At 73.7% G+C, this 57,671-nt stretch carries 40 protein-coding genes (1 of these 40 only partly in view); 14 read left to right on the forward strand and 26 right to left on the reverse strand.

Features of this window, described 5'->3' with window-relative positions:
• The 3 genes in view from AB0881_RS08960 to AB0881_RS08970 are tightly spaced (each overlapping or abutting the next) and all read right to left on the reverse strand, a layout consistent with a single transcriptional unit that may run on beyond the window.
• Nucleotides 1–224 carry the beginning of a substrate-binding domain-containing protein gene (locus AB0881_RS08960; RefSeq protein ID WP_366615515.1) on the reverse strand. 1,726 nt of this gene lie to the left of the window's left edge, so only the first 224 of its 1,950 coding nucleotides appear in the window; it begins with the start codon at nucleotides 222–224; its stop codon lies off the left edge, out of view.
• Complete coding sequence (locus AB0881_RS08965; protein WP_366615516.1) at nucleotides 224–1,753, reverse strand: sugar ABC transporter ATP-binding protein; 1,530 nt, start codon at nucleotides 1,751–1,753, stop codon at nucleotides 224–226. The genes AB0881_RS08960 and AB0881_RS08965 overlap by 1 nt, the downstream gene beginning before the upstream one ends.
• On the reverse strand, nucleotides 1,750–2,784 hold the full coding sequence (locus AB0881_RS08970) for a LacI family DNA-binding transcriptional regulator (RefSeq protein ID WP_366615518.1): 1,035 nt from the start codon (nucleotides 2,782–2,784) through the stop codon (nucleotides 1,750–1,752). Before AB0881_RS08970 ends, AB0881_RS08965 begins: the two co-directional genes overlap by 4 nt.
• Nucleotides 2,785–2,885: 101 nt before the next feature.
• On the opposite strand from AB0881_RS08970, the gene AB0881_RS08975 reads away from it, so the two are divergent.
• Nucleotides 2,886–3,995: a DUF2293 domain-containing protein gene (locus AB0881_RS08975; protein WP_366615519.1), complete on the forward strand. Its 1,110-nt coding sequence runs from the start codon at nucleotides 2,886–2,888 to the stop codon at nucleotides 3,993–3,995.
• Here the strand turns inward: AB0881_RS08975 and AB0881_RS08980 are convergent.
• Nucleotides 3,992–5,137, reverse strand: coding sequence for a glycerophosphodiester phosphodiesterase (locus tag AB0881_RS08980; RefSeq protein WP_366615521.1), 1,146 nt, complete (start codon nucleotides 5,135–5,137; stop codon nucleotides 3,992–3,994). The genes AB0881_RS08975 and AB0881_RS08980 overlap by 4 nt on opposite strands.
• 239 nt (nucleotides 5,138–5,376) lie before the next feature.
• On the opposite strand from AB0881_RS08980, the gene AB0881_RS08985 reads away from it, so the two are divergent.
• Together AB0881_RS08985 and AB0881_RS08990 are read left to right on the forward strand one after the other, a co-directional pair.
• Nucleotides 5,377–6,918, forward strand: a complete 1,542-nt coding sequence (locus AB0881_RS08985; RefSeq protein WP_366615650.1) for an alkaline phosphatase D family protein — start codon at nucleotides 5,377–5,379, stop codon at nucleotides 6,916–6,918.
• A gap of 35 nt (nucleotides 6,919–6,953) precedes the next feature.
• On the forward strand, nucleotides 6,954–7,409 hold the full coding sequence (locus AB0881_RS08990; RefSeq protein ID WP_366615522.1) for a hypothetical protein: 456 nt from the start codon (nucleotides 6,954–6,956) through the stop codon (nucleotides 7,407–7,409).
• On the opposite strand, the gene AB0881_RS08995 is transcribed toward AB0881_RS08990, so the two are convergent.
• Both AB0881_RS08995 and AB0881_RS09000 read right to left on the reverse strand, forming a co-directional pair.
• Complete coding sequence (locus AB0881_RS08995; RefSeq protein WP_366615523.1) at nucleotides 7,376–8,851, reverse strand: FG-GAP repeat protein; 1,476 nt, start codon at nucleotides 8,849–8,851, stop codon at nucleotides 7,376–7,378. The two genes, AB0881_RS08990 and AB0881_RS08995, sit on opposite strands and share 34 nt — an antisense overlap.
• Before the next feature lie 66 nt (nucleotides 8,852–8,917).
• Nucleotides 8,918–9,703 (reverse strand): aldo/keto reductase, encoded by a 786-nt coding sequence (locus AB0881_RS09000; RefSeq protein WP_366615651.1) that lies wholly within the window; start codon nucleotides 9,701–9,703, stop codon nucleotides 8,918–8,920.
• Between the two features lie 140 nt (nucleotides 9,704–9,843).
• Between AB0881_RS09000 and AB0881_RS09005 the strand changes: the two genes are divergently transcribed.
• Nucleotides 9,844–10,242, forward strand: a complete 399-nt coding sequence (locus AB0881_RS09005; protein WP_366615524.1) for a hypothetical protein — start codon at nucleotides 9,844–9,846, stop codon at nucleotides 10,240–10,242.
• Here AB0881_RS09005 and AB0881_RS09010 read toward each other — a convergent pair.
• A complete protein-coding gene (locus AB0881_RS09010) occupies nucleotides 10,235–10,681 on the reverse strand; it encodes a nitroreductase/quinone reductase family protein (protein ID WP_366615525.1) in 447 nt (148 codons plus the stop codon). The two genes, AB0881_RS09005 and AB0881_RS09010, sit on opposite strands and share 8 nt — an antisense overlap.
• 124 nt (nucleotides 10,682–10,805) lie before the next feature.
• Here AB0881_RS09010 and AB0881_RS09015 point away from each other — a divergent pair, with 124 nt between their 5' ends.
• Nucleotides 10,806–11,498 (forward strand): TetR/AcrR family transcriptional regulator, encoded by a 693-nt coding sequence (locus tag AB0881_RS09015; RefSeq protein ID WP_366615526.1) that lies wholly within the window; start codon nucleotides 10,806–10,808, stop codon nucleotides 11,496–11,498.
• Nucleotides 11,499–11,534: 36 nt separating this feature from the next.
• Here AB0881_RS09015 and AB0881_RS09020 read toward each other — a convergent pair whose 3' ends face one another.
• The 15 genes from AB0881_RS09020 to AB0881_RS09090 all read right to left on the reverse strand — a co-directional run bounded on the left by AB0881_RS09020 (nucleotide 11,535) and on the right by AB0881_RS09090 (nucleotide 39,433).
• Entirely contained in the window at nucleotides 11,535–12,206 is a 672-nt protein-coding gene (locus tag AB0881_RS09020) for a dienelactone hydrolase family protein (protein WP_366615528.1), read from the reverse strand.
• Between the two features lie 73 nt (nucleotides 12,207–12,279).
• Nucleotides 12,280–15,435 (reverse strand): family 78 glycoside hydrolase catalytic domain, encoded by a 3,156-nt coding sequence (locus AB0881_RS09025; protein ID WP_366615652.1) that lies wholly within the window; start codon nucleotides 15,433–15,435, stop codon nucleotides 12,280–12,282.
• Between the two features lie 28 nt (nucleotides 15,436–15,463).
• On the reverse strand, nucleotides 15,464–17,977 hold the full coding sequence (locus AB0881_RS09030; RefSeq protein WP_366615529.1) for a beta-L-arabinofuranosidase domain-containing protein: 2,514 nt from the start codon (nucleotides 17,975–17,977) through the stop codon (nucleotides 15,464–15,466).
• 8 nt (nucleotides 17,978–17,985) lie between these two features.
• Nucleotides 17,986–20,046: an alpha-L-rhamnosidase C-terminal domain-containing protein gene (locus AB0881_RS09035; RefSeq protein ID WP_366615531.1), complete on the reverse strand. Its 2,061-nt coding sequence runs from the start codon at nucleotides 20,044–20,046 to the stop codon at nucleotides 17,986–17,988.
• 103 nt (nucleotides 20,047–20,149) lie between these two features.
• The gene (locus AB0881_RS09040; protein ID WP_366615533.1) at nucleotides 20,150–23,134 is read right to left on the reverse strand and encodes a glycosyl hydrolase; all 2,985 of its coding nucleotides are present in this window, start codon (nucleotides 23,132–23,134) and stop codon (nucleotides 20,150–20,152) included.
• 26 nt (nucleotides 23,135–23,160) lie between these two features.
• On the reverse strand, nucleotides 23,161–25,917 hold the full coding sequence (locus AB0881_RS09045) for a family 78 glycoside hydrolase catalytic domain (protein ID WP_366615654.1): 2,757 nt from the start codon (nucleotides 25,915–25,917) through the stop codon (nucleotides 23,161–23,163).
• Between the two features lie 84 nt (nucleotides 25,918–26,001).
• Nucleotides 26,002–29,106, reverse strand: coding sequence for a glycoside hydrolase family 78 protein (locus AB0881_RS09050; protein WP_366615535.1), 3,105 nt, complete (start codon nucleotides 29,104–29,106; stop codon nucleotides 26,002–26,004).
• Between the two features lie 135 nt (nucleotides 29,107–29,241).
• Complete coding sequence (locus AB0881_RS09055; protein WP_366615537.1) at nucleotides 29,242–30,648, reverse strand: L-fucose/L-arabinose isomerase family protein; 1,407 nt, start codon at nucleotides 30,646–30,648, stop codon at nucleotides 29,242–29,244.
• A gap of 108 nt (nucleotides 30,649–30,756) precedes the next feature.
• Entirely contained in the window at nucleotides 30,757–32,808 is a 2,052-nt protein-coding gene (locus AB0881_RS09060; RefSeq protein WP_366615539.1) for a bifunctional aldolase/short-chain dehydrogenase, read from the reverse strand.
• 68 nt (nucleotides 32,809–32,876) lie between these two features.
• Nucleotides 32,877–34,034: an L-rhamnose isomerase gene (gene rhaI / locus AB0881_RS09065; RefSeq protein WP_366615655.1), complete on the reverse strand. Its 1,158-nt coding sequence runs from the start codon at nucleotides 34,032–34,034 to the stop codon at nucleotides 32,877–32,879.
• Between the two features lie 29 nt (nucleotides 34,035–34,063).
• On the reverse strand, nucleotides 34,064–34,381 hold the full coding sequence (locus AB0881_RS09070; protein ID WP_366615541.1) for an L-rhamnose mutarotase: 318 nt from the start codon (nucleotides 34,379–34,381) through the stop codon (nucleotides 34,064–34,066).
• Between the two features lie 198 nt (nucleotides 34,382–34,579).
• Entirely contained in the window at nucleotides 34,580–35,662 is a 1,083-nt protein-coding gene (rhaS, locus tag AB0881_RS09075; protein WP_366615543.1) for a rhamnose ABC transporter substrate-binding protein, read from the reverse strand.
• Between the two features lie 58 nt (nucleotides 35,663–35,720).
• On the reverse strand, nucleotides 35,721–36,722 hold the full coding sequence (locus tag AB0881_RS09080; protein ID WP_366615545.1) for an ABC transporter permease: 1,002 nt from the start codon (nucleotides 36,720–36,722) through the stop codon (nucleotides 35,721–35,723).
• Nucleotides 36,712–37,878 (reverse strand): ABC transporter permease, encoded by a 1,167-nt coding sequence (locus tag AB0881_RS09085; protein ID WP_366615547.1) that lies wholly within the window; start codon nucleotides 37,876–37,878, stop codon nucleotides 36,712–36,714. The genes AB0881_RS09080 and AB0881_RS09085 overlap by 11 nt, the downstream gene beginning before the upstream one ends.
• A gap of 4 nt (nucleotides 37,879–37,882) precedes the next feature.
• Nucleotides 37,883–39,433, reverse strand: coding sequence for a sugar ABC transporter ATP-binding protein (locus AB0881_RS09090; RefSeq protein ID WP_366615548.1), 1,551 nt, complete (start codon nucleotides 39,431–39,433; stop codon nucleotides 37,883–37,885).
• A gap of 311 nt (nucleotides 39,434–39,744) precedes the next feature.
• Between AB0881_RS09090 and AB0881_RS09095 the strand changes: the two genes are divergently transcribed.
• The 9 genes from AB0881_RS09095 (at nucleotide 39,745) to AB0881_RS09135 (ending at nucleotide 53,086) form a co-directional block, all read left to right on the forward strand.
• Entirely contained in the window at nucleotides 39,745–40,803 is a 1,059-nt protein-coding gene (locus AB0881_RS09095; RefSeq protein ID WP_366615549.1) for a substrate-binding domain-containing protein, read from the forward strand.
• Nucleotides 40,800–41,540, forward strand: a complete 741-nt coding sequence (locus AB0881_RS09100) for a (Fe-S)-binding protein (protein WP_366615551.1) — start codon at nucleotides 40,800–40,802, stop codon at nucleotides 41,538–41,540. Before AB0881_RS09095 ends, AB0881_RS09100 begins: the two co-directional genes overlap by 4 nt.
• Before the next feature lie 173 nt (nucleotides 41,541–41,713).
• Nucleotides 41,714–43,144 (forward strand): LutB/LldF family L-lactate oxidation iron-sulfur protein, encoded by a 1,431-nt coding sequence (locus AB0881_RS09105; RefSeq protein ID WP_366615656.1) that lies wholly within the window; start codon nucleotides 41,714–41,716, stop codon nucleotides 43,142–43,144.
• A complete protein-coding gene (locus AB0881_RS09110; RefSeq protein WP_366615553.1) occupies nucleotides 43,141–43,773 on the forward strand; it encodes an LUD domain-containing protein in 633 nt (210 codons plus the stop codon). Before AB0881_RS09105 ends, AB0881_RS09110 begins: the two co-directional genes overlap by 4 nt.
• A gap of 55 nt (nucleotides 43,774–43,828) precedes the next feature.
• The gene (locus AB0881_RS09115) at nucleotides 43,829–45,274 is read left to right on the forward strand and encodes a rhamnulokinase family protein (RefSeq protein ID WP_366615554.1); all 1,446 of its coding nucleotides are present in this window, start codon (nucleotides 43,829–43,831) and stop codon (nucleotides 45,272–45,274) included.
• Between the two features lie 38 nt (nucleotides 45,275–45,312).
• On the forward strand, nucleotides 45,313–45,984 hold the full coding sequence (locus AB0881_RS09120) for a dual specificity protein phosphatase family protein (RefSeq protein WP_366615556.1): 672 nt from the start codon (nucleotides 45,313–45,315) through the stop codon (nucleotides 45,982–45,984).
• 259 nt (nucleotides 45,985–46,243) lie between these two features.
• The gene (locus tag AB0881_RS09125; RefSeq protein ID WP_366615558.1) at nucleotides 46,244–49,315 is read left to right on the forward strand and encodes an AAA family ATPase; all 3,072 of its coding nucleotides are present in this window, start codon (nucleotides 46,244–46,246) and stop codon (nucleotides 49,313–49,315) included.
• Between the two features lie 242 nt (nucleotides 49,316–49,557).
• The gene (locus AB0881_RS09130; protein WP_366615559.1) at nucleotides 49,558–50,679 is read left to right on the forward strand and encodes an alpha/beta hydrolase; all 1,122 of its coding nucleotides are present in this window, start codon (nucleotides 49,558–49,560) and stop codon (nucleotides 50,677–50,679) included.
• A 1-nt stretch (nucleotide 50,680) separates the two neighbouring features.
• Complete coding sequence (locus tag AB0881_RS09135) at nucleotides 50,681–53,086, forward strand: GMC family oxidoreductase (protein ID WP_366615561.1); 2,406 nt, start codon at nucleotides 50,681–50,683, stop codon at nucleotides 53,084–53,086.
• Between the two features lie 82 nt (nucleotides 53,087–53,168).
• Here the strand turns inward: AB0881_RS09135 and AB0881_RS09140 are convergent, their stop codons facing one another.
• The 4 genes from AB0881_RS09140 to AB0881_RS09155 form a co-directional block, all read right to left on the reverse strand.
• A complete protein-coding gene (locus tag AB0881_RS09140; RefSeq protein WP_366615562.1) occupies nucleotides 53,169–55,184 on the reverse strand; it encodes a CehA/McbA family metallohydrolase in 2,016 nt (671 codons plus the stop codon).
• Between the two features lie 119 nt (nucleotides 55,185–55,303).
• Entirely contained in the window at nucleotides 55,304–56,176 is an 873-nt protein-coding gene (locus AB0881_RS09145; RefSeq protein ID WP_366615563.1) for a DUF4429 domain-containing protein, read from the reverse strand.
• Between the two features lie 18 nt (nucleotides 56,177–56,194).
• Nucleotides 56,195–56,623, reverse strand: a complete 429-nt coding sequence (locus AB0881_RS09150; RefSeq protein WP_366615565.1) for a PPOX class F420-dependent oxidoreductase — start codon at nucleotides 56,621–56,623, stop codon at nucleotides 56,195–56,197.
• 121 nt (nucleotides 56,624–56,744) lie between these two features.
• Entirely contained in the window at nucleotides 56,745–57,419 is a 675-nt protein-coding gene (locus tag AB0881_RS09155) for a hypothetical protein (RefSeq protein ID WP_366615566.1), read from the reverse strand.
• Between the last annotated feature and the right edge of the window lie 252 nt (nucleotides 57,420–57,671).

The following is a 57,671-nucleotide window of genomic DNA, read 5'->3' on the forward strand; positions in this document are numbered from 1 at the left end:
ACGAAGGTGACGCCGAACGCCAGGATCGCGACCACGGCCGCCTGGACGCCGACGTTCAGCAGGTTGGTGACGGTCAGGAAGTCGCCCGACAGCAGGGCCAGCACGACGACCAGGACGGCCAGGCCGGCCAGCGCCCCGTTCTCTCCCAGCAGCCGGCCCGCCGCCCGCGGCGCGCCGCCGCGCGGCGACTCCTGCGGCGGCTTGCGCGACGTGTCAGTGGACATCAGCCTTCTCCGTCCGTGTGCTCGGTTCCGTTCGTGGGCTCGGCGCCGTTCGCCGCGAGGGCCAGCGCCATCACCGCGTCCTGGGTGGCCTCCTCGGCCGGCAGCTCGCCGGTCAGGCGGCCGCGCGCCATCACCAGCACGCGGTCGCTCATCCCCAGCACCTCGGGCAGGTCACTGGAGATCATCAGGACCGCGTGCCCGGAGGCGGTGAGGGAGTTGATCAGCCGGTAGATCTCGACCTTGGCGCCGACGTCGATGCCGCGGGTGGGCTCGTCCAGGATCAGGACGCGGGCGTCGGCCAGCAGCCACTTGCCGATCACGATCTTCTGCTGGTTGCCGCCGGACAGCGTCCCGGCCTCCTGCCGGAGCCCGGCCATCCGCACGTTCAGCTTCGCGGCGATGTCGGCGGCCCGGCCGCGCTGCCCGGCGCGGTCCACGATCCCGCCGCGGCTGGTGGGGCCCAGGGTGACCAGGCCGAGGTTCTCCTGGACGTCGGCGCCCAGCACCAGGCCCTGGCCCTTGCGGTCCTCGGGGACGAGCCCGACGCCCGCCTCCATCGCCGCGTGCACGTCGCCGCCGCGCAGCGCCGTCCCGTCCACGGCGACCTCGCCCCGGTCGTACGGGTCGGCGCCGAAGATCGCGCGGGCCACCTCGGTACGGCCGGCGCCGACCAGTCCGGCCAGCCCGACGACCTCGCCGGCCCGGACCTCGAACGAGACGTCCTCGAACACGCCGTCCCTGGTCAGGCCGGTCACCTTGAGCAGCGGGGCGCCGATGTCGGCGCGCTCGCGCGGGTACCGCTCGTCGATCGGGCGGCCGACCATGAGCCGCACCAGCTCGTCCTCGGGGGTGTCCGCCGGGACCTCGGCGACCGAGCGGCCGTCGCGCAGCACCGTCACCCGGTCCCCGAGGCGGGGGATCTCCTCCAGGTGGTGGGTGATGAACACGACCGCGACGCCGCGCTCGCGCAGCGTGCCGACGATCTCGAAGAGCGTGTCGACCTCGCCGGCGGTCAGCACCGCGGTCGGCTCGTCCATGATGAGCACGCGGGCGTCCCGGCCGAGCGCCTTGGCGATCTCGACCATCTGCATCCGGGCGATGCCGAGGTCGGCCATCCGCGCCCGCGGGCTCGCGTCGACGCCGACCCGGGCCAGCAGCTCCGCCGCCGCCCGCTCCATCGCCCGCCGGTCCACCATGCCGAACCGGCGCGGCGGCCGGCCGAGGAAGAGGTTCTCGGCGACCGTCAGCTCCGGGACCAGGTTGAACTCCTGGTAGATGGTCGCGATGCCGAGCCGCTCGGCGTCGGTCGCCGACCGGATGTCGACCGGGCTCCCGTCCACCTCGATCCGGCCCGAGTCGGGCCGGTGCGCGCCCGACAGCGCCTTGATCAGGGTGCTCTTGCCCGCGCCGTTCTCGCCGAGGAGCACGTGCACCTCGCCCGGGCGCAGGTCGAAGTCGACCCCGTCCAGCGCGACCACGCCGGGGAACGCCTTGCGCAGCCCGCGTACCCGCAGGATCTCGTCCGTCATGCCGGGCTCCCTCCTTCTTCACCGTGCTCGCCCCGCTCACCGGGCTCGCCGCAGGAGCGGCGGACCACCAGCCGGGCGGCCAGCACCACCGACTCCACCGGCCGGTCCTCGATCCGGTCGGCCAGCACCCGCACCGCCCGCCGGCCCAGCTCCTGCACCGGCTGCCCGATCGCGGTCACCGGCGGGTCCACGTGGGTGAACCACGGCAGGTCGTCGTACGAGGCCAGCGCCACCGCGGACGGGATCGCCAGCCCCCGGGCGCGGATCTCGTCCAGCGCGCCCAGCGCCATCAGGTTGTCCCCCGCGAAGATCACTTCGGGGGGCTCGGGCAGGTCCAGCAGCCGTGCCGCGCCCGCCCGGCCGCTGGCCGCCTGGAAGTCGCCCGCCTCCAGGTACGCGTCCGGGACCTCCAGGCCGCAGTCGCGCATGGCGGCGGTGAACGCGGCGGTGCGCTCGCGCCCGGTCGACAGCAGCGCGGGCCCGGAGATGAACGCGATCCGGCGGTGGCCGAGGCCGCGCAGGTGCCGGACCAGCGCGCCGATCGCCGCCGAGCCGTCCGCCCGGACGGTGGGCACGTCCAGGCCGGGCAGGGTGCGGTCCAGGAACACCAGCGGCTGGCCGTCGGCGACCATCCCGCGCACCAGCGGAGTGATCTCCGCGGTCGGGCACAGCAGCAGCCCGTCGACGCGCTGCTCCAGCAGCGTGCGGACGTAGTGGTCCTGCCGGTCGGGCCGCTCGTCGGCGTTGCCGATCACGACCGAGTAGCCGAGGGCGCGGGCCTCGTCCTCGATCGCCCGGGCCAGCTCGGTGAAGAACGGGTTGAGGATGTCGCCGATCACCAGCCCGATCGTGCGGGTGGCGTCGGTGCGCAGCGAGCGCGCGACGGCGTTGCGCCGGTAGCCCAGGGCCTCGACCGCGGCCAGCACCCGGGCGCGGGTCTCGGGGGCGACGCGGTCGCTGTCGTTCAGGACGCGGGACACCGTGGCGACGGAGACGCCCGCGTGGCGGGCCACGTCCTTCACGCTCGCCATGGTCACCTCCGCATCTGCGTGTAAACGATTACATCAATGTAAACGATTACACGCCCGCGCGCGCCGACGCAAGCCTGCGGATCCGGCTACGTTTGTCCGCCGTGAGCGAAGTGCACGACACCCGGCTGGGGCGCCGGGTCACCGAGGCGGCCGCCCTCCAGCTGAAGCGGTCGCACGCCGTCTCGGCGATCGAGGTTTTCCAGCGGATCGGCTGGCTGGCGGCGCCGCGCGTGGACGAGTGGCGCCAGGGCCGGATCGACCCCCTCGAAGCGGCCCTGACGGTACGGCCGGACAAGATCGAGACCGCGCTGCGGGCGCTGCGCGCCTGGGCCGAGGCCGAGGGCCTGGAGCCCGCCGAGACCGCCTACATCGCCGCCACCCGCGACCGGCGGGCGCTGCGCTTCACCGCGCGGGACGGCGCGGCCGCCGCCGAGATCGAGCGCGCCTACCGCACGCACTGGATCTCCCCCGGCCTCTCCCCCGCCCGCCGCGAGGCCCTCGCCGCCCGCCAGGGCAAGGCGCCCGACCTGGTGGCGATGGTCCCGCTCAAGGACTGGGCGTGCGCGTCCTGCCGCGGCACCGGCGCGTACCTGGTCATGGAGGACGACGAGCCCGTCTGCCTCGCCTGCGCCGACATGGACCACCTGGTCTTCCTGCCGGCCGGGAACGCCGCGCTCAGCCGGCGTGCCAAGAAGGAGAGCGGGCTCTCGGCGGTCGTCGTCCGGCTCGACCGGCGCCGCAAGCGCTACCAGCGGCAGGGGATCCTCGTCGAGGAGGAGGCCCTCGCGCGGGCCGAGGAGCAGTGCCTCGCGGACGAGGACGCGCGGGCCCGGCGGCGCGAGCGCGACCGGGAACGCCGCGCGGACCGGGATGTGGAGTTCCAGGCCCGGATGGCCGCCGAGATCGTCCGGCTCTACCCCGGCTGCCCCGCCGCGCGGGCCGAGGCCATCGCGCGGCACGCCGGGCAGCGCGGCAGCGGCCGGGTCGGCCGGACGGCGGCGGGCCGCGAGCTCGACGCGGACGCCGTGCGGCTCGCCGTGATCGCGTCCGTCCGGCACCTGGACACCGGCTACGACGAGATGCTGATGGCGGGCGTCCCCCGCCGGGAGGCGCGGGACCGGATCCGCGCCGCCGTGGACGCCGTCCTCGACGGCTGGCGGCGCGGCCCCGGTCCCGGCTCCGGCTCCGGCCCGCGCTCCGGCGCGGCCTAGCTCCGCGACTTCAGGAACGCGGTCCGGGCGATGATCGCGGTGTCGGGGTTGTCGCTGAACAGGCCGTCGATGCCCGTCCGGTAGAAGATGTCGTACTCCTTGAGCGCCTTGCCGTAGTCGCCCGGCGCGGTGCCGTTGCGCAGGTCGGCCGGCAGGAACTGGTTCTCGTTCCGGAACGTGTACGGGCTGACCTTGAGCCCGGCGGCGTGCGCGTCGCGGACCAGCGGGGTCGGGGTGCCGAGCGTGCCGTCCGCCTTGAGCGGGATCACCCGGGACTTCTCCGGGCCGATCCAGTCGGCGTAGGTGCCGATCTCCTTCAGCCCGGCCGGGGTGACCATGTCGGCGTAGGTCGGGCCCTGGCCGTTGGCGACGGTGTCGTACGGGGCGCCGGCGGTCGAGATGGCCTGCAGCACCGGGACCTTCAGGCCCTTGTCCAACATCCGCAGGCTGGTCGGCTCGAACGACTGCACGATGGCCCGCCCGTCGCGGTGGTCCAGCCCGTTGCGCTTCAGGGTGGCGATGACGGTGTTCTCCAGCGGCAGGCCGATGGAGCGGAAGTACGTCGGGTGCTTGGTCTCGGGGAAGATCCCGACCGTCCGCCGGTGCTGCCTTCCGAGCCGCTTGGCCAGGTCGATGACCTCCTGGAGGGTCGGGACCTGGTAGAGCCCGTCGTAAATGGTGTTGTGCTGGCGGATGTCCGGGAGCCGCTCGATCGCGCGCAGCGTCTTCAGCTCGGCGAGCGTGAAGTCCTCGGTGAACCAGCCGGTGACGTTGCGGCCGTCGATCCTCTTGGTGGTGCGCCGGTCCGCGAACTCCGGCCGGTCGGCGACGTCGGTGGTGCCGCCGATCTCGTTCTCGTGGCGGGCGACGAGCGCGCCGTCCTTGGTCGGCACGAGGTCGGGCTCGATGTAGTCGGCGCCCATCCGCACCGCCAGCTCGTACGACTCCAGCGTGTGCTCGGGCCGGTAGCCCGAGGCGCCCCGGTGCCCGAGCACGATCGGCGCGGCCTTCTCCGGCGCCGCCCGCCCGGGCGCGGCGGGCGCGGCCGAGGCGGGGGTCGTGACCGTGAGCAGGGGCAGCAGCACGGCGGCGGCGCCCAGCAGCGCGGCCGTCCGCCTCCTCGTCGTCGTACCGGCGGCCATGTCGGCTCCTCTCCCGCGGTCACCGCGGGGCGACCGTCGCCCCATCAGTCACCGCGCCCGGAACGTACCGGGCGCACCCTCCCCGGGCCAGGATGCGCGCGGTGACGGCCCGGCCAACCCTGGCCGTCGGGTCCGTGAACGGGCACGACGCGGAACGATCTCTTCACTCCGCGTTGCGCTCGCGGTCCCCCGCTCCTTCCGCGGCCCTCGATCCGGTCGCCTGCACTGGGCGCGTGGACATGTCACGCAGGTCGTTCCTCTCCGCCAGTGGCCTGGCTCCGCTCGCGCCCGCCGCTCCTGCCGCTCCCGCCGCGCCGTCCCGCCGTACCGCCGACCCATTCCAGCTGGGCGTCGCCTCCGGGGATCCTGTCCCGGACGGCGTCGTCCTCTGGACGCGGCTGGCGCCCCGCCCGCTCGCCGAGGACGGCCGCGGGGGCCTGCCCTCGGGCCGGGACATCGGCGTGGAGTGGCAAGTCGCCGAGGACGAGCGCTTCCGGCGCGTCGTCCGCGGCGGGCGCGCCACCGCGCGGCACGCCGACGCGGGGAGCGTGCACGTGGAGGTGGACGGGCTGCGGCCGGGCCGGGAGTACTTCTACCGCTTCCGCACCGACGGCCGGCACCTGTCCATCACGGGACGCACCCGCACGGCCCCCGCGCCCGGCACGCTCGCGCCGCTCACCTTCGCCGCCGTGTCCTGCGCGTACTACGAGCACGGGTACTTCACCGCCTACCGGCGCGCGGCCGAGCGGCATCCGGGGCTCATCGTCCACCTCGGTGACTACATCTACGAGGACTCCGCCGAGGGCGAGCAGCCGCTCCCGATCGTGCGGCGGCACGCGGGCGGCATGTGCCTGTCGCTCGCCGACTTCCGCCGCAGGCACGCGCAGTACAAGACCGACCCCGACCTCCAGGCGGCGCACGCGGCGGCCCCCTGGGCGGTGATCTGGGACGACCACGAACTCGAGAACAACTGGGCGGGCGAGACCCCGGGCAAGAAGACCCCCGGCTTCGCGGCGCGCAAGCGGGCGGCGTTCCGCGCGTACTACGAGAACATGCCGCTGCGGCGCTCGACGCTGCGGCCCGGCGGGCGGCTGCGGCTGACGCGGCGGCTGCACTGGGGCGATCTGGCGACGTTCCATCTGCTCGACACCCGGCAGTTCCGTTCCGACCAGCCGTGCGAGGACGGGCTGCGCACCGGCTGCGACGCCCGGCTGCGGGAGCGCGGGGCGCTGCTCGGCGCGGACCAGCTGGCCTGGCTCGACGCCGGGCTGCGCGCGTCGCGGGCCCGCTGGAACGTCCTGGCGCAGCAGATCTTCCTCGCGCAGCGCGACCACCGGCTCGGCCCGGGCACGGAGCTGGCGATGGACGGCTGGGACGGGTACGCCGCCGAGCGCCGCCGCCTGACCGGCTCCCTGCTGGCGTCCGGCGCGCGCAACCCGGTCGTGCTGACCGGCGACGTCCATGTCGCGCACGCCAACGAGCTGCGCGCCGACTTCGACGATCCCGGTTCGGCCCGGGTCGGCGTCGAGCTGGTCGCGACGTCGGTCGCCAGCGACGGCGACGGATACCACGACCCGGTGACCAACGCGGCGGTCCGGGCCGAGAACCCGCACATCGCCCACATCGACCAGCGGCGCGGCTACCTGCTGTGCGCGGCGGGGCCGGGCGAGCTGCGGGCCGAGTTCCACACCGTCCCGTACGTGACCAGGCGCGGCGCCCCGGCCGCGGTGTCCGCCGCGTTCACCGTGCCCGACGGCGCCCGCTCGTTCGGGAACGCCTGACCGCCGGCCTCCGTCTCAGGCCCATGAGAGGGCGCATGAGAGCGCGGCCGGTGCTGTTCGCCGCGGGGGCGCTGCTCGCGCTGGCACCGGCCTGCGCGCCGCACGAGCCCAGGGGCGGGACGGTACGGCCCCGCCAGGTCTTCACCCTGGCCATCGGCGACACGGCCCGGCTCCAGGGCACCGGCCTCGCGGTCACGCTGCGGGACGTGCGCGACGACAGCCGCTGCCCGGTGGACGCCGACTGCGGCTGGCCCGGCGACGCGACGATCGTCGTCGCGGCCGCCGACGGGCACACCGCGCCGGCCGAGCACGAGTTCCACACCAACCCCCTGCCCGCCCGCTCCGCGCCGCCCGACCCGGACGGCGACCGCCGTGCCGCCCGGCTCGACGGCCACATGCTGCGCTTCAAGGGCCTCGCCCCGTCCCGGCGCTCCGGCGACCGGGTCGACCGCGGCGACTACCGGGCGCGGTTCGCCCTCCACCCCGCCTGACCGAGCGCGTAGCCGAGCAGCCCGCCCGCCTCCAGCGGCACGGCGGTGCCGCGCGGTCCCGAACCCGCGACCGCGGTGACGGCGCCGCCGAACCCCGCCGCGCCGGGCGCCCCGACCAGCAGCGCGCCCCGGCGCACGGCCAGCGACCAGCCGAACTGGGCCTCCGGGCCGTGCGGTGAGGTGATCGTGACGCCGCCGCGCCGGCCCGGCCCGCCGCCGCGCGCTCCCCGGAGGATCCGCACGTAGCCGTGCCCGGGCGCGCCGGCCGCCAGGTCGTCGGTCCCGTCGCCGGTGAGGTCGCCGGCCGCCAGGGCGGCGCCGAAGCGGTCGTACGGTCCCTTGGCGCCGCGCCCGTACAGGGTCGGTCCCCGCTGCCGCAGCGTGCGGCCGTCGACCACCTGCACGGCGCCCTGTGCGTCGCCGGTCGCGGCGCCCGGGTCGTCGTCCTCTCCGGGGATCCCGATCGCCAGCTCGGCGCGGCCGTCGCGGTCGAAGTCGCCCGCGGCGAGCGCGGCGCCGAAGTGGTCGAGGCGTTCGGGAACGCCGCCGATGCCCGGTTCGTCCTGCGCGACGCGGCGGGCGGTGCGGGCCCGCGGGTCGAGCACCGTGACCGCGCCCTCGCTCTTGAGCCCGTCCCCCGGGGCACCCGCGGCGATCTCCGCGCGGCCGTCGCCGTCGAGGTCGGCGGCGGCGAGCACGGTCCCGAACCCGTCGGTCGGCGCGGCCTCCCGTCCCTCCCGTCCCTCCTGTCCGGCCCAGCCTGACCGCTGCGTGACCAGCGGGCCGGGGCGCAGGCCGGTCCCGTCCAGCCCGAAGACCGCGACTCCCCCGCCGCCCGCCAGCCCGGGCGCGCCCACGACCAGCTCGTCGTCCCGGTCGCCGTCGAGGTCGGCGGCGGCGAGCGCGGCGCCGAAGCGGTCCGTCCCGTACGGGCGCCGCAGGTCGCGCACGCTCAGCCGCCGCCCGGGCCGCAGCCCCGCCGGGGAGCCGTGGAAGATCTGCACGGCGCCGTGCCCCTCGGCTCCGGGACGGCGCGCGCCGGACACCTCGTCCGGCACCCCGACCGCCAGATCGGCGCAGCGGTCGCGGTCGAAGTCCCCGATCGCCAGGGCGGCGCCGAAGCCGTCGCCGGCCTCGGGCGGATCGCCGGCCTGGACGAGCGGGGTCCCGGCGCGGGCGCCGTACCGCACGGCGACCCGGCCGGCGCGGGCCTGGCCGCCGACCGCGGCGTACGGGGCGCCGGCGGCCGCGTCGGCGGCGCCGTCACCGTCGAAGTCGGCGCCGCGCCCCCGGCACGGCCCGGGCGCCTGCGCGCGCAGGCCGGCGAGGGCCGCGGCAGGAGCCGGGACGGGGAGCACGGCGGCGAGCGGCGGCGCGGACGCGGCCGGAACGCACAGCGGCAGGAGGACGGCGAGCGGGCGGAGGCGGGAGGCGAGGCTCACACCCGGACCGTCCCCGGCGCGTGGAACGCCAGGTCACCCGGCGGATGTCCGCCGGATGAAGACTCCCTAGCCGAATGTGGCGGGGTCCGGGCCGAGCCGGGTGCCGCTGTCCATCGCGCCGATCGCCGCCATCTCGGCGTCCGACAGCTCGAACCCGAACGCGTCGAAGTTCTGCGCGATCCGCGACGGCGTCACCGACTTGGGGATGACGATGTTGCCGAGCTGGAGGTGCCAGCGCAGCACGATCTGCGCCGGGGTGCGCCCGTGCGCCTCGGCGATCGGGGCGAGCGCGGGGTCGTTCAGCAGGCCCTGCCCCTGGCCGAGCGGGCTCCACGCCTCGGTGCGCACGCCGAGCTTCTCGTGCAGCGCCCGCAGCTCCTCCTGCTGGAGGTAGGGGTGCAGCTCGATCTGGTTGACCGCCGGGACGACGTCGGTCTCCTCGATCAGCCTGGTCAGCGCCCCGGTGGTGAAGTTGGAGACGCCGACGGCCCTGGCGCGCCCGTCGGCGTGCAGCTTCTCGAACGCCCGCCAGGTGTCGAGGTAGAGGTCCTGCTTGAGCGCCGGCCAGTGGATCAGGTAGAGGTCCACGTAGTCCAGGCCGAGCCGCTCCAGGCTCGCGTCGAAGGCGCGCAGCGCGGCGTCGTACCCCTGGTCGTCGTTCCAGAGCTTGGTGGTGACGAACAGCTCCTCGCGCGGGATCCCGGAGCCGCGCAGCGCCCGGCCGGTGCCGGTCTCGTTCTCGTAGATCTTGGCGGTGTCGATGCTGCGGTAGCCGGTCTCCAGCGCCGTCGCCACCGCGCGTTCGGCCTCGTCGTCGGCCACCTGCCACACGCCGAAGCCGAGCTGCGGCATGGCGGTGCCGCTGTTGAGCGTGACATCGGGAACCGTCACGGTACATCCCCCCTGGAAGAGCAATTTTCGATCTTCTTCCAGGATAGGTACCCGCCCGATCCGGTTTCGCCGGGCATGATCGAACCCGTACGCTGCCGCGCATGACAGCCTCAGACGACATCGCCGAACTGGAACGGGCGGCGCAGCGGCTGCTGGACGGCCGGGTGGCCGCGATCCGGGAGCTGGCCGTCGCCAAGCAGGCCCGGGACCGGCTCCGGGCCGAACTCGACGAGGCCGAGCGGGAGTACGGCGCCCGCTACACCGCCGCGGAGCGGGCGGGCTGGCAGGACGCGGAGCTGAAGGAGCTGGACTTCACCGACCCCGAGCGGCGCCCGCGCGGCCGTCCCCGTACGGCGGGCGCCCGCCGCAAGAAGGCCGCCGCCCCGCAGCGGCAGGCCGTCCCGGAACCGGCGGCCGAGCCCGCCGCGGCGCCCGTGCCCGAGCCCGAGCCGGCGGCGGAGCCCATGACCGGGAACGGGCGGTCCTGGCAGGTCAGCTGATCCGGAAGACCGGAACGGTGGGGGCGATCCGGACGAGGTCGGCGTCGGACGGCTTCTTCGGCAGGTCCTCGAAGAAGCGGCCGACCTCCCAGCCCCAGCGCTTGAAGTAGGCGCGGAGCGCCGGCAGCTTCTCCTCGTCGGCCAGCTCGGTGACCGTGAACGCCTCCACCTTGCGGCCCAGCCGCAGCTCGCCGCCGCCCGCGACGCGGATGTTGCGGACCCAGTGGGTGTGGCCGCGGGCCGCCACCAGGTAGCGCTCGCCCTCGTGGGTGAGCAGGTTGACCGGGTTGGTCCGCCATTCGCCGCTGGTACGTCCACGGACGGCCAGCACCCGCGTGCCCAGCAGGCTGATCCCGTGCTTGGTGAGGAAGCCGACGGCACGGTTGAAGTGGACCTCGAAGCCGCTGCCCTGGACGTAGCGCTGGTCGGTCGCGGTCATCTCTCTACCTCCGTTTAGTGAGCACTGCTCTCGCTTGAGAACAGTGTGCACGTTGTCGCCCGCCAATGCAAGAGCAGTGCTCTCGTATTTGTTCAGCGATCTGCGATCTGCCAGACTGATCGCCATGAACGCGAGCCGTACCGCGCGGGAGCGGGCCCGGGCCGAGCTGACCCGGGAGATCAAGGAGGAGGCCCGGCGGCAGCTGCGCGCCTCGGGGGCCCAGGGCCTGTCGCTGCGCGCGGTGGCCCGGGAGCTGGGAATGGTCTCCTCGGCGCTCTACCGCTACTTCCCCAGCCGCGACGAGCTGCTCACCGCGCTGATCATCGACGCGTACGACGCGCTCGGCGCGCGGATCGAGGCCGCCGCCGGCACCGGCGGCGGCTTCCGCGAGCGGTGGCGGGCGTGCTGCGCCGCCGTGCGGGACTGGGCGCGCGAGCACCCGCACGAGTACGCGCTGGTCTACGGCTCACCGGTGCCCGGCTACCAGGCCCCCGAGGCGACGATCGCCCCGGCGTCGCGCGTACCGGTGGCGCTGCTGTCCCTGGTCCGGGACGCGTGGCGGGAGGGCGTGCTCACCGAGCCGGCCGACGAGCTGTCTCCGGAGCTGGCCGAGCAGGCGGAGCGGACCGCCGCCGTCATCCCGCCGGCGATGCCGGGCCCGCTGCTGGTGCGCGGCGCGATCGCCTGGACGCAGCTCTTCGGCATGGTCGGCTTCGAGCTGTTCGGCCATCTGGACGGCACCATGGACCCGGCCGGCCCGTTCTTCGCCCACAGCGTCGAGCGCATGGCCGACTTCCTCGGCCTCCCACCCGCCTGAGATCCCACCCGCCTGAGATCCCACCCGCCTGAGCGGCTAGCCGAGTTCGGCGCGGAGGAACTCCAGCGTGCGCTCCCAGGCGAGCGCCGCGGAGTGGGCGTCGTAGACCGGGCGCTGGTCGTTGAAGAACGCGTGGTCGGCCGGGTAGACGTGGAACTCCGGGGTGATGCCGGCGCCGCGCTCGATGGCGGCCGCCAGCTCGGCGCGGGCCTCCGCCGGGACGGACGCGTCCCGGTCGCCGAAGTGCCCCAGGACCTTGGCCTTGAGGCCGCGGAAGTCGGGCAGCGGGCCCGGGACGACGCCGTAGAACGGGACGGCGGCGCCGATCCTCTCCCCCTCCCTGGCGGCGAGGAGCAGCACGAAGCCGCCGCCCATGCAGAAGCCGACCGCGCCGACGCGGTCGCCGGTGACGTCGTCGCGCGCGAGCAGGTGGTCCACCGCGCCGGACAGCAGCTCCACGCCCTTGGCGGCGGGCAGCTCGCCGGCCATCTTGGCCGCCTCGGCCGGATCGTGGGCGACCCGGCCGCCGAACAGGTCCGGCGCCAGCGCCACGAACCCCGCCCGCGCGAAGCGGTCGGTGACGTCCGCGATGTGGTCGGTCAGCCCCCACCACTCCTGGATGACGATGAGGCCGGGACCGCTGCCGGACGGCGGGGTGGCCAGGTAGCCGTGCCCGCCGTCGAAGGTCATGTTCTGCCGGGACTCCATGCGTTCGATCTTGGCCGAGGCCGGGCGGGGCGTGCAAGGACGCCCCGCCCGGGCGGGTCGGCCGGCGTGCCGGTCAGGAGGTGAACGTCCAGGTGCCCGAACCGACGGTACGGGTCGCGCCGCCCGGCACGTGCACCTCGGCGGTGCTGCCCGCGGGCACGGTCACGGTCAGCTCGACCCTGTTCCCCTTGTCCCCCGTCTTCTTCCAGGACGTGCGGACCTCGCCGTACGGCGTCATGCGGGTGCCGGACGCGGAGGTGAGGTCGCCGACGACGGACGGCCTGATCAGCAGCTTGCGGAAGCCGGTCGAGTCCGGCGCCTGGTCGATCCCGGCGAGCCGGGAGGTGAACCAGTCGTCGATCGTGCCGAGCATGAAGTGGTTCTGCGACTGGCCGCTGGTGCCGTCCCAGAACTCGCCCAGCGCCGTGTTGCCGTGCACGACCTGGTAGCCGTAGCTCGGGCTGTCGGTCCGCGTGGCGATCTTGTAGACCACGTCGTCGCGGCCGTTCTCCGACAGCACGCGGAACGCCGAGGGCAGCGAGATCTCGCCGAGCAGCAGGTGCCAGCCGGCCTGCTCGATGCTGGAGACCAGGTGGTCGAGCAGCCGCTTCTTCTGGTCGGCCGGGACCGCGCCCATGTCGAGCGCGAGGGCCTCGGCGCCGTGGCCGCCGTTGGCGAACGTGCCGGTCTCGGCGTTGTAGTACTTGTCGGTCAGCGCCTTGACGCTGAGGTCGGCGGCGGCCTTGTACTTCGCGGCGTCCCCGGCCTGCCCCAGCGTGCCGGCGATCTTGGCGAGGGTCTCGTTGACCCGCCACCAGCCGTAGGTGGCCGAGACCGTCTTCGGGAACGTCTTGTCCGGGGTGATCCAGTCGCCGAGGCTGTAGTCGGTCAGCCCGCCGCTGACCCGGGTCTCCAGGTGCGCCGCGTACCGCTTCATCGCCGCGTAGTGCGTGCGCATCGTCTCGGTGTCGCCGTACGCGCGGTAGAGCTGCCACGGCACGACGACGAACGCGCCGCCCCAGTTGGAGTCGTCCCGGTACGAGCCGGACAGGACGGTGTAGTCGGGAACGGTCGACGGCACCAGCCCCGTCTCGGTCTGGGCGTCCGCCATGTCCTGGACGACCTTGCGCAGGTGCGCGTGCACGTCGTAGTTGGCGTGGAGCGGCTCGCCGACCAGGTGGATCTGCTCCAGCCAGCCGAGCTTCTCGCGGCTGGGGCAGTCGGTGAAGACGCTCATCATGTTGCCCTCGATCGCGCGGCGGATCAGGCCGTGGATCCCGTTGATGAGCCCGTTGGACGAGGTGAACGACCCCGCCGACCGGTTGTCGGTGTGCAGCACCTGGCCGTTCACCTTCACCGACGCGCCCTCGGGCAGCCCGCGCACCTCCAGGTAGCGGAACCCGTGGTAGGTGAAGCGCGGATGCCAGGTCTCGGCGCGGCCGCTCCGGGTCGTGTACTCGTCCCAGATCGGCGCGCCGACGTTGCTGATCGACTGGTACGGGCGGCCGTCGCGCAGGCTCTCGGCCATGACCATCCGCACGGTGGTGCCCGCCGGGGCGTCGATGGTGATCTCGGGGCGGCCGGCGATGTTGCGGCCGATGTCGAAGACCTGGTACCCGTCGCCCGACCCGATCTTCTTGCCGGGCAGTTCCTCGATCACCCGGACCGGCTCGGCGGACCGGCCGCTCAGCGCGGTGTCGGGGCCGGGCCCCGCCACCGGGACGGCAGCGTCCCAGCCCGCGCGGGACGCGCCGGGCCGGTCCCAGCCGGGCCGCTCGCGGCGGGCGTCGTGGTCCTCGCCGCCGTACCAGTTGGAGAACGTCACCGGCCCGAGCGCGGTCCGCCAGCTGCCGTCGGTCGCGACCCGCTGGACCTTGCCATCGGCGAGCGTCACCTCCAGCTGCGCGATCAGCTTGGGGTCGCTGATCGTCCCGGCGAACTTGCGGTAGCGGTCCGGGGTCGAGATCACGTTGGCGGCGCCGTTGCCCAGCTCCACGCCGATGGTGTTGCCGCCCGGCTTCAGCATCCGGGTGACGTCGTACGTCGCGTACGTGACGCGCTTGGCGTAGCCCGTGTTCGCGGGCTCCAGCTCGGCGTCCCCGATGCGGCGCCCGTTCAGGCGCGCCTCGTACACGCCGAGGCCGGAGACGTACAGCCGGGCCGAGCGCACCCCGCGCGGCAGCGCGAAGTCCTTGGCGAACATCGGCAGCGCCTCGGGGACGGGCGACTTCGGCGGCTCCTGGTCCTGGATCCGCGCCCGCTCCGTATACGGCCCCTCGGCGGCGTCGGCCGTGCCGACGGTGAAGTCGGACGGCGCGTACGGCACCTTGCCGCCCTTGATCCCCTGGTCGGTGCGCGGGTAGAGCAGCACCTGGTCGAAGCTCTTGGCCGCCTTCAGATCGACCGTCAGCACGATCGGCTTGTCGGCGACGTCGGCCTTGCCGTACGCGGAGCTTGACCAGCCCGCGAAGCCCTGATTGGTGGTCTGCGTGCCGTCGGTGAGGTACCGCGGCGCCCACACCCGGTTGACGTTGCCGCCGGTGTCGGACGGCGTGACCGTCGTCCCGGCGGCGAGGTTGGTGCCGGGGTCGGCGGAGTCGCGGACCTCCAGCTCGGCGAGCTGGAGCCGCCAGGTCTCGTCCGGCAGGTTCTCGACCTTGGGCAGGCCGAGCTCGGTCACGTCGATCCGGACGTACCGGGCGGTCGTCTTGGGCAGCCTCACCACGATGGGTTCGGGCTTCTTGTCCTTGACCTGCCAGTCCCGGTGCCCGATCCAGCCGCCCGACCAGTCGTCCTTCGCGGTCAGCCCGGTCTCGAACCAGGCGGGCGACGACCAGCCGGAGGCGCGGCCGCCGGTCCACACCTGGACCCGCCAGTACACGCGGGTGCGGCTGCCGACCTTCTCGCCGGCGTAGTCGACGCGCTGCGCGGCGGACCCGACCTTCCCGGTGTCCCACAGGTCGGCACGGCCGCCGCGCAGCCGGCTCTCGCTGGTGGCGGCCTGGATCCGGTACGCGGTCTGCGCCGCGTTCCGGCCGGTCGTGCCGAGCCGCCAGGTCAGCGCGGGGGTGGTGTCGTCGATGCCGAGCGCCTGCCGGAGGTCGGCGGCGCGGAGGCCGGTCGCGCCGCCGCGGCCGGGATCGGCGTGCGCGGGTACGGAGAGTGCGGGGAGTGCGGCCAGTGGCAGCGCCGCGGTGAGTGCGGCCGCTGCGAGGCCGCGCAAGGGCATGCGCAAGAGAGACTCCAAGAGATGAAGGTCAGCGGGCCAGGTCGGCGATCTCGGCGGCACCGAGCGCGTGGTTGTAGATCCGGAAGTCGGCGAGCCGGCCGTGCAGGAACGGGTGCCGGGCGTCCTGGGAGCGGCCCAGGAAGTTCCGCGAGGTCGCGCCCAGGACGAGCGGGCTCATCACCAGGCCGTCCTTGCGGCCGGCCTCGGCGCCGTTCACGTACAGGACCGCGGAACCTCCGCCGACCGTCACCGCCACGTGCGTCCAGGCACCGGTCGGCAGCGCGGCGGCGGCGTCGGCGAGGTCCTCGCCCTCCATCCCGCCGATCTTCATCGCGAACCGCGCCCGGCCCGCGCCGGTCCGCGGCGTGACGAAGAAGTACGTCTGCCGGTTGAAGCCCAGGTCGAAGATCCGGATGTTGTTCACGAGCGAGTCGAGCCGCACCCGGACGGCGACGGTCAGCGCCTCCAGCCCGGTGATCAGCCCCTTCGGCAGGGCGATGTGCCCGCCCGCGCCGTCCAGCGCCAGCTCGCCCCCGCTCCAGGACGCGGAGCCGGCGAGCGCGGCGTCCGGCCACCGCCCGGTGCGGTCGGCGGCGGACGTGCCGCGCCCCTCATCCAGGGGGTAGTGCGCCACCAGGCCGGGCCGGTGCCGCGGCGCCGGGGTCGCCCAGTAGACGTTGTAGCGCTGGTGGTGGATCTCGTGGAACGGCGACAGCCGGATCTCGGTGCCGTCCGCGCGCGCCCTGAAGTGCAGGGGTTCGCCCCGCACCGGGCGCAGCGAGCGCGGGTCGATGGCCGGGAACGTGTTCAGCTCCCGCTCCCCGTACGCGCCCGCGAGCACGACCGGGCCGTGGCTGGCGGCCTGGACGTGCGGGTTGTCGGGGGCCTTGCGCCAGACCGTCTCCATCGGCATCGCGACCTCGACGACGTCGCCGCGCCGCCAGCGGCGCTCGACGGTGGCGTACGTCCCGGGCCGGCCCGCGCCCGGGACGGCCGCCCCGTTCACGGTGATCTTCGCGCGCCGCCCGCGCGCGTCCAGCCAGCCGGGGATCCGGATCTTGAGCGCGAACCGCCCGCCGCCCTGGACCACCGTCAGCCGGGTGGATCCGGCGTACGGGTAGCGGGTCTCCTGGCGGAGCCGGACGCCCTTCTCGTTCCAGGCGACCTCGGACGGGATGAACAGGTTGACGTAGAGGGCCTCGCGCGACCGGAAGTAGACGCTGTCGGCGAACTTGGTATGCGTCTCCAGCCCGGTGCCGTGGTCGCACGAGAAGTTGTCGTAGTCGGAGCTGTAGCTGCCGGGCGCCGCCCCGAGCCCGCCCTTCGGCTGCCGCCGCGAGCCGGGGAACAGGCCGGTGTAGTACGTGACGTACCCGTGGGCCGAGTCCGGGTCCTGCTCGCCGAGCATCTGGTTGAGCAGGGTCCACTCGTAGTAGTCCATGTACTCCGCCGAGCCGGGCGAGCCGGCGTCGTGCAGGAACAGCAGCCGCGAGAGCTTGAGCATGTTGTACGAGTTGCAGTTCTCGCAGGTGTCCTCGCTGAGCCGGCTGACCAGCTCGCCGGGCGGGCCGAAGAACTCCTGGTTGCTGTTGCCGCCGATCACGTAGGTGTGGTCGCGGACGACCGTCTTCCAGAAGAACGCCGCGATGTCGCGGTAGCGCCGCTCCCCCGTCGCCTCGTACTCGCGGACGGCGCCGACGACCTTGGGGATCTGGGTGTTGGCGTGCTGGCCGTCCAGCGCGTCGCGGCGCTCGGCGAGGGGGACGTACAGCTCGTCGTGGTCGAAGCGGCGGGCGGTGGCCAGGTGCTCGGGGTCCCCGGTGACCTGGTACAGCTCGGCGAGCACGTCGTTCATGCCGCCGAACTCGACCCGCAGCAGCGCCTGCATCCTCTCGCGCGGCAGCTTGGCCGTACGGGCGCCGGCCCAGCCTGCCATGCCGGTCACGACCTGGAGCGCCTGCCGGTTCCCGCTCAGCCGGTACTGGTCGAGCAGGCCCGCCATGATCTTGTGGATCGTGTAGTACGGCGCCCACGGCTTGGCGCCGGCCTCCAGCTGGTCGAACGTCTCCTCACCGAACGCCGACAGGTAGCCCGCGGTGAACCCGGCGGCGGGCGCGGCGGCCTGGCACTTCGCCAGCTCCGCCACCAGGTGGCGGCCCTTGGCGGCGTAGGCGTCGTCGCCGGTGTTGGCATGCGCCTGCGCGAGCGCCGTCAGCAGGTGGCCGGTGGTGTGCCCGCGCAGCAGCACGTCGGGCGCCTCCCAGCCGCCGCACGGCTCGGCGGACGAGGGCAGCCCCACGTTCAGCCGGAACGTGTGCAGCAGCCGGTCGGCGTCGATGAACTTCAGGTACGCGCAGGTCCGCACCATGTTGTCGCGGAACGGGCCGTCCAGCAGCCGGACGTCCGACAGCGGGAACGGCGACAGCCTCGCCTCGCCGGCCTTCACCGTCTCGGCCCCGGCCGTTCCCGCCGCGGCGGGCAGGCCGATGCCCAGCGCGGTCGCGGAAGCGCCCGCCGTGCCCATGAAGGCACGGCGGCTCACTCCGGCGCTCACCGGCCGCCCGCCGGCGCGCTGGTGATGGAGACGCGGCCGCGCAGGCCGTCGACGTAGACGTACTCGCCGTCGCTGTGGACCTTGTGGCCGCGCGCCCTGGTGCCGTCCCAGACCATCCGGCCGCCGACGTACACCTTGATCTTCTTGCCGAACGTGGGGACGCCCGCGCGCCCCTCGGTGCCGCGCGGCGCGGTCAGGCGGGCGCTGTACGCGCCGTTCTTCGCCACCTTCCAGGAGGCGTCGACCGGGCCCCGCGTGGTGGTGATGCGGCCCTGCGCGAACGACAGGTCGGCGGTGTGCGGGACGAAGTCGAACGTCCGGCCGCCGGTCCCGGTCGGGTTGAGGCCGAGGACGTAGAACGTCAGCGCCGGGGTCGGGCCGGTGGCCCAGGCGTGCGCGAGGCTGACGTACGCGCTGCAGAAGACGCAGCCGTCCTCGGGGTTGCGGAACGACTCCCAGAACGTGCTCTTGGTGCCCTGCGGGTGGTCGAGCATGTAGCCCCACTGGCGCCGGATGATGTCCACGCCCGCCTTGTCGGCGGCCGGTCCGCCCGCCGCGAAGTGGGCGTTGACCTCCATCGAGCCGGCGAAGACGCCGGGGTTGCCCTTGTTCTCGGGCGAGGTGGTGGCGACGGAGTTCCAGTTGCCGGTCAGGTCCTTGCTGATCCGGCGGGCCTTGTCGCGGTCGGCGAGGCCGTACCAGACGGCGAGGCTGTTGCCGTCCTGCGGGTGGATCGGCGAGTCCGGGTACCACTTGTACGCCCCCGCGGCCTCGTCCCACATGTGGGTGTCGACGGCGGTCCGCAGGGCCTTCGCGCGGGCGGCGTAGGAGGCTGCCAGGGTCTTGTCGCCCTGGGCGGCGGCCAGATGGGAGCCCTTGTCCAGCACCCGCCACAGCAGGACGTTGGCGAGCAGGTGCTCGCCCTTGGCCAGGATGCGGACGGCGTCGGACGTGCCGGTGATCGACAGCAGGCCCCGGTCGCTCATCTTGGCGAGGGTGAAGTCGACGGCCTTCTTGTAGTTGCCCCAGACCCCGTCGAGCCAGCGGCGGTCGCCGGTGTACTGGTAGTAGTCCCAGCTCGCCGCCAGCGTCCACAGGTGGTAGGTGTCCGAGCCCCACTTGTCCAGCTCGGGCCCGGCGTAGGGCAGCTCGCCGGTGTCGCGCTGGGCCTGGTAGATGGTGGTGAGCGCGTTGCGGGCCGACTCGGTGTCGTTGAACGCCGCGTACGCCGCGGGGACCTCGATGCCCAGGTCGCCCGGCCACACGGTGCGGTCGCGCTTGGCGCCGTCCACCAGGACGGTGTCGCCGACGCCGACCTTGCCGGTGTTGTTCCACAGCGCGGCGGGCGGTTCCCAGACGCGGCCGGTGTCCGGGGCGATGGTGTTGAGCTGGACGGTGTAGGCGCCCGCGTACCAGATCCGGTTGAGCAGCGCGTCGCTGGAGTAGAAGTGGTTGGCGTAGCGGTCGGGGTCCTTCATCTTGGGGGCGGCGGTGAAGTGCAGCGAGACGCCGTCCAGCGTGACCTCGCCCGCGGCGTCCAGGAAGATCGTCAGGTAGCGGAAGCCGCCGCGCAGCTGCTCGGCCGGGGTGGTATAGGTGGTCCGGCCGTCCACCTGCGCGTACAGGGCGCCGTCGCGGCTGCGCGGCCCGCCGGTGGAGGCGTCGCTGGTGGGCTCGCCCGCGTACACCGACGACTCGTTGAAGGCGACGCCGACCTTCGCGGGCCCGTCCGACCCGGCGAAGCGGAGGGTGGTCAGGCCGCCGACCTCCTTGCCGAAGTCCAGGGTGAGGGACGCCCCGGCGCCGCTCAGGGTGGTGCGGCGGCCCTTGAGGACGGCGTCCGGGTCGGTGACCTGGCCCTTGACCGCGTGGACGGCCACCGGCCGGACCGTACGGGTGTCGGGCGAGAGGTTGTAGGCCTCCCAGGGCCGGGACGGCCCGCGCTCCTGGGCGGCGGCGGACGGGACGGGCGTGACGGCCAGCGGGACGGTGACCGCCGCCAGGCCCAGGGCCAGGGCGGCCCTGCCTCGGGCACGCCTGACTACGCTGTGTCGCATGGATTCCTCGCACTCCGGTTCATGATCAGGACAGGGTTGGGGAGTTCATCGCGGAGGGAGGGCGGGCCAACGCCCTCCCTCCGCCTTTCGTCGCGGGCCCGGCTCAGCGGGTCTTGATCACCGCCTCGCCGTACGGGACCAGGCGGACGGGGCCGATGAGGCCGTAGTTCTGCCGGGACGCTCCGCCGTAGACGGCCGGGTCGGAGACCCGCAGGCGGTTGTTGAGGGTGGTGGCCACCTCGATCTCGATCGTGTTGGTGCCGCGCCGCAGGTACGGGCCGGCGTCCACCACCGGGTTGATCACGTCCACCGCGGGCAGCCGGCGGCCGTTGATCGTGACCCGGCAGGTGTCGAACACCTCGCCCAGCTCCAGGTACGCGCCCGGCCAGCCGTCGCGGCCGAGGTCGACGGTGGTGGTGTAGCGGCCGATGCCGGAGGCGTCGGCCAGCTCGGCGATCTGCGGCCAGGGCTTGAGCCCGTCGAGGGTGAGGTCGTGGCGGACGGTCACGGTCTCGGCCGCGCTCTCGCCGGGGCGGAAGTCCTCGACCTGGAGGCGCCACTCCGTCGGCTCCAGCGGGGCGGGCAGCGCGCCGATGGTGCCGCGGGCCGTCCGGCCGCCGGGCAGGGTGACGGTGTACGTCCCGGCCTCGGTGTCGCGGATCGCCAGCCGGTTCCCGCGCACCGCGCGCACCTCGGCCGCCTCGGACGCGGTCGCGTGCGGGGCGTCCCCGGCGGTGAAGGCGATGATCGTGGACTCGCTCGGCAGGAGCGACACCCGCAGCGTCACCCTGTCCCCGTCGGCCCGGTAGAGGGCGATCGGCTCCGCCTCGCCCGTCCACGGGTCGAGCCGGTACGGGATCGCCCGCCGGTCGGTGCGGGTCAGGGTGACCTCGTGGTCGATGGCGGCGACCGGCGGCTTGACGGTCTCGGCGTGCTTGCCGTTGACCAGGTAGTAGTAGTCGGTCCCGCCCTCGACGCGGCGCGCGTTGAGCAGCGTCGAGGTCCGCTCGTACGTCGCGTCGGGCCGCACGCCCAGGGCCTCCAGCGCGCCGGGGACCTCCGGCTCGGTCGCGACGACGCGCACCTTCGGCCGCGCGAAGATCTCGCCGAGGACCGCGCGGAGCCGCTCGTTCTCCCCTTCCCGGGCGATGCCGGGGACGGTGGCGGCCGACCAGTCGCCCAGGAAGACCAGCGGCAGGCCCTTACGGGTGAAGTCCAGCAGCCGCCGCGCGGTCTCCAGCGGGAGCGTGATCTCCTTGCCTGCGTGCCGGTCGCCCTCGACGAACAGCACCTTGTAGGCGGGGCCGCGCGGGTTGAGGCGCCCGCCGGAGACGGTCGCGCTCTCCAGCTCCAGGACGGGCGTGCTGACGAACTGGTGCGTCCAGCCCAGCGGCACGCCGCTCGCGGTGAACCAGCCCGCGCCGATGCCGGTCTTGGAGTAGCCCTTCTGCCGGTACACCGCCGCGTCGATGCGGCTCGTGCCCGCCTGCATGGCCTGGTGGACGCGCGCCATGTACCCCGCGACGTCCGGGACGTGCCGCCAGGTCGGCTGGCGCGGCCCCCACGACTCGGAGAACCCGATGCCGCCGCTGTACGGGGTGAAGCCCGCGAAGCCCGGCCACGCCACGCCCGGGGCGGTCGCGTACGAGAAGCCGTGCAGGACGGTCATGTTGAGGCCGGCCGCGTAGGCGCCGCCCATGGTGCGCAGGAACTTGTCCCAGGTGGTGTTGTACGCGCCGCCCTGGTAGGCGCCCGCCTCCGACGACAGCACCTTGCGGCCGCCCACGTCGCGGCCGCCGGCCAGCGCCCGGTAGTCGTCGAGGTTCTTGAACCCCAGCGACTCCCCCTCGGGGATGTCGAGGATGGCCGCGCTCATGATCGAGTCGGTCTCCAGGCCGTACGGCTGCGCCCGGTACTCCAGCCCGAGCGAGTGCGCCCAGTCGGCCAGCGGCTTCCAGTGGCAGTCGTTGAACAGGTCGGAGACCGTGCGCCAGAAGTCGTGCCGGACGTGGGTGCTCACGGCCGCCTCGTAGGCGAACACCGTGCTCTCGTTCTTGCGGACGATGACCGGCAGGTACGGCCACAGCGGGTAGCCGCGGCGCTTCTCGAACTCGGCGGGCAGGTCCGGGGTCCAGTTGAGGGAGTCGGTCTCCAGCTCGATCGAGTCCTCGAACAGCGCCCCGCCGGCCTGCCGGAGCAGCCGCCGGATCCTCGGGGTGAGCAGCCGCTCCTCCCAGAAGTCGGTGACCGCCTCGGTGCCGGCGCGGCTGAAGTGGTCGACGACCACCGAGTCCGGCGCGCTGTGCGGGCCGGACTCGGGGAGCTGGCCGCTGCCGCGCCGCCAGTACGACAGCAGCACCCACTCGCCGCCCTCGGGCGCCGTCCACGTGACCCGCCCGTCCTTCACCCGGCCGGTGAGGTCGGTGAACGAGTCCCGGGCGAGGCCGGTCTCCTTGCGGGTGGTGTTGGCCGGGTCGATCCGTACGGCGTGCACGGCGACCAAGTGGCGGGCCTTAACCCCGTGCTCGGGCGCCACCACCGGCTCGGGCACCGGCCCGTCGTGCGTCGCGCCGCCCGCGATCCGGGCCTCGCCGTACGCCAGTTCCTGGACCGCCGCCTCGTCGTCCTGCGTGATCGACGGGACGGCGGCGGGCCAGGCCGGGCCGATGGTGAGGTCGACCGTGATCCCGCGCCTGCGGGCCTGGTCGAGGGCCGCCTCGACGCCCGCGTTCCAGGCGGGGGTGCCCCAGCCGTGGGTGGCGGGGTCGAGGACCGACTTGTCGCGGATGCTGTGGTGCACCGCGACGATCTCGGCGCCGCCGAAGCCGGCGCCGGCGATCTGGTCGATCTCCCGCCGGATCTCGGCCGGGGAGACCTGCCCGTCCGGCCACCACCAGCGGAAGCGGGGCCGTACGGGCGCGGCCGGCCGGGCGAACCCCCGGAACGGGCCGCCCGGGGCCGCGTGGGCGACCGCAGCGCCCCCGCCCGGCAGGGCCGAGGCGAGCACCGCCCCCGCCCCGGCGGCGGTGCCCATCTGGAGCGCCCGCCTGCGGGTGACCCCGCCCTGCCGATCGCGGTCGTCGTTCATCGTCGTTCTCCTGTTGTGACTTGTCGTTACCTGGACTGATGGAAGGTGACGCGGCCGGAGCCGGTCTCGTAGACCGCGTGGCCGTCGCGCATGCCGAGGAAGCGGGCCTGGCCGCTCACCCGGACGCCGGCGGCGGAACGGGCCGGGACGTGCACCTCGGCGCGCACGTTCACGGGCACATCGACGGTGAGGGTGAGGGCGTCCCCGCGCCGGCGCCAGTCGACGGACACGTCGCCGCGCTGGAGCGGGACGGTGCCGGCGGCGCGGTCCAGGCCGGTCGCGGGCGGCCGGACCCGGATCGCCGAGCCGGCCGGGGCGGTCACGGCGACGCCGAGGAGCGTCCGCTGGACCTCGGCGAGCGAGGTCGCGCCCCACGGGTGGGAGTGGCTCTGCCCGGTCTCGGGCGCGTCCCAGGACTCCCACGTGAACGTGCCGCCGCGGGCGAGGATGTTGCCCCAGCCGTGCCCCTCGCGGTCGGTCAGCCGGGTCACGAAGTCGTCCGGGCGGTCGGCGAGCGCGGCCATGAGCCGGTGCGCGGTGAACGGCCCCATCCGCATCCCCAGCGAGGCGACGTGGTCGAGCACGCGCGACCGGCCCTCGGCGGGCGCCACGCCGAACGCGAGCGCGTACGCGTTGGCGATCTGGGAGGCGTGCGCGCTCTGGGAGCCGTCCGCCTTGAGCCCGTCGATGTAGACGCCGTCGGACGCCCGCCGCAGCCTGGCGTTGATCGCCTCGGTGAGCGTCACGGCCTCGCGGCGCAGAGCGGCGGCCTCGTCCTTCTTGCCGAGGGCCTCGGCCGTGCGGGCGGCGGAGTTGAACACGTCGACGCCCAGGACGTTGATGACCGTCCGCGCGGCGGTGTCCATGTCGTGGCCGTACCGCATGGTCGCGGGCCAGTCGATGATCCCGTACCGGTACTGGCCGGAGCCGCCCTCCAGGTTCGTCACCAGGCCGGTGCCGGAGTCGATGTGGCGGCGCACGTAGCCGGCCACGTTCGCCATCACCGGGTACGCCTCGGCGAGCGTGGCCGCGTCGCCGGACTGCTCGTAGTAGGACCAGACCCAGCCGGGGAACATCTCGGTGTAGTCCGGGATGTCGCGCCTGCCGTCGCCGTTGGGGTAGACGGCGTTGAGCCGGCCGTCGGTCCAGTAGCGCGCCTGCGAGGCCATGAACTCGCGGATCGCCTGGCGGCTGAGGCGCCGCTCGGCGTACGCGCCCATCGTGGCCAGCGACACGTCGGCCGAGTCGCCGAGGAACTGGCCCTTCTCGCGGGTCGGGGTGTCCATGAACTGGGTCTGCGAGCCGTACAGCGCCGACCGCCGCATCAGGTCGAACACGGCGTCCACGCCGGAGTCCGAGGTGCGCAGCCGGGCGGTCCGGGACAGGTCCACGTCGGTGTGCTGGACGACCGCGCCGATGTCCTCGGGCCGCACGCCCGCGTCCGGGGCGATCTCGAAGTAGCGGAAGCCCTCGTACGTGAACGCCCGGAACGTCTGGTCGCCGTCGCGCTGGGTGTAGCCGTAGCTCAGGTCGGTGTTCTGGTTGTCGCTCTTGGAACGTGACACCGACCCGTCGGCCGCGAGCACGTACCCGGCGTCCATGTCCACGTGCCGGCCGGCCTCCCCGTCGCGGAACCGCACGACCGGCACGGCCGGGATCACGGTGCCGAAGTCGGCGACCAGCGCGCCCGACGCCAGCCTGGTGACCTTCTTCGGGCGTACGTTCGTGTACGTTAGCCCGGCCTCCTGCGCCTGGAGCTTCTTGAACACCGGGGTCGGATGGGCGCCGGCGACCTGTGCGGGCGCCCAGCCGGAGGCGTCGAACCCGGGCCGGTCCCAGCCGCGCTGCTCGGCCGGGCCGTCGATCTGCTCGACGTAGTCGCCGCCGTCGCCGTTGCGGCGCGGCGCCGCCTTCCAGTGGGCGCGCGCGACCCGCCAGGTGCCGTCGGTGACGACCACCTGGCGCTCGCCGTCCACGTGCTCGATGACCAGCCGCATCAGCAGGCCGGGCTCGCCCTTGGGACGGCCCTGCCCCGAGCCGTACCAGTGGTAGAGCGCCCCGATGGTGGCCTGCCGCCCCTCGTGCAGCTTGTCGGTGACGTCGACCGTCCGGTAGAAGCCGTCGTCGGGGTAGGAGAACGTGCCGCCCCGGTCGACGACCTCGCCGTTGATGTGCAGGGCGTACTGGTGGCTCGCGGCGATGTGGACGCGCGCCCGCACGACCCGCGACCTCCCGACCGCGATGTCCTTGCGGGCGAGGGTGTAGTCGTCGGCCTCGGCCGTGGTGCGGCGGATCCAGCTCGCCTGCCAGTCCTGGTCGCGCAGGCCGGTCTCGAACGCGGCGGGCCGCGACCAGCCGGACTTCTTGCCGGTCCGGTCCCAGGTGCGGACGGTCCAGGTGTAGGCGGTGCCCGGGGCGAGGGCGGGCCCGGCGTACGGCACGTACTCCTGCCGGGACGAGGCGACGCGGCCGCTGTCCCAGACCTTCCGGCCGCCGGCCTTCACGACGATCTGGTACGCCGACTGGACCTCGCCGGGGTCGGTGTCGCGGGGGCGCCAGCCGAACATGGGCGTCCCCTCCACGTTCAGGGGCTCGGCGCGGTCGCCGACGGTGAGGTGGACGGGCGCCTTGGGCGCGTGCCCGGCGGCGAACACGGCGGCGTTCGCCGTGCCGGGGAACGCCGCCACGGGAGCGAGGAGCGCGGCGGCGGTGACGGACGCGAGCAGGACCCGGCGCGGCCGGGCGAAGGGCGTGCGGGGGGCGGGCTTGCGGGGGACGGACATGGAAGACACAGGTCTCCTCTTCGGCGGGGGTGACGGGACGGCGGGGCGGAGGGAGGGCGGGCGGGGGCGCCCTCCCTCCGGGGATCAGCGGGTGGTGAAGCGGTACGAGCCGGAGCCGACGCCGAAGACCGCGGCGCCGTCCTGCATGCGCAGGAACCTCGCGCCCTTCTGCGCCACCTCCGAGGCGGAGCCGGCGGGGACCCAGACCTCGGCGGTGGTGTTGACCGGCACGGACACCGACAGGTCGAACCGGCCGCCCTTGACCGACCACCGCGTCTCGATGGGGCCGTACACGGACTCGTACCGGCCGCCGGCGCGGTTCACGTCACCGCCCGGGCGCGGGCGGATCGTGACGCGCTTGTAGCCGGGTTCGCCGGCGCTGATGCCGGTGATGTTCTCGTACATCCACTCGCCCACGGCTCCGTACGCGTAGTGGTTGAAGGAGTTCATGCCCGCGTCCTGGAAGGACCCGTCGGGCTTGATGGAGTCCCAGCGCTCCCACATCGTGGTCGCGCCCTTGCCGATCTGGTAGCCCCAGGACGGGAAGGTCCGCTGGTTCAGCAGCCGGTACGCCACGTCGTGGTGGCCGGTCCGGGTGAGCACCGGCAGCAGCTCGGGCGTGCCGAGGAAGCCGGTGGACAGGTGCCAGTCGCGGGCCTTGATCAGCTCGACGAGGCGGTCGGCGGCCGGCTTGCGCGCGGCCTCCGGCAGCAGGTCCGCGGAGAGGGCCAGCACGTAGGCGGTCTGGGTGTCGCCCTTGATGCGGGCGCCGTCCTGGGTGACGTACGCCTTGGTGAACGCGGCGGCGACGCGCCCCGCGAGGGCGTCGTACCGCTTGGCGTCGTCCTCCTTCCCCAGGGTGCGGGCGACCTTGGCCACCAGGGAGCTCGCGTACGCGAAGTACGCGGTGCCGATGACGTCCTTGGGCGTCTCGTCGTTCACGTTGAGCCAGTCGCCGTACCCGGAGGCGGGCCGCAGCAGCCCGTCGCTGTTGTTCTCCAGGTAGGTGATCCACTTCTGCATGGCCGGGTAGTTGGTCTCCAGCACGCGGCGGTCGCCGTACGCCTGGTAGAGGTTCCACGGGACGGTGACGCCCGCGTCGCCCCAGCCGGCGGCGCCGCCGCCGATGAAGCCGACCTTCGGCGCGACGTCCGGGAACGCCCCGTCCGCGCCCTGGGCGTCCCGCATGTCCTGCATCCACTTGGTCAGGAAGCGGGCCGAGTCCATGTTGTAGGTGGCCGTACGGGAGAAGACGTTGATGTCGCCGGACCAGCCCATCCGCTCGTCCCGCGCCGGGGTGTCGGTGGGGATGGTCAGGAAGTTGCCGCGCTGGCCCCAGGTGATGTTGCTGTAGAGCTGGTTGAGCATCTTCACGTCCGTCTTGAACGACATCGTGAGCGGCTCGGCGGTGTGCATGACCCGGCCGGTGATCGTGTCCAGGTCCGGGGTGCCGGGGAAGCCGGTCAGCTCCACGTAACGGAAGCCGTGGAAGGTGTGGCGCGGCTCGTAGACCTCCGTGCCGCCGCCCTTGAGCGTGTAGGTGTCGGTGGCCTTGGCGGTGCGCAGGTTGCCGGTGTAGAGGCCGCCGTCCTTGTCGAGGACCTCGCCGTGCCGGAGCGTGACCGTCTGGCCGGCCTTCCCGGCGACGCGCAGCCGTACGGCACCGACCATGTTCTGGCCGAGGTCGACGATGTGCACGCCCTTCGCCGGGCTGGTGATCTTGACGGCCCTGATCTCCTGCTCGACCCGCGTCGGGGCGTCGGGCTGGGCGACCGGGAGGGGCTTGGCCTCGTCGTTGACGATGACCTGCTTCCAGGCCGCGGCGTCGTAGCCGTGCCGGCTCCAGCCCGGGGTCTCCGCGCGGGCGTCGTACGCCTCGCCCATCAGCAGGTCGGAGGAGCGCACGGGGCCGGTGGCGCTGCGCCAGCTCGGGTCGGTGACGATCTTCTCGGAGGTCCCGTCGGTGTAGTCGATCTGGAGCTGGGCGCGCAGCCAGGGGCGCGGCCCGTACTGGGCGGGCCCGAAGATGGCGATGTGCCCGGCGTACCAGCCCGGCGCGAGCGTGGCGCCGATCGCGTTCCCGCCCTCGCGCAGCATCTCGGTGACGTCGTACGTCTGGTACTGGACGCGCTTGTTGTAGTCGGTCCAGCCCGGCGCCAGCTCGTCGTTGCCGACCCTGCGGCCGTTGATCTCGGCGGTGTAGATCCCGAGCGCGGTCGAGTAGAGCCGGGCCCGCGCGATCTTCTTGCCGACGCGGAAGTCCTTGCGGAGCTGCGAGGTCAGCCCGTCCGGGCCGGAGGACACGGTCTGGAACGAGAACCGCCGGTCGCCGTCCACCGGCCGGCCGTCCCGGTACGCCTGGCCGTGCTCGTACCCGCCGCCCGTGTGGCCCCACCAGCCGATCTGGCCGGACGGCTCGGACTGCTCGACGTAGTACGTCCCGGCGGGCGCGGGCCGCTCCAGGTCGAGGATCGTCTCCGCGTTGTCGGGGTGGTCCTCGACGCGCTTGCGCGCGAGGAGCTCACCGCCGGGCCCGCCCTTGTAGAGGGCGACGGTCACGTCCGCGTCGGAGGTGTTCCACGTCGGCATCGGGATCGACACCGCGCTGACGGGCTTGTCGGAGGTGAACGTCTGCCCCTGGGTGGTCCCCTGCTTGAGCTGGGACGGGTCGTTCTGGCCGCTGAACGAGGTCGGCAGCGGCAGCGGCGAGTCGTGCCCGATCCAGCGGCCGCCCAGGGTGGCGCCGTCCATCAGGCCGGTCTCCCACCAGGACGGCTCGCTCCACGCGGACGGCCGGCCCGCGTCGTCCCAGACGCGGACCGTCCAGTGGTAGCGCGTGCGCGCCTTGAGTCCGGGCCCGCCGTACGGGACGAGGACGGACTGGCCGGAGGCGACCTTGCCGCTGTTCCACACGTCCCCCGCGGCGAGCCGTGCGGGACTCGTGGCGACGCGGATCTCGTACGCCGACTGGGACTCGTTCCGGCCGGACGAGGCGAGCTTCCAGCTCAGCCGCGGCCTGGGGTCGTCGACGCCGAGCGGGTGCTCGCCGTACTCGGTGGTGGTCGTGGTGACGCGCACGCCGCCGCCCGGCGCCGCCGCGGCGGGCGTGGCGCCGCCGGCGGTGACGGCCAGCGTGAGCGCGGCGGGGAGGACGAGGAAGACGGAGCGTCTGGACGGTGTTCGCCGCATTGGCTGCCTCCGGTTTCGGGCACGGCGGGCCGGGCCCGCGGCCACGGGCCGCGGGCCGGGTCGCCGGCTCCTAGGGTGGGATCCCCCGATCACACACTTCGGTCGGGCCGGGCCCCGGCCGGGGCCCGGCGTCGATCAGGGACGGACCTCCACGAGCTCGACGTCCATCAGGTCGGCGAGCGCCCTCAGGTCGGCGATCCGGTGGCCGGTGCCGAGCGCCCAGTGGTGCGAGATGCCGGTGGCGCTCCAGGCGTCGACCCACTCGCCGGGGTCGCAGCCGAAGTCCACCCGCGAGGTGGTGTTGCCGATCTGGAGCAGCGGGCCGTCGACGGTCTCGCCCTCGGAGGCCACGAACGCGTAGCTGCCGTCGCGCCGCTGGATGATGCCGAAGGCGGTGACCGGCCCGTGCTTGACGTCGAACTCGACCGACACGCCGTACCCGCGCTTGCCGTGGTAGACGCCGAGGCCGCGCAGCAGCGGCCTGCGCGCGCTGATGGCCAGGTGGGCGGGGCCGTCGTGGCCCATCTCGACATGGCCGCGGTGGAAGTCGAGGGCCTGCAGCTCGGTGAACGAGCCGCCCGCGCCGAGCCGGTCGGCGATCAGCATGGCGAGCGAGGTGCGCAGCTCGTACTCGCCGGCCGCGGGGATGCCGCGCGCGGTGAGCAGCGAGGCGCCGAGGATCATCCCGGCGCCGAGCCGCTCGTGGATCTCGCCGTCCAGGCCGCGGTGGTAGTACGCCAGGCTGTCGAGCCCGAAGTCCTCGACCAGGTGGTCCAGCCCGGCCGACACGCGCGCCGCCCAGGCCAGGTCGTCGTCGTTGACCGAGTCCGCCAGCTCGAAGATCTCGCGGGCCTCGGCCTCCTTGGCCGCGGCCTCGGCGTCGGTGACCTTCTCGACCCGGACGCGCAGGTCGTCGAACTCCAGGACCTCGACGTGCCCGCCGAAGTTGGCGCTGACCATGGTCAGGTCGGTGGAGACGTCCAGCATGCCCGGGTACAGGTGCCCCATCAGGCCGTGCCGGCCCGTGCGGAGCGCGGCCCGCACCCCGGCGGCCCGCACCCAGCGGCCGATCTTCGCCCAGGCGCGCTCGTCCTCCAGGTAGCCGGAGACCGAGCGGAACGGGATGCCGCTCCGCTGGAGCGCGTTGGCCATCTCGGGCAGCGGGCAGGCGCCGCAGTAGGCCAGCCACTGGCCGGTGTCGAAGGTCTCGTGGTCCATCGACTCGGTCGGCTGGAGGTTGATCAGCAGCACCGGCGCGCCGGACCGCTGGGCGACCGGCAGCAGCATGGTGGCGGTCATGTAGGTGGTGAGGAAGCCGACGATGATGTCGCAGCCGGCCGCGCGGAGCTTCTCCGCCGCCTCGGCGCCCTCCTCGGCGTCGGAGACGAAGCCGGCGTCGACGACCTCGGCACCCAGGCCGCGCATCCGTTCCGACACGCGCTCGGCCGAGCGCTTCAGCTGGGGCAGCAGCTCGGGGAACTGCGGCCAGTAGGCGCCCAGCCCACCGGCGACCAGCCCGACTCTCACTGGGTTCGCGGACATTTCTACTCCCGGGGTGGAGGGCGGGGGCGGCGCGGCTCCTGCGTGACCGGCGCCGCCCCCACCGGTTCTGGGGATGCGGGGTAGGGATGCGGGGTTGGTGGACGCGGACTAGCGGAGGAAGGCGGCGGCGACTCCCGCGTCCACCGGGACGTGCAGCCCGGTGGTGTGGGTCAGGTCCCCGCCGGTGAGGGCGAAAACGGCGGCGGCGACGTGCTCGGGGAGCACCTCGCGCTTGAGCAGCGTGCGCTGGGCGTAGAACTCGCCGAGCTTCTCCTCCTCGACGCCGTACACGGCGGCGCGCTTGGCGCCCCAGCCGCCGGCGAAGATCCCGGAGCCGCGGACGACGCCGTCGGGGTTGATGCCGTTGACCTTGATGCCGTGCTCGCCCAGCTCGGCGGCCAGCAGCCGCACCTGGTGCGCCTGGTCGGCCTTCGTCGCGCCGTACGCGACGTTGTTGGGCCCGGCGAACACCGCGTTCTTGGACGAGATGTAGACGATGTCGCCGCCCATCGCCTGGTCGATCATGACCCGGGCGGTCTCCCGGGACACCAGGAACGAGCCGCGCGCCATCACGTCGTGCTGGAGGTCCCAGTCGGCGGCGGTGGTCTCCAGCAGCGGCTTGGACACCGACAGGCCGGCGTTGTTGACGACCAGGTCCACACCGCCGAACGCCAGCACGGCGGCCCGCACGGCGGCGGCGATCTGGTCCTCGTCGGTGACGTCCACGCCCACGGCGACCGCGACGTCGGACTCGGCCAGGGCCCTGGCGCCGATCTCGGCGGCGACCTTCTCCGCGGCGGCGAGGTCGCGGTCGGCGACCACGACGCAGGCGCCCTCGGCGGCCAGCCGGCGGGCGGTGGCGGCGCCGATGCCGGAACCGCCGCCGGTGACCAGCGCGACCCGGGTCGCGAGCGGCTTGGGCGCGGGCATCCGGCGGAGCTTGGCCTCCTCCAGCTCCCAGTACTCGATCCGGAACTTCTCCGACTCGGGGATGGGGGCGTAGGTGGAGAGGGCCTCGGCGCCGCGCATCACGTTGATGGCGTTGACGTAGAACTCGCCGGCGACGCGCGCGGTCTGCTTGTTGGCGCCGAAGCTGAACATGCCCACGCCGGGGACCAGCACGATCGCGGGGTCGGCGCCGCGCATCGCCGGGGAGTTCTCGGCGGCGTTGCGCTCGTAGTACGCGGCGTACTCCTCGCGGTACGCGGCGTGCAGCTCGCGCAGCCGCGCCGCCGCGTCCTCCAGGGGCGCGTCCGGCGGCAGGTCGAGCACCAGCGGCGCGACCTTCGTGCGCAGGAAGTGGTCCGGGCAGGAGGTGCCCAGCGCGGCCAGCCGCGGGTGCTCGGAGCGGGCGAGGAAGTCCAGCACCTCGGGGCTGTCGGTGAAGTGCCCGACCTGCGGCCGGTCGGTCGAGGCCAGTCCGCGGACCAGCGGGAACAGCGCGGCGGCGCGGGCGTGCCGCTCCTCCTCGGGCAGCGTCGCGTACACGACCTCGCCGAACGGGTCGGCCTTGCCGTGCTCGGCGATGTACGCCTCGGCGGTGCGGATGATGTCCAGCGCGTTCGCCTGGCACTCCTCGGACGTGGCGCCCCAGGCGGTGATGCCGTGCCCGCCGAGGATCACGCCGATCGCCCGCGGGTTGTCCTTCTTGATCGCGGCGATGTCCAGCCCGAGCTGGAAGCCGGGGCGCCGCCACGGCACCCACGCCACCCGGTCGCCGAAGATCCGGCGGGTCAGCTCCTCGCCGTCGGCGGCGGTCGCGATCGCGATGCCCGAGTCGGGGTGCAGGTGGTCGACGTGCGCGGCGTCCACCAGCCCGTGCATGGCGGTGTCGATCGACGGGGCGGCGCCGCCCTTGCCGTGCAGGCAGTAGTCGAACGCGGCGACCATCTCGTCCTCGCGCTCGACGCCCGGGTAGACGTCCACGAGCGCGCGCATCCGGTCCAGCCGCAGCACGGCGAGACCGGCCTCGGTGAGCGTGCCGAGGTCGCCGCCCGAGCCCTTGACCCACATCAGCTCGATGTCCCGGGCCGTCACGGGGTCGGTGACGGTGCCCTTGGCCGAGGCGTTGCCGCCCGCGTAGTTGGTGTTGCGCGGGTCCGAGCCCAGGGTGTGGGCCCGCTCCAGCAGCTGCTCCACCTCGGGTGGAGTGGCGGTCATGGGGTCTCTCCTCACGTGGATCACTTCGTGCGTGGGTCGGGGCCGGGCGGAGGGCCGCGGCGGCGGGGTCAGGCGCCCCAGCCGGCGGCCTGGCCGTCCTTGCGCTCCGCGACGACCTTCTCGTAGTAGCCGGAGGCCCGGTACGCGGCGATCGGGTCGGCGTGCAGCCCCATCTCCTCGCGCAGCTCGGCCAGCAGCGGGCGGACATCGGTGTTGTAGGCGTCCATGAACACCGCGTTCGCGCCGAGGACGTCACCGGAGTCCTGCGCCGCCTTCAGCGCCTCGACGTCCACGAGCAGCGCCTTGGCGGTGGCCTCCTGGACGTTCATCACCGAGCGGATCTGGCCCTGGATCTTGGGCTCGATGTTGTGGCACTGGTCGAGCATGAACGCGACGTTCGTCTCCGGGTCGTATCCGCCGCCCCGGACCACCTCGTGCATGATCCGGAACAGCTGGAACGGGTCGGCGGCGCCCACCATCAGGTCGTCGTCGGCGTAGAAGCGGGAGTTGAAGTCGAACCCGCCGAGCTTCCTCTCGCGCAGCAGGAACGCCACAATGAACTCGATGTTGGTGCCGGGCGCGTGGTGGCCGGTGTCCACGACGACCTGCGCCTTGGGGCCGAGCTTGAGGCAGTGCGCGTACGAGGTGCCCCAGTCCGGCAGGTCGGTGGTGTAGAACGCCGGCTCGAACAGCTTGTACTCCAGCAGGAACCGCTGGTCGTCGCCGAGCCGCTCGTACACGGCGGCGAGGGCCTCGGCCATCCGGTCCTGGCGGGCGCGGATGTCGTCCTGGCCGGGGTAGTTCGTCCCGTCGGAGAACCACAGCTTCAGGTCGCGCGAGCCGGTGGCGTCCATGATGTCGACGCACTCCAGCAGGTGGTTCAGCGCCTTCTTCCGGATCTTCGGGTCCGGGTTGGTGACGCTGCCCAGCATGTAGTCGTCGTCCTGGAAGACGTTGGTGTTGATGGCGCCGACGTGCACCCCGCGGTCCTCGGCGTACGCGGCCAGGCCGGCGTAGTCGTCGACGGTGTCCCACGGGATGTGCAGCGCGACGCTGGGGGCGACGCCGGTGAACCGGTGCACCTGGGCGGCGTCGTCGATCTTCTCGTGCGGGGTGCGCGGCACCCCCTGCTGGGCGAAGACCTTGAAGCGGGTGCCGGAGTTGCCGTACGCCCAGGACGGGGTCTCGATGTGCTGGCGGCGCAGGGCGTCCTTGACCGTGCTGATGTCACTCACGGGTTGTCTCTCCGAATCCTCTAGTCCAGGTGGAAGACCTCGGCGAGCGGCCGCATGCCCTCGTCCGGGCGGCCGTCGAGGTCCTCGAAGAAGGGCGCCATCTCGGCCTGCCAGCGCGCGTTGACGTCGGTCTCCGCCATCGCGGCCTGCGCCGCCGCGAAGTCCTCGGTCTCCAGGTAGCCGACCAGCAGCCCGTCCTCGCGCAGGAAGAGCGAGTAGTTGTGCCAGCCGGCCGCGCTGAGGGCGGCCCGCATCTCCGGCCACACGGCCTGATGCCGCTCGCGGTACTCCTCCAGGCGCTCCTGCCGGACTTTCAGCAGGAAGCAGACGCGCTTCACGAGGTCCTCCCTCTGGTGGTGGGCGCCGCCCTCCCCGCCGTGGCCGGCCCTGTCGGGGAGCGGCCGACCACGGCGGGGCGGGGGGGTCGGTGTCATTTCTGGGGGTGGACCCCCAGACCCCCAGGGCATCCGCCCAAAGCGGTCAGTGTCATTTCCGGGGGCGGACCCCCAGACCCCCAGGGCATCCGCCCAAAGCGGTCAGAAGTTGTACTGGTCGATGTTCTTGGCGTCGAACACCGTCGGCGGGCCGAGGATGACCTCGCCGTTCGCGCCGATCGTGCGCTCGCCGAGCTTGCCCGCCTTGAACTTCTCGCCCTGCGCGCCGGTGATCTGGCCGGAGGCCAGCGAGGCGGCGGCGTACGAGGCCAGGTAGCCGAGGTTCTTGGGGTCCCAGAGCGCGAACTGCTTCACGGTCCCGTCCTTGATGAACTGGCGCATCTGGTTCGGGGTGCCGAGGCCGGTCAGCGCGACCTTGCCCTTGTACTTGGAGCCGCTGATGTAGCGGGCGGCGGCGGCGATGCCGACGGTGGTCGGCGAGATGATCCCCTTGAGGTCGGGGTGCGCCTGCAGCAGGCCCTGGGTCTGCTGGAACGACTTCTGGTCGTCGTCGTCGCCGTACACGGTGTCGACGAGCTTCAGGCCGGCGTACTCCGGCTTCTTCAGCTCCGCCTTCATGACCTCGATCCAGGCGTTCTGGTTGGTGGCGTTGGCGGTCGCCGACAGGATCGCGATCTCGCCCTTGCCGCCGAGCTGGTCGCTCACCATCTTCACCTGGCTGCGGCCGATCTCCTCGGTGCTGGCCTGGTTGATGAAGATGTCCCGGCAGTCCTTGGCGGTGTCGGAGTCGTACGAGACGACCTTGATGTCCTTCTGCATGGCCTGCTTGAGCGGGCCGCAGACCGCGTTGGCGTCGTTGGCGGCGATCAGGATCGCGTCGTGCCGCTGCTGGACGAGGGTGTTGATGTAGGAGACCTGCGAGGAGGCGGAGGCGTCGGACGGGCCGACCTCCTTGGCCTCGCCGCCGTACTCCTTGGCCGCCGCGATCCCGGCGTTGTCCAGGATCGTCAGGTACGGGTTGTTGACCTGCTTGGGCAGGAAGGCGATCTTCAGGTCCTTCTTCAGCGGCGCGTTCGGGTTCGCGGTCGCGTTCCCGCCCGCGGAGCCGCCCGAGTCGGACTCCGAGCCCTTGGTGGTGCCGCCGCAGGCCGTCAGGGTGAGGGCCAGTGCGCTGATGGAGGCCAGCGCCGCGATGCGGCGTGGCGCGCGCAGACGAACGGTCATGGTCAGGTGCCTTTCGGGGGTGGGTGTGAGGGGTTCGGCGGGGAGGGTGATCCCGGGGTCAGGACGGGGCGGCCGCCGGGGCCGCGGATCGCGCGCCCCGTTTCCCCCGCGCCTCCCGGACCACGGCGATCAGCCGCGGGGTGAGCACGGAGATGATCAGCAGCAGCCCGGTCACGACCGACTGGATCTCGGTCGAGACGTCGTTGAGCATCAGCAGGTTGCGCAGCAGGCCGATCAGCAGGACCGCGGCGATCACACCGCCGAGCGTGCCCTTCCCGCCGTCGAAGTCGATGCCGCCCAGCAGCACCGCCGCGATGACGGTCAGTTCCAGCCCGAGGCCGTTGTCGGCGCGGGCGCTGCCGTAGCGGAGCGTGTAGATGATCCCGGCGAGGCCCGCGACGAGGCCGGACACCACGAACAGGATCAGCTTGATCCGCTTGACCCGGATGCCGGCGAAGTACGCCGCGTCCTCCTGCGAGCCGATCGCGAACAGCGAGCGGCCGACGCCGGTGGCGTGCAGGGTGACCGCGGTGACGGCCGCCAGCAGGATGAACAGCGCGATCGGGTACGGGATCGGGGTGCCCGGCACCGTCTGGGTGGCCAGGTCGGTGTACTGCTGCGGGAACTCGGCGACCGCCTCGGTGCCCAGCACCACGTACGCCAGTCCCCGGTAGAGCGTCATCGTGCCGATGGTGACGGCGAGCGACGGCAGGCCGAGCCGGGTCACCAGCAGGCCGTTGACCAGCCCGCACACGAGCCCGACGACGAGCACCAGCGGGATGATCGTCTCCAGTGCCCAGCCGGCGTCCCACAGGCCGCCGGTGAGCGCGCTGCACAGGCCGAGGACGGAGGCGACCGACAGGTCCACCTGGCCGCAGACGACCAGCAGCGTCATCGGCAGCGCGATCAGCGCGATCTCGCTCAGGTCGCCGAGCGCGAACGACAGGTTGTCGGAGTTGGCGAAGTCCGGGGAGATCCCGGCGCCGCCGAAGAAGACCAGGACCAGCAGCAGGGTGACGGCGGTCTCCCAGCGGACCAGGCCGCGCGCGTCAAACCTCATCGCGGTCGTTCCCTTCTCCCTTGCCCGGGCCGGTGCCCGTGCCCTCGCCCGGGGCGCGGGCCGCCGCCGCGGCCGTGGCCCTGCCGTTGCCGTTGGCCCGGCGGCGGCTCCGCCGGGACCTGGACTTGACCTTCAGTGCCCGGGTCGTCCGCAGCGCCATGAGCCGGTCCACGCTGATCGCCAGCAGGAGCAGCAGGCCGGTGATGGCGTCCTGCCAGAACGGGTTGACCTTGAGGACCACCAGCACGCTGCCGATGATCGTCAGGAGCGCGGCGCCCAGGACCGCGCCGTACACGGTGCCGACACCACCGACGATCGCCACGCCGCCGACCACGACGGCGCTGACGACCTTGAGCTCCCAGCCGTTGGCGGCGTCGGCGACGACGGTGCCGAACCGGGCCAGCCACAGCACGCCGGCCAGCCCGGCGAGCGCGCCGCTGACCAGGTAGGCGGTCAGCACCCGGCGCCGGATCGGGACGCCCGCCAGCCGCGCGGCCTCCGGGTTGGAGCCGATGGCGTAGTACTCGCGGCCGGAGGAGTAGGAGCGGAGGTAGTGGCCGATGAGCAGCATCACCACGACCGTGATGATCGGCAGGTACGGGATCCCGAGGATCGCGTCGTTGCCGAGCGAGAGCACCGAGGACGGCAGGTCCGAGGCGCTGATCTGGTCGCCGCTGGCGATGTAGTAGTCCAGGCCCTGGATCACGTAGAGGGTGCCCAGCGTGACGACCAGGGCGGGGACCCGGCAGAAGCTGACCAGCAGGCCGTTGACCAGCCCGCAGAGCAGCCCGATGCCGATGCCCAGCGCCGCGATCAGCAGCACGTTGCGGTCGGTGCCGGAGGCGAAGTCGCCGGTGACGAACGCGACCAGGCCGACCACCGACCCGACCGACAGGTCGATGTTGCGGGTGATCACGACCATCGCCTGGCCGACGGCCAGCAGCGCCAGGATCGAGGTGTTGAGGAAGATGTCCTCGACGCCCTGCGCCGACAGGAACCGCGGGTTGACGATCGTGGTGACGACCACGAGCACGACCAGCGCGCCGACGATGCTCATCTCGCGGGCGCGCAGCACCGCGTCGACCAGCCGGCGCCCGCCGCTCGCGGGCCGCCCGTTCGCGGGCGGTCTGGTGGGGGATTCGGCGAGTACGGTCATCGTCTCAGGCCGCCTTTCCCGCGCCGTCGCCGTTGCCGTTGCGTCCGGTCGCCGCCGCCATGACCGACTCCTCGGTGGCGTCCGCACGGGCGATCTCGGCGGTCAGCCGGCCCTCGTGCATGACCAGTACGCGGTCGGCCATGCCGAGCACCTCGGGCAGGTCGGAGGAGATCATCAGTACCGCCAGGTCCTGGGCGGCCAGTTCCGACAGCAGCCGGTGCACCTCGGCCTTGGTGCCGACGTCGATGCCGCGGGTGGGCTCGTCGACGATCAGCACGGCGGGCTCGGTGGCCAGCCACTTGGCGAGCACGACCTTCTGCTGGTTGCCGCCCGACAGCACGCCGACGGTGTCGGACAGCCGGGCGTACTTGAGCTGGAGCCGCAGGGCCCAGTCGGCGGCGCGGTCGCGCTCGACCTTCCGGGAGATCAACGGCCCCTTCTTCGTGGCCTTGCGCAGCGAGCGCAGCTGGGTGAGTCCCATGTTGCGCTCGATGGACATGTCCATCACCAGGCCCTGCTGGCGGCGGTCCTCGGGGACCAGGGCGACGCCGGCCGACATCGCGGCGGTCGGGCTGCCCGCGGGCAGCCTGTTCCCGGCGACCTCGACCTCGCCGGCGTCCCAGCGGTCCACCCCGAAGATCGCGCGGGCGACCTCGCTGCGGCCCGCGCCGACCAGCCCGGCCAGCGCGACGATCTCGCCGCGGCGGACCTCGAACGACACGTCCGTGAACGCGCCCTCGCGGGTGAGGCGGGAGACCTTCAGCACGACCTCGCCGGGCTCGACCTCCTGCTTGGGGTAGAGGTCGTCGAGCTCGCGGCCGACCATCCGCTGCACCAGGTCGTCGGGGGTGAGGCCGTCGACCGGCTCGGTGGCGATGTAGGTGCCGTCGCGCAGCGTGGTGACCCGCTGGCAGAGGTCGAAGATCTCCTCCAGCCGGTGCGAGATGAACAGGATCGCGCAGCCCTGCTCGCGCAGCGTGCGGGTGACGGTGAAGAGGCGCGCCACCTCCTGGCCGGTCAGCGCGGCGGTGGGCTCGTCCATGATCAGTACGCGGGCGTCCCGGGAGATGGCCTTGGCGATCTCGACGACCTGCTGGTCGGCGATCGACAGGCCGCGGGCCGGCTGCTGCGGGTCGAGCGCGACGCCGAGCCGCGCGAACAGCTCGGCGGTGCGCTCGTGCATGGTGCGGCGGTCGATGCGGCCGAGGCCGGCGCGGGGCTGGCGGCCCATGAAGATGTTCTCGGCGACCGACAGGTCGGGGAACAGCGTGGGCTCCTGGTAGATGACGGCGACGCCCGCCTGCTGCGCGTCGGCCGGTCCGCCGAACTCCACGGGCTCGCCGTCCACGCGTACCTCGCCCGCGTCGGGGCGGTGCACGCCTGCGAACGTTTTTACGACTGTGGACTTGCCCGCGCCGTTCTCGCCCGCGAGCGCGTGGACCTCGCCGGCGTGCAGCTCCAGGGTGACGCCTTGCAGGGCCTTGACGGCTCCGAACGACTTGCTGACGTTGACCAGTGCCAATGTCGGCGGCGCCGACCGAGCGGGTGCGCTCACGGCCACCCTCCTCGCTGGGGTGATCTGTAACCGGATGATGAAAAACGTTTTAACAGGATGTTGCGGAGGACGCTAGATGTGACCGCGAGCACCCGTCAAGAGGCAACTTCGGGGAAGATCCCCTGGAAGCGGCCGTGAACCCCGATGCCACCGGGGCTGAAGGGATCTTCGGGCCGGCTCCCGCGGCCGGTCCGGACGCGGATGACCGGCGGCGAAACTTCCGACGACAGGCTTGACACGTTTTAAAGACATGTCCCAAAGTGAGCGCGGCACACCAGCGGAAACGAGACCGGGGGCGCACAGTGGGCACCGTGGGGATCAAGCAGGTCGCCGAGCACGCGGGGGTGTCCCCCGGCACGGTCTCCAACGTGCTCAACCGCCCCGAGCGGGTGGCCGCCGGGACCCGCGAGCGCGTCGAGCGCTCGATCCGCGAGCTGGGCTTCGTCCGCAACGGCTCGGCGTCCACGCTGCGCGCCGGGCACAGCAGCACGGTCGGCCTGATGGTCCTCGACCTGGCCAACCCGTTCTTCACCGACGTGGCCCGCGGGGTCGAGGACGTGGCCAGCGAGCGCGGCTGCGCGGTACTGCTGTCCTCGTCCGCCGAGTCGGGCGAGCGCGAGCGGCGCAACATCCGGGTGTTCGCCGAGCAGCAGGTCCGCGGCGTGCTCATCACCCCGGTCGGCGACGACGGGCAGAACACCGACCGGCTCAGCGAGCGCGGCATCCCGGTCGTCCTGCTGGACCATCCGACCCCGCGCGCCAACCAGTGCTCGGTCGCGGTCGACGACGTCGCCGGCGGCGAGCTGGCCGTCGGGCACCTGCTCGCCGACGGGGCGCGCTCGCTGGTGTACGTGACCGGCCCGGCCGCGCTGCGCCAGTGCGCCGACCGGCGCAAGGGGGCGCTGCGGGCCCTCCGCGCGGCGGGCCTCGGCAAGGACGCGCTGCGCGAGCTGGCGGTCCCGGCGATGAACGCGCGGGCCGGCGAGGAGGCCGCCCGGCGGCTGCTGGACGGCGGTCCGCTGCCCGACGCCGTCTTCTGCGCCAACGACCTGCTCGCGCTCGGTGTGCTGCGCGTGCTGCTCCAGGCCGGCGTCAAGGTCCCGACCGACGTCGCGCTGATCGGGTACGACGACATCGAGTTCTCGGCCGCGGCCGCCGTACCGCTCAGCTCGGTCCGCCAGCCCACCTACCAGCTCGGCCGGATCGCCACCGAGCTGCTGCTGGAGGAGTGCGACGATCCGGGCGGCCACGCGCACCAGCAGGTGATGTTCCAGCCCGAGCTGGTCGTCCGCGACTCCAGCCGGCGTGCCCGCCCCCTGACGGGGAACGACCAGGCCATGGCGGGGGAGCCGGAGGGGGAGGCGCTGTGAGGGTCGCGCTGTTCGTCACGTGTCTCAACGACACGATGTTCCCGGGGACGGGGCGGGCGCTGGTGCGGCTGCTGCGCCGGCTCGGCCACGACGTCGACTTCCCGATGGCCCAGACCTGCTGCGGCCAGATGCACTTCAACACCGGCTACCGCGGGCAGGCCGCGCCGATGGTGCGCGGCTTCGCCGACGCGTTCGCCGGGTACGAGGCGGTGGTGACCCCGTCGGCGTCGTGCGCGGCGATGGTCCGCGACTGGCATCCCAAGATCGCCTCCGAGAGCGGTGACCGGCGGTTCGCGGAACGGGTCGGGGAGCTCGTGCCCAAGGTGTACGAGATGACCGAGTTCCTGGTCGACGTGCTCGGCGTGACCGACGTGGGCGCGTACTTCCCGTACCGCGTCACCTACCACCCGACCTGCCACTCGCTGCGGATGCTGCATGTGGGCGACCGCCCGCTGCGGCTCCTGCGCGAGGTGCGCGGCATCGACCTGGTCGAGCTGCCCGAGGCCACCGAGTGCTGCGGGTTCGGCGGGACGTTCGCGCTGAAGAACCCGGACGTGTCGGCCGCCATGTGCGCCGACAAGGTCACCAACGTGCGGCGGACCGGGGCCGAGGCGCTGTGCTCGGCCGACAACTCGTGCCTGATGCACATCGGCGGCGCGCTGACCCGTACCCGGTCCGGTGTCCGCACCGTGCACCTGGCCGAGATCCTCGCCGCCACGGAAGAGGAGCCCGCATGAGCGTCCAGAACTCCCCGGGGAACCCGGCGAGCGAGCCGGAGGGGCGCGGCGCCGCCTGGACTGAGGAGCGGCGGGAGCGAAGCGACCAGAGCGACGAGGGAAGGCGGCGCCTCAAAGCGCCCCGGAGGCTCGCAGGGAACACAGCGAACACAGCGATGCCGACCTACATCGGCATGCCCGCGTTCCCGGACGCGGCGCGCCGCGCGGTGGGCGACACGCGGCTGCGGCACAACCTGGCGCACGCCACGTCCACGATCCGGGGGCGGCGCGCGGGGGCGGTCGCCGAGCTGGACGACTGGGGCGCGCTGCGCGAGGCCGGCAAGCAGATCAAGGACCACGTCCTCGCCAACCTCGGCCACTACCTGCGGCTGCTGGAGGAGAACGTCACCGCGGCAGGCGGCACCGTGCACTGGGCGCGGGACGCCGCCGAGGCCAACCGGATCGTCGCGGACCTGGTGAAGGCGACCGGCGAGACCGAGGTCGTCAAGGTCAAGTCGATGGCCACCCAGGAGATCGGGCTGAACGAGGCGCTGGCCGAGGAGGGCATCGCCGCGTACGAGACCGACCTCGCCGAGCTGATCGTCCAGCTCGGCGACGACCGGCCCTCGCACATCCTGGTCCCGGCCATCCACCGCAACCGGTCCGACATCCGCGACATCTTCCGCCGCGAGATGCCGGACGCGCCGGAGGGGCTGTCGGACTCCCCCGCCGAGCTGGCCGAGGCCGCCCGCCGCCACCTGCGCGCCAAGTTCCTGTCGGCCAAGGTCGCGGTGTCGGGCGTCAACTTCGCCGTCGCCGACACCGGCACGCTGGTGGTGCTGGAGTCGGAGGGCAACGGCCGGATGTGCCTCACCCTGCCCGAGACGCTGATCTCGGTGATGGGCGTGGAGAAGCTGGTGCCGAGCTGGCGCGACCTGGAGGTCTTCCTGCAGCTGCTGCCGCGCTCGTCCACGGCCGAGCGGATGAACCCGTACACCTCCACCTGGACGGGCAGCACTCCCGGCGACGGGCCGCGCGACTTCCACCTCGTGCTGCTCGACAACGGCCGCACCGCGACCCTGGAGGACGAGGTCGGGCGGCAGGCGCTGCGCTGCATCCGCTGCTCGGCCTGCCTGAACGTGTGCCCGGTGTACGCGCGGGCCGGCGGCCACGCCTACGGCTCGCCCTACCCCGGCCCGATCGGGGCGATCCTGTCGCCGCAGATCCGCGGGATCGGCTCGGAGGTGGACTCCTCGCTGCCGTACGCGTCGACGCTGTGCGGCGCGTGCTTCGAGGCGTGCCCGGTCGCCATCGACATCCCCGAGGTGCTGGTGCACCTGCGCGCCCGCGCCGTGGAGTCCTCGCGCAAGCATCCGGGCGAGCAGATGGTGATGGGCGTGGCCGGCTGGACGCTGCGCTCCCCCGCCCGGCTCGGGCTGGCGCAGAAGGCGGCGTCGGCGAGCCGGTGGGTCGTCGGCCGCAACGGGCGGATCCGCCGCCTGCCGGGCCCGCTGAGCGCCTGGACCGACACGCGGGACGCGCCCGCGCCGCCGCGCGAGTCGTTCCGCGCCTGGTGGGAGCGGACCGAGGGCGGTACGCGAGAGGACCGGAGGGGCGGCCGATGAGCGCGCGCGAGGAGATCCTGCGGCGGATCGAGCGGATCACACCGGCCCGGCCCGCGGCCGAGATCGCCGCGGACTACGCCGCGATCGACCGCTCCTACCTGCGCCGCCACCACGACGGCGGGATCGTGGAGCTGCTGGCCGAGCGGGTCGCCGACTACCGCGCCGCCGTCCGCACGGTGTCCGAGGGCGAGCTGCCGGACGCGGTCGCCGCGGCGCTGGCCGCCCGTACCGGCACGTACGGGGTCCCGGCGGGGCTGCCGGCCGGGTGGCTGTCGGCCGTGCCCGCGGACCGGCTCGCCGCCGACCCGCCCGTCGCCGACCTGGACGGGCTCGCGGGCGCGGTCACCGGCTGCGCCGTCGCGATCGCCGAGACCGGGACGATCGTGCTCGACCACGGCCCCGGGCAGGGGCCGCGCGCGCTGTCGCTGGTCCCCGACTACCACCTCATCGTGGTCCCCGCGGACCGGATCGCCGCCGACGTCCCCGAGGGCCTCGAACGGCTCGACCCCGCCCGCCCCCTCACGTTCGTCTCCGGCCCGTCCGCGACCAGCGACATCGAGCTGTCGCGCGTGGAAGGCGTGCACGGCCCGCGCACCCTGGAAGTCCTGCTCGTCACCTCGGCGTCCTGAAAGCCCTTAACAACCCGAACGTCCCGACCGGCACAGTCACCTGAACGGCACACCGATGAACCCCTCCCCCTCGGACGGCGCGACGTTCGCGGCCGTCGACCTCGGCGCGTCCAGCGGGCGCGTGATCACCGCCCGGATCGGCGCGGGAACGCTGGACCTCACCGAGGTCCGCCGCTTCCCCAACCGGCCCGTGCGCGTCAACGGCACCCTGCACTGGGACGTCCTCGGCCTGTACGGCAACGTCCTGGACGGCCTGCGCGCGGCCCCGCCCGGCCTCGTCTCGGCGGGGATCGACTCGTGGGCGGTCGACTACGGCCTGCTCGGCGCGGACGGCGAGCTGCTCGGCAACCCCGTCCACTACCGCGACGCGCGCACCGACGGGATCATGGACCGGGTCCGCGGCGAGGTCGGCGACGACGTCCTCTACGGGGTGTCGGGGCTGCAGTTCCTGCCGTTCAACACCGTGTTCCAGCTGCTGGCCGAGGGGCCCGGCCTGGAACGGGCGCGGACGCTGCTGCTGATCCCCGACCTGCTGGCGTACTGGCTCACCGGCGAGATCGGCGCCGAGCGCACCAACGCCTCCACCACCGGGCTGCTCGACGTCCGCGCGGGGACCTGGTCGCGGCCGCTGCTGGACCGGCTCTGCCTGCCCGGCGCGCTGCTGCCCGCGCTGCGCGAGCCGGGCGAGCCGATCGGGCGGCCGCGGCCGGATGTGGTCAAGGAGACGGGAGTGCCCGCCGGGCTGGCGGTGACGGCCGTCGCCTCCCACGACACCGCGTCCGCCGTCGCCGCCGTGCCCGCGACGACGGACCGGTTCGGCTACATCTCCTGCGGCACGTGGTCGCTGGTCGGCGTCGAGCTGCCGGAGCCCGTCCTCGGCGAGGAGAGCCTCAAGGCCAACTTCACCAACGAGGGCGGGATCGATGGCACCGTCCGCTACCTGCGCAACGTCATGGGGCTGTGGCTGCTCCAGGAGTCGATGCGCGCGTGGGGCTCCCCCGACCTGCCCGCCCTGCTCGCCGAGGCCGGGCGGGTGCCGGGGCTGCGCGCGCTCATCGACCCCGACGACCCCGAGTTCCTGCCGCCGGGCGACATGCCCGCCCGGATCGCGGCGCACTGCGTGCGGCGCGGGTTCCCCGAGCCGCGGACGCGCGCGGAGATCGTCCGGTGCGTGCTCGACAGCCTCGCCCTGGCGCACCGCCGCACCCTGCGCGAGGCGGTCCGGCTGTCGGGCCGCGAGGTCGAGGTGGTCCACCTGGTCGGCGGCGGCAGCCGCAACGAGCTGCTGTGCCGGCTGACCGCCGACGCCTGCGGGCTGCCGGTCGTCGCCGGCCCGGTCGAGGCGACCGCGCTCGGCAACGTCCTGGTCCAGGCCCGCGCGCACGGCGTGGTGGACGGCCTGGCCGAGATGCGCGACCTGGTCGCCCGCACCCAGCCGCTGCGCCGGTACGAGCCGGCCGGCACCGCCGCCTGGGACGACGCGGCGGCGCGCCTGGGCTGATCCGCGGCCCGCGGCCCGCCCTTCGTTAAGATCGTCTGATGCGGCCGACACGCATCGTCGCGTGGTTCCTCGCCGGGGGCATCGCCGGATACGCGCTGATCTGGCTCGTGGTCACCCTGGTCATCCTCGCCATGAGCGGGGCCGCCAGGAACGCCGAGCGGGCCGCGCCGCCGCGCCCGGCCAACCCCGCCGCGGTGCCGGGGATCAAGCGCTTCGCGCACGTGGACGACCGGGTGTGGCGGGGCGCGGCGCCGACCGCCGGCGGCTACCGGCGGCTGGCCCGGCTCGGCGTCCGGACGGTGGTCGACCTGCGCGCCGAGAGGCCCGCGCGCGAGGCCGCTCGAGGCCCGCGCCGGGCCGGGCTGGAGGTCGTGCGGCTGCCCGTCCGCGACGGCCAGGCGCCCACGGACGCCCAGGTCGACCGGTTCGTGTCGGTGGTCGAGCGGGCGCGCGGGCCGGTGTTCGTGCACTGCGGCGCGGGCGTGGGCCGAACGGGCGCGATGTCGGCCGCCTATCTCGTCCGGACCGGCCGGGCCGACGCCTCCACCGCCACGCTGCGCAGCCTCGCGGCGGGCCCGCCGACGCTGGAGCAGCTGTCGTTCATGCGGCGGCTCGGCCGGGACCGGGCCGGACGCCCGCCGGTCCTGCTGGTCGCGCTGAGCCGGGTCGCCGATTCGCCGCGCAGATCTTGGACGCGGCTGCGAGAATAGGTCACGCGGCGTCATCGTCCGGCCCTGTTGACACACGGGCCGCGATGACGGTTGATAGCACATGAAAGGGACGCGGGGGACGGCGGCCTGGTCCGAGACCGGCGGCACTGTACCCCTCGTCTCGAGGACCAGTAGTATTACCCGCCGTCCAGCCCGGGCCGGCCCTTGACGGACCGGGCGCGAATCACCGAATCACCAGAGGTCAGGGATCGACGTCCCCACCGGACGACAGCCGGTGGCTCCCCCCGCAAGGAGACTGATGGAGGGTCGCGCGGCCCGCACCACGGCCGCCACCGACGGCGCTCCGCTCGTCGGGCGGCGGGAGGCCCTCCGTGTCCTGGACGCGGCGCTCGACGCCGCGATCGGCGGCTCGTTCCGCTTCCTCGCGCTGTCCGGCGACCCGGGCGCGGGCAAGACCCGGCTGCTGGGCGAGCTGGCCGCCGCCGCGGGCGGGCGCGCGCTGCCCGTGCTGGCCGGCCGCGCCGCCGAGTTCGAGCAGCAGATGCCGTTCGCCGCCCTCGTGGACGCCCTGGACGACCAGCTGGAGGAGCGCCGCCCCGAGCTCGACCCGGCCACCGCGCGGCTGCTGTCCACCGTCTTCCCCGCGCTGGCCGGCACCGCCGCCGAAGCGCAGGACGTCCCGGCCGCGGTCCCCGCCGGCGGAACGAGCAAAGTGCCCACCCTGCCCGCCGTACCCGCCGCGACCGCCCGCACCGAGGCGACGGCCGACGCCGCCGCGGGCGACGGCGGCGCGCTCGGCGTCGCCCGCTACCAGCTGCACCGCGCCGTCCGGCACCTGCTGGAGAGGCTCGCCGCCGGGACCGGCCTGGTCCTGCTGCTGGACGACGTCCACTGGGCCGACGACGCCTCCATCGAGCTGCTCGGCTACCTCGTCCGCCACCCGCCCCGGGCCCGGGTGCTGATCGGCGTCGCCTACCGGCCCGCCCAGGCCTCGCCGCGGCTGGCCACGCTCGTCGACGTCGCCGGCGAGCACGGAGTCAGCGTCACCGCCGACCCGTTCACCGAGGCCGAGGTCGAGCGCTTCCTCGGCCCCGGCGTCGCCCGCTCCCGCTGCCAGGCGCTGTACGAGGCCAGCGGCGGCAACCCGTTCTACCTGGAGGCCCTCGCCCGCGGCGCCGGGGACGGCCCGCTGCCCGAGGAGACCGGCCCCGGGCGCTGGGGCGCGCTGCCCGACCTCGGCGAGATCACCGAACTGCCGCCCGCCGTGCGCACCGCGCTCCAGGTCGAGCTGAGCGGCCTGCACGAGACCGCGCTGCTGGTCGCCCGCGCCGCCGCCGTCGCCGCCGACGAGTTCGAGCCCGCGCTGGCCGCCGCCGGGGCGGAGCTGCCCGAGGCCGCGGCGCTGGCCGCGCTCGACGACCTCGCCGCCCGCGACGTCGTCCGGCCGGCCTCGGCGGGCCGGTTCCGGTTCCGGCACCCGCTGGTCCGGCACGTGGTGTACGGCTCCGCCGCGGCCGGCTGGCGGCTGGCCGCGCACGCCCGCATCGCCGCGTACCTGGCCGGCCTCGGCGCCCCCGCCACGCTGCGCGCCCACCATGTGGAACGTTCGGCGCGGTACGGCGACCGGTCGGCGATCACGACGCTGGTGGCGGCGGCCCGCGCGGTCGCGCCGCAGGCGCCGGCCACCGCCGCGCACTGGTTCGAGGCCGCGCTGCGCCTCATGCCCGAGGACCCCGAGCCCGCCCCCGGCGAGGAGGCCGCCGATCCGGACCGGCCGCACCGGGTCGGGCTGCTGGCCGAGCTGGCGCACGCCCAGACCGTCAGCGGCCGGCTGGTCGAGGGCCGCGAGACCACCCGCACGCTGCTGCGGCTGCTGCCGCCCGGCGACCACGCCCGGCGCGCCCGCGCCGTCCAGATGTGCGCGGTGATCGAGCGGCAGCTGCACCGCCACCAGGAAGCCCGCGCGATGGTCCTGGACGAGCTGCACCGCATCCCCGACCCGCAGGCCGCCGCCGCGGTCCTGCTGCGGGTCCGGCTGGTCGCCGACCGGCTGATGCGCATCGACACCCGCGGCGCCCAGGCCGTCCTCGACCGGATGCCCGAGAACGCCCCCGACTGGGAGCCCGGGCTGCGGCTCGCGGTCGCCTCGCTGCGGGTGCTGCCCGCGTACGCCACCGGGCGGGTCGCCGACGCGGGCGCCTACGCCGAGGCCGCCGACCGGCTGCTGACCGCCGCGCCGGACGCGCACATCGCCGACGCCCTCGATACCGTCCCCTGGCTGTGCTGGACCGAGATCATGATGGGCCGGTACGACGACGCGCTGCGCCACATCGAGCGCAGCACCGCCGTCTGCCGCGCCACCGGCCAGGCCTCGTACATCACCTACCTCCTCAACGCGCGGGCGCGCGCGTGCACGCTGCTGGGCCGCCTGGAGGAGGCCGCCGACGCCGCCGAGGAGGCCACCGAGACCGCCCGGCTGCTGCGCTCCAGCGAGGCGCTGGTGTTCGGGCTCACCCAGCAGTGCCTGGCCGCAAGCTGGTCCGGCGAGCACGACAAGGCGCTGCGGTACGGCGAGGAGGCCGTCGCCGGCGAGCTCGGCGCCGGCGAGTGGTGGGGCGCCATGGCGGGCTACGGCCGCGCCGTCGCGCTGATCAACGCCGGCCGGCACGACGAGGGCGCCGCCGCGCTGCTGGACGCCTGCGGCGACCCGTCCGACCCGAAGCTGGATCCTTCCACGCTGCTGAGCTGCGCCGAGCTGCTGGCGTTCACCGAGTCCGGCCGCAAGGAGGGCGACCCGGCCCGCTGGGCGGAGATCGCCGACGTGCTCGGCACCATCGGGGTGCCCGCCGACGCCGGGCTGATCCGGCTCGCCCACGCGCACGCCGCGCGCCCGGCCGACCCGGCCCGCGCCGCCGTCCTGGCCACCGAGGCCGCCGCCCTGCTCACCGGCGCCGGCCGCCGGCTGGAGGCCGGCCGCGCCGAACTGGCCGCGGGCATGGCCCACCATGCCGCCGGCGACCGGGAGCCGGCCCGCGCGCGGCTGCGCGCCGCCGCCGCGCTGTTCGAGGCGTGCGGGGCCGCCGCGCTGACCGCGCAGACCGTGCGGGAGCAGCGGCGGCTGGGCGTCCGGGTCGCCGGGCCGCGCCCCGGCGGCAGCGGCGAGGAGCCGTTCGGGCTGTCCCCCCGGGAGTACGAGATCGCCTCGCTGGTGGCGCAGGGCTGCACCAACCAGCAGGTCGCCGAGAAGCTGTTCCTCAGCGTCCGCACGGTCGAGACGCACCTGTCGCGGGTCTTCCGCAAGCTCGGCGTCTCCTCCCGCGTCGGCGTCGCCACCGCGCTCGACCGGCACGCCGCCGGCCGCGACGCCTGACACCCGCTCACACCGCCCGCTCCCGCCGCCCGCTCACATCGCCCGCTCACACCGCCCGAGCGGCCACCCCGGCGTCCCCTCCGGACCAAGATCCGGACGAGAATGAACCGGACGCCCCAAAACGGACTCTTATTTCACACGGCCCCCACGGGTCCACCACGCGAGTACGGGTTTTCCACGATGCCGCGGTGACCTGGGGGGCTGGCAAGGTTGGACCGACATTGATCCGGGAGGACTGAGACATGGCACGCCGAATCCGACGATTCTCGGGTGAGGGCGTCAAGGACGCCGCGGTGTCGCTGCATCCGTTCACGACCGAGGACGACCTGCTGCTGACGCTCTCGCGGTTCCACCGCGAGGACAGCGATGACGTCGTCCTGCTCATGCACGGGCTCACCTCCGCCAGCGACCTGTTCACCATGCCGGAGATCCGGAACATGGTGAGCCACCTGCTGGACGAGGGCTTCGGCGACGTGTGGGCGCTGGACTTCCGGATGAGCAACCGCTTCCCGTACAACACCGGCGGGCGGCGCTGGTCCCTCGACGACATCGCGCTGTTCGACTACCCGGCCGCGATGGCCGAGCTGCGCCGGCACATCGGCGACCGGCGGGTGCACGTGTTCGCCCACTGCCTGGGCGCCCTGTCGTTCAGCATGAGCCTGTTCGGCGGCGTGGTCCGCGACGACGACTTCGCCAGCCTCGTGGTCAACAGCGTCTCGCTCACCCCCCGCGTGCCGGCCTGGTCCAAGGTGAAGATGGCGGTCGGCCCCGACTTCGCCGACTACGTCCTCGGCTCGCCGTACATCGACCCGCGGTTCACCGAGGCGCCCAAGCTGAGCGGCCGGTGGCTGATGTCGAAGGTCATCTCGGCGTTCCACCCCGAGTGCGACGAGCCAGCGTGCCACATGCAGAGCTTCATGTGGGCGAGCGGGCGGCCCGGGTTCTTCATGCACGAGAACCTCGCGCCCGAGACGCACCGGCACGACCGCCTCGCCGACATCAACGGCGCCTCGACCGTCCACTACTACCGGCACATCCGCAAGATGGTGAAGGCGGGCAAGGCCGTCCGGTACGACGTGCGCGACCCGAAGCTCAAGGCGCTGCCGGCCGACTACCTGGCCCGCGCCGCCGAGATCACCACGCCGATCCTGTTCACCACCGGCGACCACAACCGGATCTTCACCGACTCCAACATCGTCTGCCACCGGGCGCTGTCGAAGATCGTTCCCGGCCGGCACGAGCTGGAGGTCCTCCCCGGCTACGGCCACATCGACCCGATCCTCGGCAAGAACGCCCACCAGGACGTCTACCCGCGCATCGTCGAGCACTTCAAGAAGCACAGCACCGACCGGAAGGCCGCCTGAGATGTCCGTTCAGCAGAGCACCGAGCACGTCGACGCGGTCGTCGTGGGCTCGGGGTTCGGCGGTTCGGTCGCCGCCTACCGGCTGGCGGAGGCGGGCCAGAGGGTCGTGCTGCTGGAGCGCGGCCGGCCGTTCCCGCCCGGTTCGTTCCCGCGCTCCCCCGCCGAGATGGGGCGCGCGTTCTGGGACCCGGGCCACGGCCTGTACGGCATGTTCGACGTGTGGAGCTTCAAGGGCTGCGACTCCGTCGTGGCCTCCGGGCTGGGCGGCGGCTCCCTCATCTACGCCAACGTCCTGCTGCGCAAGGACGAGAACTGGTTCGTCACCGACAACGCCGACGGCGGCCACGACCCGTGGCCGATCGGCCGCGCCGACCTCGACCCGCACTACGACCAGGTCGAGGACATGATCGACGCGGTGCCGTACCCGCTGGGCCGGGCGCCGTTCGCCGACACCCCCAAGACCCACGCGATGCAGGACGCCGCCGCCGAGCTCGGCCTCAACTGGGCGCTGCCGCCGCTGGCCGTCGGCTTCGCCCCGCGGCGCGGCGCTGCCCCCGGCATCGGCCTGCCGATCGCCGAGCCCGCGTACGGCAACCTGCACGGCGTCCCGCGCCGCACCTGCCGGATGTGCGGCGAGTGCGACATCGGCTGCAACGAGGGCTCCAAGCACTCCCTCGACCACAACTACCTGTCGGCCGCCGCCCATCACGGCGCCGACCTGCGCACCGGCCACGAGGTCAAGGCGATCCGGCCGCGCCCCGGCGGCGGCTACGAGGTCGACCACGTCGTGCACGACATGGACGCCGGCGTCCGGAGCCCGCTGCGGACCATCACCTGCGACCGGCTGATCCTCGGCGCCGGCACGTACGGCACCACCCGCCTGCTGCTGAGGTCGCGCCGGGAGTTCCCCGGCCTGAGCCCGGCGCTGGGCACCCGCTTCTGCGGCAACGGCGACCTGCTGACGTTCCTCCTCAAGGCCAAGGACCGCGACCGCGTCCGGCCCCTGGACGCCAGCCGCGGCCCGGTGATCACCAGTGCGATCCGGCTGCCCGACGAGCTGGACGGCCACCCGGGCGCCGGCCGCGGCGCCTACATCGAGGACGGCGGCTACCCCGGCTTCGTCGACTGGATGGTCCAGCCGCTCGACCTCGGCGACCAGGTCGACCGCGCGGTGAAGTTCCTGTGGGCGCGGTTCACCGAGTTCTTCAGCGGCGCGCCCGACACCAACCTGTCGGAGGAACTGGCCGACCTGATCGGCGACGGCGCGCTGTCGGTCAGCTCGCTGCCGCTGCTCGGCATGGGCCGCGACACCGCCGACGGCGTCCTCGGGCTCGAGGAGGGCCGGCTCACCGCCGACTGGACCAGCAAGAGCAGCACCGCCCACTTCGAGCGGCTGCGCAAGACGATGGAGGGCATCGCCGACGTGCTCGGCGCGGACTACGCCGACAACCCGATGTGGTTCCGCAAGCGCGTCGTCACCGTCCATCCCCTGGGCGGCGCCCCCATGGGGCACCACCCGGCCGAGGGCGTCTGCGACGCCTTCGGCGAGGTGTTCGGGTTCCCCGGCCTGTACATCGCCGACGGGGCGGCGATGCCGGGGCCGGTGGGCCCGAACCCCTCGCTCACGATCGCCGCGATGGCCGACCGGATGGCCACGCGGATCCTGGAGGGCGCGTCCCGTCCCGCCGCCACGGGGGCCGAGCCGGTCGCGGGGACCGGCTCGCCCGGCGGGGTGGTGAGCGGCACGGCGTACGGCACGGAAGCGGGGACCCCGCCCGGCGGGGATTCCGGCCGTACGTCACTGTCGTTCACCGAGGAGATGAAGGGGTTCATCACCTCGGGGACCGACGATCCACGGGCGGGTGAGCTGAGCGAGGACCGCGAGCGGTTCTCGTTCCGGCTCACCATCACCGCCGACGACGTGGATCGCTTCCTGGCCGAGCCCGGGTACACCGCCCGGGCCGAAGGGTGGATCGACGCGGCCGGTCACGGGGGCCGCCGCCCGGTCCAGCGGGGCTGGTTCAACCTCTTCGCGCCGGGGGGCGCCGAAGATCGCCGCCTGATGAAGTACCGACTGCACTTCACCGACGGCGAGGGCCGGCCCCGCACCCTGATCGGCCGCAAGAACGTCCTGCACGGCCCGCCCACCCGCATCTGGCCCGACACCTCGACGCTCTACTGCACGATCCTCGAAGGCCACGCCGACGAGGACGACGCAGAGGACACGGGGGACGCCGGCGACGCGCGGATCCTGGGCGCCGGCGTCCTGCACATCCAGCTCACCGACTTCGCCCGCCAGCTGACGACGTTCCGCACGTCGGGCCCCGCCGGCCCGGCCGCCCTGCTGGACTTCGGCCGCTTCTTCGCGGGCGAACTATGGGAGGTCTACGGCCCTGACCTCGATTAGAAGAGGGCCCCGAGAACGCACGGACCGGGAGAACTGCGGGGTGCTCCCGGTCCGTGCTCTTTCATCGCTCATGCCTCGCGTGTCAGGCGCCGCGGCGGGAGCGGTAGGTGGAGCGGGCCTCGTCGAGGAGGATGAGGTGGTCGGTGAGCTGGGCCGGGGTCTCGATGGTGGCCTGGGCGCGCAGGATCTCCTCGAAGGCGTCGAGGTACTCCAGGCACCAGGCGATGTCCTCCTCGCGGGCGACGTGGCGGCCGCCGACGTGGACGTAGATCGGGCTGGTGTGGGCGTAGGCGCCGGTGTGGTGGTACGAGCGCTCGTGCGGCGGGCCTGAGGCGACGGCGACGACGTAGGTGGGTTCGCCGACGGTGAGTTCGGCGGTGAGTTCGGGGGGCGGGCCTTCGGCGAGGACGCCGTCGGCGGTGCGGATCTCCAGGTGGGCGACCTCGGGGCCGATGGTGCGGGCGGTGATGGTGACACGGTCGCCGGGGGCGGCGTCGAGGGTGTCGCCGGGGGCGAGGCCGGCGGTGTCGAGTTCGAGCCAGGGGCCGGTGGTGGCAAAGGTGCGGCCGCGGCGGATGGCCTCGGCGAACGACGCGGCGGTGAGGGGGCCGTCGACGCGGGCGTAGACGCGTTCCCAGCCGGGCGGGCTGGACTGGTTGCCGCGGCGGGCGAAGGAGAGCATCGCGTCGGTGCCGGCGGTGGCGGCGAGGCGGTTGCCGGCGCCGAGGAGGTGCCGGTAGACGACGGCGGTCGCGTGGATCGAGGAGTGGTTGAGGACGTCGAGGCTGTCGATGAGGCCGAGGGCGGCGTCGGCGACGACCTCCCGGGCCGAGCAGTTGCGGCCGGAGGTGAGGGCGAAGGCGGGCGGGGCGGTGGCGTCGATCGGGATGTGGAACGGGTGGCTGTAGCCGAGGACGGCGCCGAGGTCGCGGAGTTCGGCGCAGCCCTCGCTGTTGGGCGGCCAGTCGGCGGTGCCGAGGAAGCCGGTGTGGTAGCGGCCGGGCGGGGCGTCGACGCCGAACGCGTACAGGTGGCCGAGGAGGTCGTTGCGGTACTCGACGCCGAGGCGGGCGATGTGGGTGGCGTCCGACCAGGGCAGGTCCTGCCCGGCCCAGTGTTCGAGGGCCTCGCGGTCGTAGACGCGCTCGGAGGCGACGTTGCCGGCGACGAGGTTGAGGAGGTGCAGGTCCTCGCCGTGCTGGACGGAGGCGGCGTGGCCGGGGGTGCCGACCATGTCGCCCGTCCAGTTCATGTGGACGTGCATGTCGCCGCCGTACCAGCCGCGGGCGGCGGCGTCGTAGAGGCGGCGGGGCGCCAGTTCGAGGACGGTGCCGTCGCCGGGCGTGAGGGTGCGCTCCTCGGTGGTGTACTCCATGCCGCGGGTGACGCGCACGGTGAGCGGTTCGGCGGGGACGGTCAGGACGAGGTCGTCGCCGTGGAAGTAGGGGCGGCGGTGGGCGTCGAGGCGGGGCGGGGCGCCGTCGGGGTACCAGCCCTGGCCGTCGGCGCCGGTGACCGACCAGCGGCAGGGCATCCCGGCGCGGAGGCGGAGGGTGGCGGGCCGGGCGGGGCGGACGAGGGGCGCGAGGGAGACGCTCTCGCCGCCGGCGGTGACGGGGGTGCCGGGGGTGACGCGCACGAGGCGGGCGCCGCGGGGCGGGAGGTGGTACGCCTCGCCGCCGACGGTGACGGTGACGGGTTCGTCGCGTGCGGAGTCGAGGAGCAGGCCCGTGCTGAACGGGCCGTCCAGGACGGCCTGCGGGCGCGCCTCCAGGCGGGGCGGGGCGCCGGGGGCGAGGCGCAGCGCGGCGAGGTTGTCGAGGACCTGGCCGGCGAGCGCGGCGCGGATGATCTCGTGCGGGTCGAGTTCGGCCATGCGGGCCTCCAGCTCGGCGTCGCCGGCGCCGGGGAAGCGTTCGACCACGAGGTTCAGGCAGGTGATCCAGAAGGCCTGCTCGTCCATGAGGTACGCGCTGGTCTCGATCTGCCGGACGTAGGTGATCGGGTCCTCGCCCCAGGCGGGGCCGTGCTCGTCCAGCAGCCGGCGGTAGTCGCGGAGCGCGTCGCGTACGGCGGGCGGGATGGGGTCGTCGCACATGGGGCCTCCCGGGCTCGGAGTGCCGTAAGGGTGACACGGGGCCGGGCGGCGGCAAAGGGATCGCCTCCGGAAAGAGGGGGCGATATTTCCTACTTGGGAGGAAGATCCTCCTCCGCGGGCTACATTTCGAGCAGCTTGCGCTTGGCGGCGGCGAACTCCTCCTCGGTGAGGACCCCCTCGCGGCGCAGCTCGCCGAGCTCGCGCAGCCGCCGCAGCATGGCGTCGGGGTCGTCGCCGGCGGCGAGGGCGGGCGTGGTCCGCGGGGCGGCCGGTTCGGCGAGCTCGGCGGAGGCGAGGGGGTGCGGGAGCCGGGCCAGGACGGCGGCGGCGAGCAGCGCCGTGGTGCCGCCCTCGCGCTGGATCCCCCACGACAGGGCGAGCGGGTCCTCCTCCGGCGACCGCTCCGGCCGCGGCGTCCGCAGCCGGAAGCGCAGGAACCCGTACCCCATGCCGGCCTGGCGGCCCCATTCGACGCCGGTCACGTCCTTGAGCTCGAACGTCTGCGGCCCGGCGGCGGTCTTGGTGCCGCCGGCCAGCCAGTTCCACTCCAGCCGGATCCGCTCCCCGTCGAACGAGGCGGTGCCGTCGCCCGCCGAGCACGTCAGCGGGACGCCGGGGCCCGGCATCAGGTAGCGGTCGCTGGGCCCCTCGGGGACCTCCCACAGCTGCCGGTAGTTGCGCAGCTCGTCGACCAGGAACCCGGCCGCGCCGCTGCGGTCGGCGCCCACGTTCAGCCGGTACGGGTCGGCGGCGTCGGGCAGCCCGCCGGCGACGGCCTGGGTGAGCGGGTCGGCGCCGTCGCGCAGCCGCAGCCGGAGCCGCCCGCCCTTGCGGCCCGGCTCGTACGCCACGCCCAGGACGGCCTGCAGCGGCACGACCACCTCACCGAGCGCCTTGCGCAGCTTGTGCACCGAACGGTCGCTGCCCGGGACGATCCGTACGACCTCGCCGTCGAATGTCCATGTTCCGTCCCGCGAGGTCACTTCCGCCATGGATGCGATGTTAGGGCGTCAGGCGGGCGGCTGGCCGTACACGCGCTCGACGCGCAGCCGGACGACGACGCGGCGGTCGGCGACCATGGCGCGGCGGTAGTCGTCCCAGTCGGGGTGCTCGCCGCGGATCGCGCGGTAGACGTCGATGAGCTCCTCGACGGCCGCGTCGTGCGGGTCGGCGGCCACCGCGGTCAGCTCGGCGGTGCCCTCGGCGACCGCCCACGACCAGCCGTCGGGCGCGCTGACGTGCAGGGACGCGCGCGGGTCGCGGCGCAGGTTGCGGGCCTTGGCGCGGTCCTCGGTGATCGAGATCCGGATCAGCCGGGCGGCCTCGTCGAAGTGGTAGTTGATGTTGGACAGCTGGGGGCGCCCGTCCTTCTTCAGCGTCGCCAGGACGCCCAGGTCGCGCTCGCCGAGCAGTTTCAGCAGTCCCGCGTGCTCCGTCATCGGCCTCTCCCTCGTCCGTTTCCAGCCCGTCTCCCGGCCCGTCTCCCGGCCCGTCGCACGGGACAACCGCCGGCCGCCGGTGTTGCTTCCCGCGCGGTGCCCCGTTCCCGCGCGGTGCCCGTCACCGGACGGCCAGCCGGGGGAAGTCGAGCACGCGCCCGCCGGGCGGGGCGGACCGGTCGCCCGGCCCGCCCCGCCCGCCCTGCGCCCGCCTGCCCTCGGCCGGGCCGGTGAGCATGTGCCCGCGGAACGCGGCGCCCTTGGCGGTGACCTTGATGGGCTGGAACGCCGCGGGCGGCAGCGCGCAGAAGCCGGTCCGCACGACGTCGCCGTACAGGGACTCCGAGACCGCGTACGCGACGTCGCGGGCGGGCTCGCCGGTCAGCAGGCGGCGCAGCGGCGCCGAGTCCAGCAGCCGCTGCACCACGATCGGGGCGTCGCCGGCGGGCCCGAACGGCCCGGCGGTCATGGTGCCGTGGTGCAGCGCGAGCCGGACGCGCAGGGCGGGCCGGTCGCCGCGCTCGCCGTTCAGTTCCCGCAGCCGGCCGGCCAGGGCGATGACGAAGTCGCCGGCGACCGGCGCGGGGTCCACGTCCTCGGGGAGGGTGGCGAGCTCGCCGTCGCCGCCGACCTGCTTGTCCCAGCGGGCGCGCTCCAGGCCGATGTCGGCCGCGGCCCCGTCGAGCGCCCGGCTCAGCTGGTGCTGCGCGAGCAGCTGCTCGCGGGTGTCCCGCTTGCTGTACGCCTGTATGTCCACGGCCAGAAGCAGCCGGTAGACCAGTCCGTTGCCGTTCACTCCCGATCGCCTCTCGGTCCTCCGAGCGAATCGGGCCGGTTGCCCTCATTCGCTCCAGTGCGGAGTGAGTGTTCGCCTCGTACGGAGAACTCGTGCCGACGCGCCGGGACGCACCTCCTCCTGTGTCGTGTGATGCCGGTGAACGTCCGTTTGGACGTGGGGCGCGGGCGGTGCCGTCGCAGAAGTAAGTAAAAGCTAGCGAACAAGTAAGGGCACCCCTGGAACATTCCAGGTCATATCGGGATCTTTCCC

The sequence above is a fragment of the Spirillospora sp. NPDC029432 genome (assembly GCF_040703975.1).
Taxonomy (GTDB): domain Bacteria; phylum Actinomycetota; class Actinomycetes; order Streptosporangiales; family Streptosporangiaceae; genus Spirillospora.

What these genes read in the sequence shown, in the direction of transcription:
- AB0881_RS08965 (WP_366615516.1), bottom strand. Translation starts at nt 1,753, where the DNA reads ATGACGGACGAGATCCTGCGGGTACGCGGGCTGCGCAAGGCGTTCCCC.
- AB0881_RS08970 (WP_366615518.1), bottom strand. Translation starts at nt 2,784, where the DNA reads ATGGCGAGCGTGAAGGACGTGGCCCGCCACGCGGGCGTCTCCGTCGCC.
- AB0881_RS08980 (WP_366615521.1), bottom strand. Translation starts at nt 5,137, where the DNA reads ATGGCCGCCGGTACGACGACGAGGAGGCGGACGGCCGCGCTGCTGGGC.
- AB0881_RS08985 (WP_366615650.1), top strand. Translation starts at nt 5,377, where the DNA reads ATGTCACGCAGGTCGTTCCTCTCCGCCAGTGGCCTGGCTCCGCTCGCG.
- AB0881_RS08990 (WP_366615522.1), top strand. Translation starts at nt 6,954, where the DNA reads ATGAGAGCGCGGCCGGTGCTGTTCGCCGCGGGGGCGCTGCTCGCGCTG.
- AB0881_RS09000 (WP_366615651.1), bottom strand. Translation starts at nt 9,703, where the DNA reads ATGCCGCAGCTCGGCTTCGGCGTGTGGCAGGTGGCCGACGACGAGGCC.
- AB0881_RS09005 (WP_366615524.1), top strand. Translation starts at nt 9,844, where the DNA reads ATGACAGCCTCAGACGACATCGCCGAACTGGAACGGGCGGCGCAGCGG.
- AB0881_RS09010 (WP_366615525.1), bottom strand. Translation starts at nt 10,681, where the DNA reads ATGACCGCGACCGACCAGCGCTACGTCCAGGGCAGCGGCTTCGAGGTC.
- AB0881_RS09015 (WP_366615526.1), top strand. Translation starts at nt 10,806, where the DNA reads ATGAACGCGAGCCGTACCGCGCGGGAGCGGGCCCGGGCCGAGCTGACC.
- AB0881_RS09020 (WP_366615528.1), bottom strand. Translation starts at nt 12,206, where the DNA reads ATGGAGTCCCGGCAGAACATGACCTTCGACGGCGGGCACGGCTACCTG.
- AB0881_RS09025 (WP_366615652.1), bottom strand. Translation starts at nt 15,435, where the DNA reads ATGCCCTTGCGCGGCCTCGCAGCGGCCGCACTCACCGCGGCGCTGCCA.
- AB0881_RS09035 (WP_366615531.1), bottom strand. Translation starts at nt 20,046, where the DNA reads ATGCGACACAGCGTAGTCAGGCGTGCCCGAGGCAGGGCCGCCCTGGCC.
- AB0881_RS09040 (WP_366615533.1), bottom strand. Translation starts at nt 23,134, where the DNA reads ATGAACGACGACCGCGATCGGCAGGGCGGGGTCACCCGCAGGCGGGCG.
- AB0881_RS09045 (WP_366615654.1), bottom strand. Translation starts at nt 25,917, where the DNA reads ATGTCCGTCCCCCGCAAGCCCGCCCCCCGCACGCCCTTCGCCCGGCCG.
- AB0881_RS09050 (WP_366615535.1), bottom strand. Translation starts at nt 29,106, where the DNA reads ATGCGGCGAACACCGTCCAGACGCTCCGTCTTCCTCGTCCTCCCCGCC.
- AB0881_RS09055 (WP_366615537.1), bottom strand. Translation starts at nt 30,648, where the DNA reads ATGTCCGCGAACCCAGTGAGAGTCGGGCTGGTCGCCGGTGGGCTGGGC.
- AB0881_RS09060 (WP_366615539.1), bottom strand. Translation starts at nt 32,808, where the DNA reads ATGACCGCCACTCCACCCGAGGTGGAGCAGCTGCTGGAGCGGGCCCAC.
- rhaS (WP_366615543.1), bottom strand. Translation starts at nt 35,662, where the DNA reads ATGACCGTTCGTCTGCGCGCGCCACGCCGCATCGCGGCGCTGGCCTCC.
- AB0881_RS09080 (WP_366615545.1), bottom strand. Translation starts at nt 36,722, where the DNA reads ATGAGGTTTGACGCGCGCGGCCTGGTCCGCTGGGAGACCGCCGTCACC.
- AB0881_RS09085 (WP_366615547.1), bottom strand. Translation starts at nt 37,878, where the DNA reads ATGACCGTACTCGCCGAATCCCCCACCAGACCGCCCGCGAACGGGCGG.
- AB0881_RS09105 (WP_366615656.1), top strand. Translation starts at nt 41,714, where the DNA reads ATGCCCGCGTTCCCGGACGCGGCGCGCCGCGCGGTGGGCGACACGCGG.
- AB0881_RS09110 (WP_366615553.1), top strand. Translation starts at nt 43,141, where the DNA reads ATGAGCGCGCGCGAGGAGATCCTGCGGCGGATCGAGCGGATCACACCG.
- AB0881_RS09115 (WP_366615554.1), top strand. Translation starts at nt 43,829, where the DNA reads ATGAACCCCTCCCCCTCGGACGGCGCGACGTTCGCGGCCGTCGACCTC.
- AB0881_RS09120 (WP_366615556.1), top strand. Translation starts at nt 45,313, where the DNA reads ATGCGGCCGACACGCATCGTCGCGTGGTTCCTCGCCGGGGGCATCGCC.
- AB0881_RS09125 (WP_366615558.1), top strand. Translation starts at nt 46,244, where the DNA reads ATGGAGGGTCGCGCGGCCCGCACCACGGCCGCCACCGACGGCGCTCCG.
- AB0881_RS09130 (WP_366615559.1), top strand. Translation starts at nt 49,558, where the DNA reads ATGGCACGCCGAATCCGACGATTCTCGGGTGAGGGCGTCAAGGACGCC.
- AB0881_RS09135 (WP_366615561.1), top strand. Translation starts at nt 50,681, where the DNA reads ATGTCCGTTCAGCAGAGCACCGAGCACGTCGACGCGGTCGTCGTGGGC.
- AB0881_RS09140 (WP_366615562.1), bottom strand. Translation starts at nt 55,184, where the DNA reads ATGTGCGACGACCCCATCCCGCCCGCCGTACGCGACGCGCTCCGCGAC.
- AB0881_RS09145 (WP_366615563.1), bottom strand. Translation starts at nt 56,176, where the DNA reads ATGGCGGAAGTGACCTCGCGGGACGGAACATGGACATTCGACGGCGAG.
- AB0881_RS09150 (WP_366615565.1), bottom strand. Translation starts at nt 56,623, where the DNA reads ATGACGGAGCACGCGGGACTGCTGAAACTGCTCGGCGAGCGCGACCTG.